Raw genomic sequence first — 57,671 nt, 5'->3', positions numbered from 1 at the left:
TCCTGCGGAGCCATGAGCAGAATTCCACGAGGTTGGGTTCTCGCCCCCGCCCTCGCGATCATGGTGGCCCACCTGTGCGCTTCCCTCACCGCTGCTCGTCCAGTCGCTGCATGTTTTGTCCTCTTCACTGCCGAAGGCGGTGCCGTCCAGCTGTGAGCCGGTCAGGATGTCGTGCATGTTGGGGTCATCTCCCCGTCCGTTGACCATCTGGCCGTTTTCATCAAGGGCAGTCTCCTTGTTGAGGTTGTTGTCTCCGTGCAGGTGCTCAACGTCGCTGGCTATCTCCTCGCCGTTAGCGTTGTACCATGGACCCTGTCCGATACGGTCCCGGGCATCGATTGATTCGTCCCCCCCGGAGCCGTCGGTGCTGAGATAGGCATGCCAGGTGCGGTCACCGGCGCCTGCCTCTTCGGCAAGCATCTGGCAGTGTTGGTCGGCTCCCTCGAGCCCTCCGAGGTCGGCTCCGCTTCCTGGACCTTCACTGGTAATAAAAAAGCTCATGTGGCTGTCCGAAGACATCCATAGGCTTTGGGCTCCTGCCATGCATAACACGGCTAATGCTGTTACGGAAATGATGGTTTTGGTATTCATGACTGGTCCTCTTTCTTTTTGTTTTTGGAAATGCCTCCCATGGCGACACGGGTGAATCAATGAATCCGTAAGGAAAGGCTCTTAATCCCTGTTTATTTATTTTATCTCTATTTCTCTTGTCTATAATCCCTGTTGTACCGTTGCTTTTCACAAGCGAAGTGCTTAATGGGCCACAGTATCAAAAGGATACCATTTGTACCGGTCAGAGGCAAGCCAAGGGGGGCGGTAACATTATTTTGTTTCTCCGGATTACATGAACGGCCACATCCAGGGAGCAGTATCTCAATCTGTGTTGCAGTTTCAGTATAACAATGGTTGGTTACCGTATCACATCATCATCGGTTTCCCCGGTTCGGATTCGTACGGCTTTTTCTACGTTAGATACAAAAATTTTGCCGTCCCCGTAGTTACCGGTCTGTCCCTTTTCAACAATCACGGAGATAATTTCATCTACCCGGTAAGTAGGAACGACCGTTTCCAACTTAATGCGCTGGACCAGTTGGGCTGCTTCTTTTTCCTCGGCATGACCCCAGCCGCGCACCTCACTTAACGAAATGCCGGGGGCATCGTCCATGCTTTCAAGGGCGTCAATAACATAATCGATCATGTTTATTCGAATAAAAGCTTTGATCTCTTTCATAATAGTTAATAGTTGAATTGAGACCTGTCAGGTCTCAAAAACCTAACAGGTCTGTTATTTAAAAATTAAAGTTCGGCGTGTTTGACCGGTTCGGCAAACCAGGTGTAGATGGTTGGCAGCACCACCAGCGTAAGCAGGGTGGAGGTAAACAGTCCACCTACAACCACGGCTGCCAGCGGGCGCTGTACGTTGGAGCCGATATCATTAGCCAGCAGCAGGGGCAGCAGCCCTAGGCCGGTGGTTAGCGCAGTCATCAGTACAGGACGCAGGCGTAGCAAGGAAGCCTGTACGACCGACTGCTCGGTGGACATGCCTTCCTCCCGCAGCTGATTGATGTAGGATACAATCACCAGCCCGTTGAGCACGGCAATACCAAATATCGCGATAAAGCCCACCGCAGCCGGTACTGACAGGTACAGCCCGGATATCCAGAGAGCAAAAATACCCCCGATGGTGGCAAAGGGGATGTTCAGGAAGATGAGCACCGCATAGCGCCAGCTGCCAAAGGTGGAAAACAGCATGAAGAAGATCAGTCCCAGGGTAATGGGTACGACCACCATAAGGCGGTTCATGGCCCGCTGCTGGTTTTCAAACTGTCCGCCGTATTCGGTAAAGTAACCGGCAGGCAGATCTACTTGCTGTTCTACTTTTTGGCGGATTTCGTTCACGACGCTTCCCATATCTCTACCTCGAACATTAAGCTGCACGTAAGTTCTCCGACTCGCTTTATTACGAGATATTTGCTTGGGACCGGTAAAGACGTCCACATCCGCAATTTGGGAGAGCGGTACCAAGGAGGCCTTAGCAGTACGTACGGGCAACTCCCGAACCTGTTCAATGCGCTTGCGCTGGTTTTCCTGCAGGCGCACGAAGATATCGAAGCGGCGAATGCCCTCGAAGACCTGACCGGTTACCGAGCCTCCAATACCAGTTTCAACGGTATTCAGGAAGTCGTCAATGCTGATGCCCAGTCGCGCCAGCTGCTCGCGATCAGGTCGCACGAGGATTTGCGGTTTGCCGCCCTGTTGCTGGGCGCGGACATCCACAGCTCCTTCTACGCTTTTGGCAACCTCTGCAATCTCCTGCGCTTTTTGAGCCAGGGTATCCAGGTCATCCCCATAGAGACTGGCGACTACCTGGGCGCGAACGCCGCTCAGGAGCTCATCGGTACGCAGTTGAATCGGCTGCGAAAAGTTGGAAGCCACGCCCGGCAGATCTTCCTGCAGTTTTTGCGCCATGGCCGACTGCAGTTCTTCATAGCTACGTCCGGCTTCCCACTCATCAAGCGGCTTGAGGTTCACTACGTTAAATACCACGTTTACCGGCTCGGGGTCACCGCCCACTTCGGCACGTCCCACACGGGAAAAGATCCCTTGCACTTCGGGGAAGGTCTGCATCGACTCCTGAATACGCTTCGTGTATTCCTTGGTGGTGGGGAGGTTAGCGCCCGGAGGTAGCACAGAACGTACGGCAAACGTACCTTCCCGCAAGGTCGGCTGAAACTCGGTTCCCAGGAAGGGGAATACCGCCATACTTGCAGCAAACAGCACCAAGGCCCCACCAAAGACCATCTTGGGGAACTGGGTTGCTTTTTCAATCAGCGGTCGGCTGAATCCTTTCACCTTGCGGACCAACCACGGCTCTTTGTCCATCCCTTTATCCGGCAAGATAAAACTGGAAATGACCGGGATATAGGTCAGGGCCAGAAAGATGGCTCCGGCCAAGGCAAAGGTAATCGTATAGGCCAGCGGCTTAAACATTTTACCCTCGACGCCTTCCAGCGAAAAGAGTGGGATAAATACGATAATAATAATGCTGGTCGCAAAGATTACCGGACGGATGACTTCCCGAGCGGCCTCACCTACCACCCGCACCAGGGATACGTTCTCAGTATCCCGTTCTTCCAGCAAGCGGTAGGTGTTTTCCACGATCACGGTGGCACTGTCCCCGATCATACCAATACTGATCGCCAAGCCCCCCAGACTCATGAGATTCGCTGATATCCCCATCAGGTTCATACCAATGAAGGCGATGAGAAACGCAATGGGAACAGTCGAGATGATGATAAGCGTCGAGCGGACATCGCCCATAAAAAAGTAGAGGATGACCAGCACGAGAATAGCCCCGATATACAGGGCATTGCTTACCGTACCTACGGCTTTGCTGACGAGCTGCCCCTGCGAGTAGAAGGGTTTCATTACCATGCCGTCAGGCAGTGCTTTATTAATGGCATCGATCTTTTGATCCACCTGGGCCAGCAGGTCTTGCGTGTTCGTGCCAATGAGCTTGAGCACAAAGCCACCTACCGATTCCTCTCGGTCTTTAATAAGAGTACCTCGCTTAATCTCGGAACCGAATTCCACCGTGGCGACATCCTTGACGTAAATGGGCGTGCCACCAGAGTTCTTTACGATGATATTGCAGATGTCTTCTAAGCCCTGCTTGTCCGGTTTAATCCAGCCGTAGCCGCGGACGAGATATTCTTCACCGCCTCGCTCCAGAAAAGAAGCACCCACATTACGATTGTTGCTGTTGATGGCTTTTTCCAGATCTTCCAGCGTAAGCCCGCGTGATATCAGGGCGTTCATATCCGCATTGACCTGGAACTGGCGGACATCCCCACCGAGAGAAAGGACGCCAGTAACCCCGGGCACCGTTCGCAGTTGGGGCTTCACGATCCAGTCCTGGGCCGTACGAAGTTCCATCAGGGAGTGGTCGGCCGTATCGGTGTTGGTTACTTCGTACATCATGATGGTTCCGAGTCCTGTAGTAATGGGACCCAGTTGCGGTTGTCCCAGGCCATCAGGGATAGATTCCCTGGCTTTGGACAGCCGTTCCATAACCAGCCGACGGGCAAAATAGATGTCGGTGCCGTCCTCGAAGTATATATTTACGCGCGAAAGCCCGAAGATAGAGGTACTTTGCACGCGATCCAGCTTGGGCAGCCCATACATCGAGATTTCAATGGGGTAGCTGATCTGCGTCTCCACATCCACCGGTGACAGGCCCGGGCTGGAAGTAAACACCTGCACCATGGTGGGCGATACGTCTGGGAAGGAGTCGATGGGAACATCCTCGAAGGAGAAGTATCCATAGACGCCAACGGCCGCCACCAAAATGAGGATCGTCAAGCGGTTCTTTAATACGTTGTCTATTATCTGTTGAAGCATAAGTCAAAATTCTTTAGTCGTTGAATATCATTTAGATCAATTGTTATTCCCATATTGGGCGCATTCATCCTGAGCAATTGACTATAACAACTCTGTTAAATCAATCTCCCTAAATCCCACTTCTTCAAGAGAGACTTAAGTGCTTGAAGGGCCGGTTTATTTAGCCTTAGCGTTCCTCCTTGGAGAAGGAGGTCAGGTGATTGATAGAATCTAATTACAGTTGCATATGAATTTCTAGCAGTGCTCAGGAGTGTTATAGTAAGTACCTTAATGTCCGTGGGATGCGCTACGACCCTGAGCGGTAAGAGCCGACTTCAGATCAAAGGCTCCGGCAATAACGGCTTGTTGGCCGGGTTTCAGGCCCGAGGCAATTTCTACATAGCCCTCATTCTCACTGCCCAGCATCACTTCAACCGGCTTATAGCTGCCATCCTCTTTGCCGGGCACAAAGACCACCTGTTCATCCTCGATAGTCTGAACGGCGTCAATGGGAATCATCGCAACGTTGGGTTTTTTTCCAGTTGATATGCGAGCGGTACCGAACATTCCGGCTCGTAGCTTCCGGTTCGGGTTTTCAACAACCGCTCGAACCGGCATGGTGCGCGTCTTCTTTTCCAGGCTATAAGAGACCCAGTCTGTTTTTCCCTCAAAGGTTTCCCGGGGTATGCTTCGAACCGAAAGGCTTACGCTTTGTCCTTTCTCCAGATACCGGATATCCTGCTCGTAGGCATCAATCATTACCCACATTTTGGAGAGGTTGGCTACGTGGATGGGCGTCTCACTGGGACTAATGGTTTGTCCGGGCGAAATATCCCGCTCCTGGATTACCCCATTGAGGGGACTCGTCAGGTAGAAATGGGATAAGGGTTTATCGCTGCCTGCTTCGATATTTTGAACATCTTTTTTACTTAGACTATAAAGACGCAGCGATTCGGCTGCCGCATTATAAGCAGCCTTTGCTTCCTGGTAGTGGGCTTCGGCTTGCAATTTTTCGGCACGACTCGATATCTCCTGTTCGTAAAGAGATTTTTCGCGTTCATAATGTGCCTTTTCCGCTTTTAGCTCGGTTTTCAGCCGAATATATTCGGCTTTGGCTTTCCCCAAGCCCACGCTGCTCATGAGTGCAATCGGTTCGTCTATTCTGACCTGTTCTCCCAAGTCTTTTATCACTCTCACAACCTTGGCTTCGATACGGGGACCAACTTTTGCAATTTGATCCAGATCATATCCGACGCTGGCCGGACGTGAAATAGTCGAGGAGGCATTTCCTTCAGACAGCGTTTCCACCTTGATACCCAGGTTATTTTCTTGCTTCTCGGTCAGATGCACTTCACGGGCATGCTGTCCGGCTTCTTCATTGTGTTGTCCAGCTTCCTCGGTATGCTGCTCGGTTTCTTCGCTGTGTTGTGATTCGGGTTGATGCTGTTCGGTTTGCGTGTTGGCTTGGGAAGCTGATTCAGGTCCACAGCCTGTCAAAAAACTTCCTAATAGAAGTCCGGTAAGTGTTAAGATTGTTAGATTCTTCATGACTGGTGATTCCATATTCGTTCAAAAAATTAGTTTTCTGAAATTTCAGAGAGGGGCGTGCCGATGAGTCGTTCGACTTCGGCTACGGCCCGGTTGTATTCGGCCAGGGCCTGGATATAGCGGGTGCGCGTCGAAAACAGCGTACGCTGGGCATCCAGCACTTCCAGGTAATCAAACTTACCCTGCCGGTAACCGATTTGGGCCGCTTCAAAAGCCGTCTTGGCGCCGGGCAATACCTGCTCTTGCAGCTGATTGACTTCATGAGTAGCTGCATCGAGCTTATTGTATGCCGTTTGCAGGTCCTTGTAGGTTTGGGAAACGGCCGCTTCCCGTTGGGTTTTCACACGACTGAGCTCATACTTAGCTGCCTTGATATTCCCCTGATTGCGATCAAAGAACGGCAGCGGAATAGAAATGCCTACAATGGCGGCACTGGCGCCTACATCCTCCGCGCGTTTGTATCCGCCGCTCACGGTGAGGTCGGGAATGCCTTTTGCCTGTTCAAGATCAAGGGCCGATTCGCGCTGCTGCAATTCGGCAGCCCAACGCGCCACATCTGGATTTCGCTGGATATAGGTTTGCACCTTGGCGTACTCGGGGATGACCGAAGGCATACTCAGCTGACCTTTTAATTGCTTGAACTGGGGTTGATCGCTTCCCCAATAGGCAGCCAGCGAGCTACGAGCAGACGCCCATTGGTTGCGGGCATTTTCCAGATCAATTTTTGCGCGGGAAAGCTCAACCTGTGCTTTGGTCTGTGCCAGTTTGGAGACTTTACCGGCCTTCACCTGGGCAGAGATAGAGTTGTACAGGTTTTGCGCCACATCAACCAGCTCTTTTTGCTGCTGCCACTGGCGCTGAGCTTCCAGCGCTGATATATAAGCTTTGGTAACGCCGGTTAGCACGTCCAGCCGTTGGGCTTCATAGTCCCATCCAGCTAGTTCTTTGGTGGCACCGGCCAATCGCTTTCGCTTGAGACGATCAGCGCCCAGCAGGATTTTCTGTCCCAATTTGACGGTCACTTCTCTGGCGTCGTAGCCTTCAAAGGGACCCGTCCCGCCAAAGTTTTCCATTTCGCTGTTAAGCGTTGGATTCGGAAGCAGGGAAGCCTGAATGCGTTCGGCTTCCTTGACGCGCACCTGCCAGCCGTAGCTTTGCAGCCGGGGATTTTCGAGCAGGGCTTTGGACAGCGCATCCGAAAAGGTCAGTGTATCTGAAATAGTGACCCGGGATGCCGTATCCTGTTGAGATAGATTCTGATTTAGTGCGGGAGAGGCCTCATAGGTTTGTTCTCCCAGTGTGCTTTCTGAAGGTGGTTCGATAAGGGTTTCTTCTGTGGCGCAACCGGCAGCAAGCACGAGCATGCCGAGGGCCAGCAAGGTTCTGAATAATTTCATGTATTCCAGCCAATTTTTGCTGTTATAGAGGGGCAAGCAGAACCGGCAGGATATAACTGTTCCTTACCTGATTACATTACTTGCAAGTGAAATAGCGATATGGAAAGGGCTGGAACTACTTAGTTGTAGAGGATGCGAACAACCGTTTTGAGCGAAGCTGTAATCGTATCCTCAATCAAGGGAGGCGTGTAGGAGACAAATTGAAAGACCCGTGAAGGCGGGAGGTCTTCGACCCTGCTATTGAGAATGCCGTCAAGAAATTGGAGCATGTTCTCTTGGTCAAAACGAGTGGTTTGCTGCTCCTTGGAACAGATGACTGAGAGATTCACATCGTGGTGGCCGCCACTCGCGGAATCAAAGGTCGGCTCCGCGTGGTCGTGCTCCGTGTTGGCATGAAGCGTATCCTCCGAAGGGATGCTGAAAAGGGCGCCTGCCTCGGATTCAATGTTAATCTGGCCGTTATCTTCAAAACAGAGCACCAGGGCACTGGCAAAGCCATGGACGCTCAGGAAGTGAAGTCCGAAGAGCAACAGTAACAGCACCGTGAGCCGCTGGATGCCTTGCCGGTATGTGGATCGAAGATGCCGCATCGGGTTATTCCATTCGCAATTATAGACTTGGAATATAGGAAATGTAAGGATTAATGAAAATCAGGGAGTATTGGAGCTGAGACTAGATCAAGGTTGGGGGGAGCAGGCGGTTATCTATTCTGTGGGTTTTGTGTTCTAAAGGTTGAACGTTGTGACACAACTCCCCCCAATGGCCGGCCTAAGCGGGTGAGGGGTGGAAAGCTTGCTTCTGTATTTATCTATCAGCACAGTAATGCTCCCGGGGGATTGATGCTTGTGGGAACGGTCACATCCCAGGGAGCTGGGCCTTTCTGACCTGGATATTGAAGTGACAAGGATTTATGGTTCCAATGATGGGCTGGCCAGTAAAAAGGAAATATACCAGTTTGCTGTAAACCTTACAGCTAATACGCATTGTGTTAGAATTGCCGGTGGAAATTACCGTCAAATTTCCTATTACGGTTATCAAATAGGGGATGGACCGGCCGACATCCCGCGCAAAAGACAGCAGGAAATTATGGTTGATGCTATTATCAGGCAGTTGAACAGAGTTCATAGCAAATAAACAACGTCAAATACGGCCATGCTGCTGTTGGCGGGTTCCTTTTATTCCTTTTCGTAACCTCTTGCATGCTAGGATCGGTGGTTGGTTAGAGTAATCTAATTCAGAATCGATAGGTGCCCGATATCAGTGCGTAGTGCAGCCAAGCGAAGTTATAAACCGACTCGACGTCAGCACCGCCCTCAAGAGTTCGGTAACCGGCGCTCAGGCCCCCCCAGCGGTCATTGATTGCGTAATACAACTTGAGAGCAACATCAAACGCACGTCCCGGTCCACCGGCCAGCCCCTCAAAGTCAAACAACAGATGCCATTGTTTGGCGAATCGCCAGTCATTTCCGAGGTAAATAAGGGGTACAAACCCTACATCCGTTTTTTCACTGGTTGTACTTCCCTGTGTCAGCTTGATCTTTGCATCGCGGATTTTTGCTGTGAAGCCGACCGACAGTTTCAACCGCTCATTGTCCAGAAAGCGATAGCGGTAGCCAAGCCTCCAGGAATTGAACTTGTAGGTGGCATCAACCGGATCTCCGGGCAGATAGGATTCACCCGCGAAGTCCACTTGACTTGAAAATGAACCCGTTTTGGTATAAGCGAGTGGTGCAAGCAGGCTGCGCAAACTGTGTCGTTCGCTTATATTCCATGTAAGATACAGCCGTACGGCCGGACTGGGACCCTCTCCGGCAAGATCGACCAGCGAAAACCTCGTACCTGCCTCGGTATTTGGAATCTGTACATCATTACGGCTCTGCCATACCGGTCCTGACTCAAGATCAACTACAAATTTTGAAACGTCTTGCGCTAAAATAGCCGGTGCTGCCGTACATAATAGCACCATAAACACTAATGGCCGAATTAAGTTTTTTTTATGCCACATCCTGAACCTCCATCTAAGAATAAAGTAGTATGATTGGAGCATAATCCCCTCTGTATGTAAGAGACTTTTAATAAGTATATTATGCCGCTAAAATCTATTTAGTTCGGACATAGTAATTAATATAACAGTCGTAACACTCATCGGCTAATATCAGAGTATCACTCCCTTGAAATTGGACATGTTGATCAAAAAAGAAATTTGTGTTTCCGGTTTCATAGCAATCATAGTCTTGCCCCTCTTTTACTAAACGAATAGCTACCTGATTTCGCTAACGTATCTGCATGATAAAAGGAAAAGGTAAAATTAGATACCGATGGTTAATATCTGCTGAATCAGGGGTGATTGTTTGACCTGTAAATCCGCCAGCAGTACGAAACCACTGCCATTTACCTGCAATTTTAGATGAATTTGAGTCGCTACCTATAATTGAACAAGCATTTAAGATTGTAATAGTTATTATCAGAAAAATAAACTTAAGTTGCCGCATAGATCATTCCCTTTTTTCATAGATACACTCATAAAAATTGCATTGACTATTATGTTGATACAGGCGGCGGTATAACTACCTTGTACTCAGCCTGCATTCCTGACTGTTGAAGCTGAACCATGCATTTCGAATGCTTGGGGCCAGCAAGCTGGGACGAAAAAAAGTGTTGGGGAAGAACAAGATATTGTGATGGTTAAAGCTTTTCGGTCGGGGATAGCTTTTCCACATGAGTATTTATGCTCAATAGTATTTCCCGGCTCTTCCCCAAGCCCTTGCTTACACCTTATTTGAAATGATAAGCCCCATATGGATAAATGTCTGTTGAAGGTTAAAGGTTGTGAATTAAAGTCCCCCAACCAGCCGGCCTAAGCTGGTGAGGTGTGGAAAGGGAGCGGGAGCTGCGAAAAAGAAATAAATGGAGAAAGCAGTGACAAAAGCAGTAAGTGTTCCAGAGCAACTGATGTGTTGAAGCTATAGAAAAAACAACATCTGCATTTATTTCCGCAGCGAGCGGTCCCGGGCGCCGAAGCAGGTTCAGCCGGTGGTTTTTGTTCCACTTTTGGCCATCCAAAAGTGGTCTACATTTAAAAGGGGCTTATGAAGGTACGCGGAGCGTAGTGCGGGTACCAACGCAGAGCATTGGTACCAAGTAATATTTTCATTTAAATGCCACTCCTATCTCCGTTCAGTTGCGCCGCGGATGAACAGAGCGGACGCTCTGTGTCCCCATAAGGCAGGAAGTTATTTCGAGTTGAAAGCCCACGTTGTTACAGGTTATATGTTAAAGGTTATAGGTTGTGAATCAAGGTTCCCCCAACAGCCGGCCCAAGCGGATGAGGCGTGGAAATATATGGTCCATATTTTTTACTAAACCTGGATTATTCTGTAATAAAAGCGACAAAACCCACCGGAAGAATTTCTGTCTGACAAGGGGCGGGCGGCAAGTCTTGATCAGCGTTGATACAGTCATCAGCACCGAGGAGTTATCCCGAATAATCGGGTGAGCTTTTACGAGCCCTGATTTACTGGTTCCGGGGTTTCGTAGCGACAAGCCAAAGGGAAAGAAAATGCTGATCTGCTAAATTGAGGACAGGAAAGATGTCTGCAACGCCGCCAGCATAAAACAAGATTTTTAAAAATTGCAAAACGGCTACAAGACAGTCGTTATTTTCTTAGCTTTAGCGCAGTTACTTATTACATGTGATACTAACGTGTTGCGGGGAAGGAGAAGAAATCATCCTGTTTAAAAATGATTTGAATTGAATCATGAATCAACCACCTGTTTCTCTTCGCCAGAGCTTGTCCCGAAAACTATCGGGAGAGGAACGCCTTTATTAATGTTGGAGGCAGATGCAAAAGCCCCTCTAGGAGAAGAGAATCTAGGAAGATTGAACTTCAGATGCTGGAATTTTGCTTTCCGTTTTAACCACACAAGGCGTGAAATGAATATTCCCAAAACCAAATTACCCGATTATGAAGAAATTGTGTTCACTTTTACTTATTACCCTGTTAAGCATTACCGTCCAGGCACAGGACCAGAATGACAGGGATAAGGAGTGGGATGTCAACAATCCGGGCGGGCCCCACAAGGAAATAAATTTTAGCACCACCGAGGGCACCTGGATGAACCTGGATGTAAGTCCCGACGGCAGTCAGATCGTCTTCGACCTGCTGGGCGACATCTATATTATGCCGGCCGCGGGCGGGGAAGCCCGGGTGCTGCGCGAGAACCTGGCCTACGAGGTGCAGCCGCGTTTCAGTCCCGACGGCCGCCGGATCTCCTTCACGAGCGATGCCGGGGGTGGGGACAACATCTGGGTGATGAATGCCGACGGAACCGGTGCCCACCAGGTAACCGACGAAGAATTCCGACTATTAAATAATGCTGTTTGGGCACCCAGCGGAGATTACCTGATCGCACGCAAGCACTATACGTCCACGCGTTCGCTGGGAGCCGGGGAGCTCTGGATGTATCACCGGTCGGGTGGATCGGGCATTCAGCTGGTGGAGAAAGCCAATAAGCAGCAGGATTTGGGGCAGCCGTATGTGTCGCCAGACGGCCGGTACATCTACTACAGCCAGAGTGTCTATCCGGGAGGCTACTTCCAGTACAACAAGGATCCCAACAGCCAGATCTATGTTATCAACCGCTACGATCGCGAAACGGGAGAAATCAAACGCATCACGGGCGGACCCGGCGGCGCCATCAGTCCCACGCTCTCGCCAGACGGTACGAAGATGGCCTTTATCAGGCGGGTGCGAACCAAGAGCGTGCTTTACATCCGGGACCTGGAATCCGGCATCGAACGGCCTGTCTACGATGAGCTCAGCAAAGACCAGCAGGAGGCATGGGCGATCTTCGGGCCGTATACCAACCTTGACTGGACACCTGACAGCCGGCATCTGGTGTTCTGGTCCGAAGGGAAGATTCACAAGCTGAATGTGGTCTCCCGGGAAACGGAAGTGATTCCTTTTGAGGCGGAGATACAGCAGAAGATTTACAAGGCGCTGCGCTTCAGGCAGAATCCCGCACCCGACACCTTTACCGCCAGGGCGATCCGGCACGCGGTAACCGCCCCCGGAGGGGATTACATGGTATTCAACGCTGCGGGCTACCTTTGGAAGAAGGAGCTGCCCGGCGGGGAGGCGGAGCGCCTGACCGAAGAGCAGAATTTTGAATTTGAGCCGGCCTTCTCGCCTGACGGCAGCACCCTTGTCTACGTGAGCTGGAGCGATACCGAACTCGGGGCCATCAAGACACTGGATATGGAGCGTCCCGGGGCCGCGCCCCAGACGATCACGACCCGCAAGGGGATCTACCGCAATCCTTCCTATTCGCCGGATGGAAGTACGATTGTGTACCGGCGCGGGGACGGCAACAACCAGATGGGCTTTGCCTATACCACCCGGTCGGGCATCTACACCATGCCGGCTTCGGGTGGAGAGGGGGAGCGTCTGATTGACCATGGAACGAAGCCGCTGTTCAGTGCCGACGGCAGCCGTATTTTCTACTTGGGCGGCAGCTACCTGGACAATTCCTACGAGAGCGTGGACCGCTCCGGTAACGACAAGCGCGTGCACTTTACCTCCAAGTACGGAAACAACTTTGTACCCAGTCCTGATAACAAGTGGGTGGCTTTCAACCATCTGTTCAAAGTGTACATAGCGCCCATGCCCCGGGCGGGTACCGGCATCGATCTGAGTGCCAGTACGAAGGCCATTCCCGTGGCACAGGTGGCCGAGGATGCAGGCATCAACCTGCACTGGTCCGACGACGGGCGGAATCTGCACTGGACGCTGGGGCAGGAATATTTTTCCGTGGAACTGCAGGAGGCCTTCGATTTCCTGGCCGGTGAGGCGGATAAGGAGCTGCCCCTGGATGCCAAAAACGGCCTGGATATCGGCCTCGAGTTGACCCACGACAAGCCGGAGGGCACCATCGCGCTGACCAACGGGCGCATTATCACCGTGGACGGGGAGCGCGTCATAGAGAACGGCACCGTGGTGGTTCGTGAAAACCGCATTGAAGCCGTGGGTCCGGCGGACGAGGTTGATGTGCCTGCCGGTGCCAGGGTCATTGATGTGGAAGGCAAGACCGTGATGCCCGGAATTGTGGATGTGCATGCCCATATAGGCAACTTCCGGGAGGGATTGAGTCCCCAGCAGCAGTGGGAGTACTTTGCCAATCTTGCCTACGGGGTGACCACCGCACACGATCCCTCATCCAATACGGAGATGGTGTTTTCGCATTCCGAAGCCGTGAAGGCGGGGCACATGGTGGGGCCGCGCATCTTCTCCACAGGCCGTATTCTCTACGGGGCCGAGGGCGAGATCAAGGCTGTTATCAATGATTATGAGGACGCTCGGTCGGCCATAGAGCGCACCAAGGCGTTTGGCGCCTTCTCGGTGAAGAGCTACAACCAGCCGCGGCGCAACCAGCGCCAGCAGGTGATCAAGGCGGCACGCGAGTTGGAGGTGATGGTGATGCCGGAAGGGGGCTCCACCTTCACTCACAACGTGAGCATGATCATGGACGGGCATACGGGCATTGAGCATAACATCCCCATCTTCCCGGTATACAAGGATGTAAAGGAGCTGTGGAGCAACAGCGGCACGGGCTACACGCCTACGCTGGTAGTGAACTACGGCAGTGTTAGCGGGGAGTACTACTGGTATCAGAATACAAAGGTATGGGAAAAGGAACGACTGCTCACGTTCACCCCGCGCAGTATCGTGGATTCACGGTCGCGACATCGCAAAATGATTCCGCAGGAAGAGTATGAAAACGGACATATCCTGAGTGCTGCCACAGCCAAAAACCTGCTTCGGGAGGGTGTGAATGTGAATCTCGGGGCGCACGGGCAGCTGCAGGGGCTTGGGGCCCACTGGGAGCTGTGGATGATGCATCAGGGTGGCATGACGGAACTGGAGGCGCTGAAGGTGGCCACCATCAACGGTGCGCGGTACCTGGGCATGGATCACGCTCTCGGGTCGATCGAGGAGGGCAAACTGGCCGACTTGATCGTGATCGATGGTAATCCGCTGGAGGATATCCGGGTGACCGAACAGGTGACTCACACCATGATCAACGGAAGGCTGTATGACTCTGCCACGATGAATCAGGTGGCCCCGGTGCAGCAGGAGCGGCAGCCGTTCTGGTGGGAAGAGGAGGGATACCCGGCACAGTTCGAGTGGCACGCGCAGACCGACGGGCACAGCCTCATCCAGTGCAGCTGCGGCTATCAGCCGGCCTACCTGGCGGAGTAGGTCCGCGCGGCCGGGCCGTTGCAGCGGAAAAAGAAAGGAAAGGAGATAGTGCCAGCCTGGTGCCGCATTATTTTCTATGGGATGAAGTGACAGGGGGGGAGAAAGGCTGATCAGGAAGGGATGCCTGGCTCAGGGCCCGGTCCCTCCGGCTTACTTCTTTTTGGCTTTGGCCTTTCGCTTGTCCTTGATCTCTTCACGACGACTGCAGTTTTCAATATCCTCGCAGGCCCCGAAAAAATGCAGGGAATGGCCTGAAATATTGAAATCATGGATCTTCTCCATCATCGTCTTGATCTCCTGGATCCGCGGGTCACAGAATTCGATGACGGCCCCGCACTCTTTGCAGATGATGTGGTCGTGCTGCTGGTAGGCGTAGGCGCGTTCGTAGTAATACTGGTTTTCACCGAACTGCTGGCGCTGTACCAGACCGCACTCCACGAGCAGGTCCAGGGTATTGTAAACAGTGGCGCGGGATACGCGGGTGCCGGCGTTCTTCATGTTGAAGAAGATGTCGTCGGCATCAAAATGCCCGTCGGCACGATAGATTTCCCCGAGCACCATAAACCGTTCCGGTGTCTGCCGCTGGTTATGTTCCTTCAGGTAGGAGCTGAAAATCTCCTTTACCAGGTCAATAGTTTCTTCTTTTGCTGGATGAGCCATGTGAGTAAATTTTTCTTTTAATATAAGGAATTGGTGCTGCTTATAAAAAACGATCGTGGACCGGCGTTGGTACCTATACGGGCAAATGTGCTGAACTTTCCTTTCAGAATGTTATATTCGGTCTGTGTTCCCTATGCAGGAGAAGCAAAGAACACGCTAAATCGCAATGAAATGAATGGGAAGGTAGCTGCTTATGCCAACTGTTGTAGCCTTTGAGACGCTGACGGAACTATTTCTGAATCTGAAGAAGAAATACGAGGGGAGCGCCAAAACAGCCTTTGCCCGTAAACCGTCCACGGATGCCGATTATGAGACCATCACCTGGGGTGAGGTGGGCGACGATGTGAATGCCCTGGCCGCCTACCTGGTAAAGCATGGCATCGAAGCCGGCGACCGGGTGGCCATCCTCAGTGAGAACCGATATGAGTGGGCGGTCTTCGACCTGGCGCTTCAGCTGATCGGGGGCGTGAATGTATCGCTCTACACCTCTCTGCCAGCAGGACAGTGCAAGTATATCCTGCAGAATTCAGAGGCGAAGATGTTCTTTGTGTCTACCGGCATTCAGTTGAAGAAGGCGCGGGAGGTGTTTGGGGACTGTGAATACCTGCACCGGGTCATCGCTTTCGACAAACCCAATATTGAGAGCTACCTGGAAGATCCGCATGTGGTGATGTTTGATGAAGTTATGGCCGAGGGGCTGAAGGCCTACCCGGGGCAGCGTGAGGAGATCCACCGCCGGACAAAGGCTGTTGAGCCCGAAGACCTGGCAACCCTCATCTATACCTCCGGCACCACCGGAAAGCCGAAAGGGGCGATGCTGACCCACCGAAATATCGTCAGCAACATCAAGGCCGCTCATCAGCAGATAGAGATCAGTGAAGAGGACCGCTGTCTTTCCTTTTTGCCGCTCTGTCACTCTTTTGAACGGACTGCGGGTTACTATGCAATGCTGGCGGGCGGGGCGGAAATCTACTATGCCGAAAGCGTGGATACGGTGGCGAAGAATATGACCGAGGCACATCCCACCATCATCATGAGCGTGCCGCGCCTGTTTGAGAAGATCTACAACCTTGTTACCAAGAGCGTGGATGAGGGCTCAGCGGTAAAAAAGAAAATTTTCGAATGGGCACAGTCGGTGGGTGACCGCTATGCCAGCGGTGAACGGGGACTGGTGGCGATGCAGAAAAAGCTGGCAGACAGACTCGTCTTTGACAAGCTGAAAGAGCGGACAGGTGGACGCATCCGCTTCTTTGTATCGGGCGGGGCGGCGCTTCCGGCCGAGATTGGGAAATTTTTTATGGCGGCCGGCCTTCATATCATTGAAGGATATGGACTGACAGAGACCTCACCGGTGATATGCTGCAACACCTATGGCGACGAGCGGATGGGGACAGTTGGCAAGGTGCTGCCGGGCGTGACGGTGGCCATCCAGCGCCTGGAGGACAGCAGCATTGCTGCCGAAGTGAGCGGGGAAGATTACCCGACTGAGCTGGATTCCGAACAGGGCGAGATTTTGTGCAAGGGACCCAATGTGATGGAGGGCTACTGGAAGAATGACCAGGCCACCCGCGAGATGATCGATGAGGAGGGTTTTCTGCATACCGGCGATGTGGGGCGATTTGTAAAAGGCAACTTGCAGATCACGGATCGGATCAAGCATATGATTGTGAACGCCGGCGGAAAGAATATTTATCCGGGTCCTATCGAAGACCTGTTCAAGACCAGCAAGTGGATTGAACAGCTGGTGATGGTGGGGGAACGCCGGGCCTACATGGCAGCGCTCATTGTCCCGGATTTTGAAGCGCTGGAATCTTTTGCCCAAAAAGACGATATCGCCTACTCCTCCTTCGAGGAGCTGATCGGCAAAGAGGAAGTGCAGAAGATTTACCGCCAAGAGATCCGCAGTCACTCGCGCGAGCTGGCCTCCCACGAGAAGATCCGTGATTTTCGGCTGATACCCAATGAGTTTACGGTCGAGACGGGCGAACTGACGCCCACCCTGAAGGTCAAAAGGCGTATTGTGGAAGACAAGTACGGTTACCTGATCAACGATATTTATGACGACGGGGAATCGTAGGAGCCGGTGATAAAAAGAAATTTTGCATGCTGTATTCCACATTCTACTGGATTCATATCTGTTCCTATCTTTTGTGGCTCTTAGCCTTTGCGGGGAGCCTGTTTTTTGCTTCCCGGGTCAGGGGCGAGCGTGAGCCGTCGAGGAAGCGAACCTACATGAAACGGGAACGTCTGGCAACGAACCTGGGGGGGCATCTCGGGGCAATCGGCATCTTGATCTCCGGGAGTATGATGGCGGGTATGCCCGGCGGACCGCAATGGGGCTGGTTTAACATGCAGTTGTATCCCTGGCTGGCCATCAAGCAGTCATTTTTTGCCGTCATCCTGGTATTGATTGGCTTCTCCATCAGGCGAAACCGGGCCTTCAGAAAGGAATTAAACAGGGAGGAAACACAGCCGAGTGACAAAACAGCCCGGAAATGGAATGCAGCCTACCGGCTGTCGCTGCTGGTGTATATGCTGGTGCTGATTAATACCTTTCTGGGACTGGTCAAGCCATTTTAGGGACCCCAAATCAGGGACTTGCGTGAGTGGTCTTGGTCATGCGGCGGACTACCACGTCCAGCTGATCGACCAGGTAGTCGATGTCTTCGACCGTATTGTCCTTGCCCATGCTGATGCGGATGCTGGAGTTGGCGGTTTCGGTGTCGAGCCCGATGCCGTCGAGCACATGCGAGGGTTCTACAGCGCCGGAGGTACAGGCGGAGCCGTTGGAGACGCAGATGCCTTCCACATCCAGGTTTAGCAGCAACATCTCTCCGTCAAGACCTCCCTGGCTGCCGGTGAAGGCAAGGTTGACGATATGGGGTACGCCCTGTTCCGGGGAGCCGTTGATCCGGTAGCAATCGCCGAATTTCTCATCCAGATCCTCTATGAGCCGCTGCCGCAGCTTTTTAAAATGAGTGGTATGCTCTTCCATCGAATCGATGCACAGTTCCAGCGCCCTGGCGAGCCCCACGATGCCGGGTACATTTAATGTTCCACCCCGTCGGCGCCGCTCCTGGGAGCCACCGTGCATGGATGGAAGCCAGGGCGTGGCATGGCGCACATAGAGCACGCCGATCCCTTTGGGACCGTATATTTTGTGGCCGCTCATGCTAAGCAGGTCGATGCCGAGGTCATCCACGTCTACCGGCAGTTTGCCAATACTCTGTACGGTGTCGGAATGAAGGGGCACCTGATGGGCTTTGCATACTTCGGCAATCTCTTGCAGCGGGTTGATTATGCCGATTTCATTGTTGACATGCATCAGGGACACCAGGGCGGTATCGTCAGTAATGGCTTCGGCCACCTTTTTAGGCGTGATGACACCGCGCTTATCGGGTTCCACGTAGACCGGCTGAACCCCGCTGCGTTTGAGGGCTTCGGCCGTGTGGAGGACCGCATGATGTTCCAGGGGAGAGGTGACAATTTCGGTCTTGCCCGTAGCTCCGACCACCCCCTTGAGGGCGGCATTGTCGCTTTCGGTACCCCCGCTGGTAAAAATAATTTCGGCAGGCTCAGCCCCGATGAGTTCGGCAATGGTCTCGCGCGCCTCTTCGACCGCTACTTTGGTTTTGTTTCCACGCTGGTGGGCGGAATTGGCATTCCCATAGTGCTCGATAAAATATGGCTTCATCGCCTCCAGCACCCGCTCATCCAGGGGGGTTGTGGCAGCATGATCGAAATAAACGGCTTCCATGTCTTGTTCTTTTGTCATTAAAAATCATTGTAGAAATATATCCAAAAAAGGACAGAAAAACAGCCTCAACTCCGGGCTGTTTCGGGAGAGACCGTGCAGGCGGGGGATAAAAATGTATCCATTTTACATTGACCAATGTATATTACAACCGTATTTTGAGGCGAATTTTAATGCAACGGTATATAATTATGGACAAGATGACGCTGAAGGATGTAGATATTGAAGGTAAAACAGTGCTTATGCGCGTGGATTTCAACGTGCCGATAAAAGACGGGGCCATCGGCGACGATAACCGGATGGTGCAGGCCCTGCCCTCCATCAATTATGTGATTGAACAGGGAGGCAAGCTGGTGCTGATGAGTCACCTGGGGCGACCAGGCGGATCTGTCGACAAGTCGCTGAGTCTGCAGCCTGTAGCCGAACACCTGAAGACGCTGGTGGATGCCGACGTTAATTTTGCGGAAGATTGTATTGGAGACACCGCGGCTTTCGTGATCAGCGAGGCCGGGGAAGGGGACATCGTCCTGCTGGAGAATGTGCGTTTCCACGAGGGCGAGAAGGCCAATGATGAAGAATTCAGCAAGCAGCTTGCGGCCCACGGCGACCTGTTTTGCAATGATGCCTTTGGGAGCAGCCACCGGGCTCATTCTTCGGTGGCCGGCGTGACCCGCTACCTGCAGCCGGCTGTCTCGGGCTTCCTGCTGGAAAAAGAAATCAAGTATCTCGACGGTTCGGTCAACAACCCGGATCGCCCTTTTGTGGCTATACTGGGCGGGGCCAAGGTATCCGACAAGATCGGCGTTATTGAGAACCTGCTGGGCAAAGTGGATACTATTATCGTGGGCGGCGGTATGACTTACACTTTTTACAAAGCCAAAGGCTGGCCCATCGGCGACTCGCTGGTCGAGGATGGAAAAGTGGAGCTGGCGTCTGAGCTTATGCAGAAAGCGGACGAACAGGGTGTGAAATTCATGCTGCCCGTAGATTCCGTGGTAGCCAGGGCGTTTGAGAATGATGCCGAGCACAAGGTTGTAGACGAGGAAGGTATTGAAGACGGCTGGATGGCCCTCGACATTGGTCCGCAGTCGGCCATCTCTTTTGGCAACATTATCAAGAATGCCCGGACGGTTGTCTGGAACGGCCCCATGGGGGTTTTCGAGATGGAGAATTTTGCGGATGGTACCAATGCGGTAGCCGAGGCCCTGGCGGAGGCCACCCAGCTGGGAGCCACCACCATCATTGGGGGCGGCGACTCGGCGGCAGCCATCAAACAGGCCGGTCTGGAAGAACAAGTATCGCACGTATCGACCGGCGGCGGGGCCAGCCTGATGTTCCTGGAAGGCAAAGACCTGCCCGGTGTCGTTGCGCTGACAGACAAATAATCTGTTAAGAGCGTTCTTAGGTCAAATAGTGATGCATTTCAATCCCCGGTGCTCGGGCAGCGCCGGGGATTTTTTATTGGGGAGAGTTTTCCTGCTTCTGTAGCAGTCTGCTGTCAATGTCAGGGATAGAAAACGAGCGATACATCATGCAGAAGAGGCAGAGCAGCAGACTGTTGCAATCAGCATGGGAGATGGAGAACAGGCTGGATTGCGGCGCGCATAACGAAGGATTAGAAGGTGCATGACCCGGGTAGTCAGGCAAAATACAGGGAAAGTAAGACTGAGGACGGCGTCACGGCGGCTCCAAAGCCTTTCTGACGCTTTGCCGACTGCTGTGAAAATAGTTTAGAAAACGGGGAATTTTCAAGTAGCCATTCCGTCGAAGCTTAACGTATATATAAACGTAACATCAAAGATGCTTAACATTTTAACCTCATCTTGTATATCAAAATACTTGATGAGCTGACTACTAATGGTAAGTAACCAAATCGACGGGGATTATGAAAAAGGGATATAGAAAGAGTTATACAGGAGGAGTGTATAGTGGACAACAAGCGATCAACATGGGCCGTGTTTTAATTGTGATGCTGGTATTTTTCATGACAGAACACGCCCGGGCACAGCAGGCAGGACAGAACGTGACGGTGCAGGGTACGGTTACCGATGCCTCCAATGGGGACTCTCTCATTGGAGTGAATATCATGGTGGAGGGAACCACCATCGGCACCTCAACGAACGCTGATGGCGACTACGTCCTTGAATTGCCCTCATCGGATGCAATACTGGTGGTCTCTTATATAGGTTATGCCACCCGGGAGATAAGCGTTGATGGGAGGACGGTTATTGATATTCAGATGGAGCCCAGTTCCGAGGCACTGGACCAGGTGGTAGTAACAGCCCTGGGTATTTCAAGGGAGCAGCAGTCGCTGGGATACGCCGTGGAGGAAGTGAGCGGTGATGAGCTGAACCAGGTGACCCAGGAAAATGTTCTCAATTCCCTTTCCGGAAAGATGTCGGGTGTGAGCATTAATGCTACCGGTGGTACGGCAAGCTCTTCGGTGAGTATGGTTATCCGGGGAGCAACATCATTGACCGGCGACGATCAGCCCCTGTTCGTCATTGACGGGGTCCCGGTTAGCAATTCGCTGTCGGGCAATTCAAACCAGTTTGGTGACCGCAACGTGGTGGACTACGGGAATGCCATTTCCGATTTAAATGCTTCGGACATCGAAAGTGTTTCCGTTTTGAAAGGGGCCAGTGCTGCGGCATTATATGGGTCGCGGGCGGGCAACGGTGTTGTCCTGATTACTACCAAATCGGGTGACCGCAACCAGGATATGCTGGTTTCAATAAGTACAAGTACGGTTTTTGACAGGCCCTACGAATATTTAAAAATGCACAACACTTTTGCTACAGGCGTGACACCCTTTACCGAGGCCCAGTGGCAGGAGCTGACCGGAGGACCGCTGATCATTGATGAAGGGAGTGCGGCACGGCTCGGCCCACAGCTGGATATCGGGCAAAAGGCGGTACAGTGGAACAGTCCGATGGATGAAAACGGGGATCCCGTCCCTACATCACTGGTTTCACATCCCGATAATATTGAGAACTTTGTACAGACGGGTATCACGAATACCAATAACATGGCTATCAGCGGGGGTACGGATAACAGCGCTTTCCGGGTTTCCTACACAAATATGAACAACAGGGGCATCATTCCCGGCTCCGATTTGTTTCGCAATTCCCTGAATGTGAATGGCACTTACTTTGTCAGTCCAAGCTTGAGCTTTAATACGAATGTGAATGTCGGACGGACGAATTCCAATAACATCCCGGCAAACAACCGGGGCACCAATCCGCTGCAGGCGGCCTATGAGGTTTCTTCGCACATCAATATTCTGGATTACAAAGATTACTGGGTAGAAGGCCAGGAGGGTATCCAGCAGGTTGCAGTACCGGATCACAACAATCCCTATTTTATGGCCCATGAGGTGAATAATGCCTTCATCCGGGACCGGGTATTTGGCCGTGCCGGGGCCGACTGGAAAATTTCTCCCACCGTATCTGTGACTGCCAGCTATTCGCTGGATCGATTCAATGAGCAGCGAGAAACAGAAATTCCCTACAGCTATACGCGCAATCCACAGGGTACGTACGGAATCCAGAAGATAAACCGGACCGAGCACAATACCTCCGTCTCTCTGGATTATAATCAGGATTTTACGAATTTTTCCCTGAGGGCATCCGCGGGCGGCAATTACCTGTATCGCTATAATTCCAGTACGTCGAACTCATCAAGCAGTGGCGGCTTGACGATTCCCGGGCTGTACAATCTGTCAAATATCGCTCCCGAAGATCTGGACTATGGAAGCAGCTGGAGCCAGAAGGCCATATACAGCGCCTATGGCCTGGCGAGTCTGGGATACAAGAATATGCTGTATGTGGATGTAACGGCCCGAAACGACTGGTCGAGTACGCTGCCAGTTGATAACAGGTCGTACTTTTATCCCTCTGTATCCACGAGTGCAATACTGAGCAATATGTTCAATATGGGAGGCCAGGTGGATATGATAAAGCTGCGTGCCGGCTGGGCCCAGGTTGGGAATGATACGGATCCCTACCGGCTGGAGCAGACATTGTACAATGCGGGCGCCTGGGGCGATGTGACCCGGCTGGGAACGCCCGGTACGCTCCTGACCCCGGATCTGAAGCCCGAAATAATCACCTCCGTTGAAGTAGGTACCGAATGGGTCTTGTTTGGCGACCGGTTCCGTTTTGAGGGAACCTACTATGAAACAGACAATGAAAATCAGATCCTGCCCCTGAGTCTTCCGCAGTCCTCGGGCTATGGAAGCAAGCTCATCAATGCAGGGCTGGTGTCGAGCAGGGGCGTAGAGCTATCGGTTGGGTCAACTGTGCTATCCAGCCGGGATTCCCGCTTCGATGTCGACCTGAACTATACCTATAACCGGGCCCGTATCGAGGAGCTGGCGGAAGGAATCGATTATTACAAGTTCTGGACCGATGCCAAGGGCGGGGCTTTTTCCTGGGTTGGTGAAGACATAGGAAATATCTATGACCGTGAGCTGGTGACAGTGGAGGATCCCAACTCGCCCTATTACGGGTGGCCGGTGCTGGATGAGTCGGGGAGCTGGCAGAGCCGGAGCGGCGTCAATGACCTGGTCAAGATCGGGAACTTCAATCCCGATTTTACGATCGGCCTGCAGACCTCTTTTTCCTACCAAAATTTCACCTTCTCGGCGAATGTCGACTGGCGCCAGGGGGGAGAGTTTGTGTCTCAGACCTATCGCTACCAGGAGTCTGACTGGTCAACCCAGCGGCAGCTGGATGAAATTATTAATCCCGATGACATTAGCGGGGATATGGCGGAGTATCTTAAAAATAACGCCGGTGCAATCATTGTGGGTCAAACGCCGAGAGTGGGCGGGCCGACGCCTGAGATGGGAGGCTATGAATTTAACTATGAGGGCATACCGGTGGGCAGCGGCACATTTAATCCCGGTGTCATTGCCGAGTACGACGAAGAGGGGAACCTGATCGGATATACCGAAAATTTAGGAGGTCCGGGGACGCGGTATATTCCCATGGCTGATAACTATCCCTGGGACTTTACCAAAACGGCCATGTTTGATGCATCGTTTGTGAAGCTCAGAGAGGTATCCATGACCTATCGGCTGCCTCAAAACTGGACGGAGCGCCTGAATATCGGGATGAATGACATGGCGCTGACCCTCTACAGTCGTAATATCATCTTGTGGACCAAAGCGAAAATTGGAATAGACCCGGAACGGGCGTTCCAGCCGGAAGGCAATGGCTTCTTTAAACAGGGTATTGAACGATATAACGTCATGCCCTTTGTGTTGCCTGTCGGAGTTAAACTATCAGCAAATTTCTAAGTCTACGGAATCATGAAATATTTCAATAACATACTATTTGTTGTTCTGGCATTAGTTCTCGGTTTATCGGTACCATCCTGCAAGGACCTGACGGAACTCAATGAAAATCCAAATGGGGTTCCCGAGGGGAAGGCCAATGCGGATTTGATCCTGTCCACGGTATTGACAGATGCGGCTGCAACCTATACGCACCTGGGCTACCAGGATGCGGCGGGGGTTATGCAACACACCCAGAAAGACGCCTGGTTCAGCGGTCACAATAATTATGACTGGGGCCCCAGGGACTGGGGGAACTACTACAGTATGCTGAGGAACAATCAAACGGTGTACGAAAAAGCTGTGGAAAATGAGATGGCTTTCCACCAGGGGGTTTCCCTTGTGATGAAATCCTTTATCTACGCCCAGATTACCGACTTGTGGGGAGATGCTCCCTACTCCGATGCCTTGAAGGGCAATTTGGGGGGAGCGGAGAATATCAGTCCCACCTACGATACCCAGAAAGCCATCTACCAGGGGATCATTGCAGACCTGAAAGAGGCCGATCAGCTACTCTCAAAAGGTAAGAATTCATACCCGGAAATATTTGCCGAGACCGAGAAGGCCGACATAATATACAACGGTGATCCGGCTAAATGGCAAAAGTTTGCCAACTCGCTTCTGCTGCGATACCTGATGCGGGTTTCTGAGAAGATGGATGTGCAATCGGAGTTTGTAAATATTGTTCAAAGCCAGCCCATATTTGAGAGCAATGAGGATCATGCCCTGATGAATTTTCCGGGTTCCAATGAACGGTCGGCCTGGCCCAATAACACCGTATTTGACGGGACCGACGGGAGTAACTTCCGGCGTATCCGACCTGCTGAAACATTAGTGGAAGCGCTGCGTGAGCGTAATGATCCGCGCATGGGGGTCTGGTTTGCCAATGTCGAAGTCCCTACCAGGATAAGCGATGAATATCCGCATAACGAAATAGTAGATGGAGTTCGTTATCTGCATGCTGACCAGGTAGATGAAAGCCAGGTCAATACCAATCCGGACTATGTCGGTGTGCCCACCCAGATGACGACTCCCTCTGGTTATAATTTAAATCCCACACCGGGCCAGACGTCCAATAACCGGTTTGTCTCCTATCTACATGACCGGTACCGCAATGCCAGCGGGCCTTTGCTCAATGCCAGGTTGATGACCTATGCCGAGTTAAATTTTATCCTTGCTGAAGCTGCTCACAAAGGATGGCTCGCTGATGCCGAGGGCTACTATAATGCCGGGGTGCGGGCTTCATTGGAGGAATGGGGCGTGGGCGAACATGCCGAAACCTATTTAAGCCGGGTCAATGTGACGTATGATGGTACCCTGGAGCGTATTATGAGACAGAAGTGGATTGCCAGCTGGACCGCCGCCCAGGAGGCCTGGTTTGATTACAGGCGAACCGGATTGCCAGCCATGGAAACGGGCCCGGCCGCTCCAAGAGAAGGCCTGCCGCTGAGATTTCAGTACGGCAGTAATGAGCTGAACTTCAATCCCCAAAACGTTAACGAGGCGATAGAGCGGCTGGTATCAACAGCGTTTTCCCAGGGAGAAGTCAACAGCCAGTGGGATAAAACATGGATACTGGCTGGTACGGACGAACCCTATTAATTGCAGCAGATGCGTACTGGCCATCAGGTGGAAGGCGACTGGGTTTCCGGTATCACTCTTATGAACTGAATAGTAAAAGTTATTGGAATGTGATCGAGTTGGGTACAGCATCAACGTATATCATAGACAACCTAAACAAGATTAATGTTTACAAACAGTACGTAATGAATAGAATCGGTTGGTTGATTGCACTCGTTTTCCTGGCAACAAATATGCAATGCGGGGAGAGCAGAAAGAAGACCCGCACAGCGGAAGAGGTTGTCCCGGCTAATGCACTGCGGGCTTACCTGGATAATTCGGATGCGTCGTTCAGCTGGGAGCTGGAGCATACGTCTGAACATAATGGGAATATGATTTATCAGATTGAGCTGATATCACAAACATGGAGAGACTTCATCTGGAAACACTCCCTTAGTATTGTGGTCCCCCGGGAGATTGCAGCGGATGATGCCCTGCTCTTTATTTCGGGAGGGAGCAACAGCGGCACGAGTCTTCATCCCGTTATGGATGATGAGACGTTGCAGGCTGTTGATGCAATAGCCCGGGAAAACAAGGCCATTACGGCTTTAATTAAACAAGTGCCTAATCAGCCGCTTTTTGAGGGTAGGACAGAGGATGAAATTATCTCCTATACGTTGCACAATTATAAAAAGGATGGGGATCTCAGCTGGCCGCTTCTTTTTCCAATGGTCAAGAGTGTGGTTAAAGCGATGGATGCAGTACAGGATTTCGCAGAGAGCCAGGTGGGGCGGCCAGTCAATGATTTTTTGCTGACCGGTTATTCCAAGCGCGGGTGGACTACGTGGTTGACGGGAGCCAGTGATGAACGGGTAAAAGCTATTGCTCCGAGTGTAATAGATGTGCTGAACATGCCATTGAATGTGGACTACCAGGTACAGACGTGGGGCGATTACAGTATTGAAATTCAGGATTATGTACGTCTTGGCATTGCCCAGGATATAAATTCTCCGTCCGGAAAAGAGCTGGTTACCATGATTGACCCTTTCTCGTACCGGGAGGCATTGGATATGCCCAAATTAATTTTTATAGGGACAAATGATCCGTATTGGCTGGTTGATGCGGTTAAGAATTATTTCGATCAGCTTCCGGGTGAGAACTATATCTTCTATACCCCGAATGCCGGCCACGGCCTGAGGGATGGGGAGGAAGCCACACCGGTGCTCAGTGAGTTCTTTGGCGATATGATCGATGATTCGGCCTATCCGGTATTTACGTATGAATATGACAGGGATGAAGAAGGGCTGCGCATTTCAATATCCTCGGAGCAGCCGGTGAAACAGATTGAACAATGGGTTGCTCATTCTACAGACCGTGATTTCAGAGATGACCAGTGGACTATGGTACCGGCTTCTCCTGACGAAACGGGCAGGTTTTCGACCACTGTTGCCCACCCTGAGAAGGGTTTCCTGGCAATCTACTGGAATGTGGTCTATGAGGGAGATGTCCGCTCGCGATACCCATTGAGTACCCGGACGTTTGTCGCTGGTAAAGATTCCGTATACCTGGATAAGATGGAATAGATTACAAGGTAAGTTAAGTGTCCATACAGCAACCAATAGTAGGGATTAATACCTGAAAGTCGAGAGAATGAGACAAGCTATCTGAAGAGTATCGGCATGACCGCCGGTTCTCTTTTTACAATGGTGATAACAGAAGCGATTGCTGGCTGATTTGAATGTTATTCAGCCAGCAGGGCTTTTTTTATAAATTGTGTTTCAGGTATGGAGGGACAAAATAGCTGGAAAATAACGGTGCATGATGCGGGTGATATTAAATGAAATATGGCTAATTAAAAAAATGACGTATGACTATGTCACGATGGACTCTGGTAATTCTGTTGTTAAGTACTAATATTCTGTATGCCCAATCTTTTGCGGATCAGAGCTTTCGGCAGCCCGTATCCATAAAATACCCTGTGGAGAGTACAGGGGCGGGCCTGCAGATGCAGAAGATGGTCGTTGATAGAAATGACAATGTCCTGGCCCTCACGAATCAGGGACTGTACATTATCATTGAGGATGAGCTGGTCCCCGACCAACGGTATCGCCCGCTGGCCGACCGGAAGCCGGTTGATATAACCCTTCAGAGCGAGACGGGTATTCTGTATTACCTGTATGAGGATCACTACCTGTCGAATGCCTATGCCGGCAAGCCCTATGGGACCTTTGAGAGCCGAAAATACAGCCGCATAGCTGTTAACAGGAGCGGGGCGGTCTTGCTGTCCGGAGAAAACTATTGCACGATTGTGGGGGATAACCAGCAGTATACGCATATGCTGGAGGAGCCGGTTCGCGGAATAAAAAGCCATGGGAATGATTTCTTCTTGTTGACGGAAACCGGCATCTACAGGCTCCGGGGGGATGAGATCAAACAGGTGGTTGATGATCCGGCTATCACAGCATGGACCTTCGGTGATGATAAGCTGTTTATTGCCAATCAGGAAGGGTATTACGCCTTGTCAACTGGAAACTGGAAAGAAGCAGAAGGGCTGCGGACAGCACTTCCCGTCATCCCGGCCACTTCCCTGACTTATCACAATGGAAAACTGTGGGGCGGTTCGGCTATGGGAATGTATTCCACCCGGGACTTTGAAGACTACCGGTATTACGCCTCGCGCAGGTGGCTGCAGGATGACCTGGTAGTGGATGTGACCCTGGATTCTGAGGGAAATGCGTACGCCTTGACAGAGAAGGGGATCTCAGAAGTGCATTTTAGGTCAATGACGTTGAAAGACAAAGCCGATCATTTTTATGAACGAATTCGGAAAAGACATTTGAGATATGGACTGATCGGCGAGGTGAGGATGCGTGAGCCGGGCGATTATTCCACAATGGAGATGACAGACACTGATAATGACGGGCTGTGGACTTCGTTCTACCTGGGGAGCGAGGTTTTCCGATATGCTGTTACCGGGGATCCGGAAGCCCGGCGGAATGCCCTGGAATCCTTTGAAGCTTTCGAGCGGTTGATCTCGATAAATCCACTGGATGGTTTTCCGGCGAGAACCTTTGAACGGAAGGGGTTTCGCCTGTCGGGAGGTCCGGATGACTGGCGTCCCGGTGTCGACGGGGAGTGGGAATGGAAGGGGACCACCAGCAGTGATGAGTTTGTGGCCTATATCTGGGTGGCCGGTATCATGAATCAACTGCTTGACCTGGACCGGGAGGAAAAAAGACGGGTCGCCCGGTTTATCGACCAGATTATGACGCACATCATTGATAATGATTATTATTTCGTGGACATCCACGGCGAGCCTACATTATGGGGGCGGTGGAATCCGGAATACATCAACTGGTACCCGGAGACCATTGTAGACCGTAAACTGGGCAGTACCACCATAACAGCAGGACTTCAGCTGGCTTATACGCTTACCGGAAAGGAGCGCTATAAAAGGGAGATGTACCGTTTGTTCAATGACCACGGTTACCTGGATAACATCAAAATACCACTCGAAAAGATTGGTTCAACGCCGGGATATATCTACAAAGGCCATAATATGGGAGAGGGAGGGTGGAACCACTCCGACGATGAGATGGCATTTCTGACTTACTGGGTACTGTACCATTATGCATTGAATGATGAGCTCAAGCAAGCCTATGGTAAAGTGATTGCCGATCACTGGGCTATAGAAAAACCGGAGCGGAATGCCTTGTGGAATTTAATTACCCGTGGAACGGCTGGCAATATTGATCTTGAATCAGTAAAATGGCACCTCAGAGAATTTCAGCTTGATATGGTACGATGGGACATTAAGAACGCTCATCGGAAGGATCTGGAGTACCTTGAACCCAACTTCCGGGCTCAAACGACCAAAGAATTGTTACCCCCGGGAGAAAGGGAGACCGCCAGGCATAATGCTAATCCATTTAAACTGGACGCCGGCCACGGTGGTCTGCGGTCACTGGCAGGGGACGAATATCTGTTACCGTACTGGCTGGGCAGGTATTTAAATATAATTGTTCCAACATCAGACAAAAAGTAACCTATGGCAGACAAACCACTATCAAAACGGTTGATCTCCCTGGATTTTTTCCGTGGACTGACTATCATCGGGATGATCATTGTTAATACGCCGGGAGCGTACCAGTATACCTTTGCGCCCCTGAAACATGCGGAATGGAACGGGGCAACACCTACGGATTATGTGTTTCCCTTCTTTATTTTCATTGTAGGGGTTTCTATTGTCCTGGCCTATACCAAGTATCTTTCGAAGGGACGGGAGCGGGGAGCGATGGTTCCTAAAATCATCAAACGGTCGCTTATTATTTTTGGGCTGGGCCTCTTTCTGAATGTATTTCCCGAATTTGATTTTGCCAATATCCGCATTCCCGGGGTCCTGCAGCGTATTGCCATCGTTTTCTTTGCCTGTGCGCTCCTGTTCTTGTATACCTCCAGAAGAACGCAGTGGTGGCTTGGCGGCGCGCTGCTGGTAGGATACTGGCTGATGATTGTCCTGATCCCCCATCCGGGAGAAGGTCTTTCGCTGGCCGAGCCGGGCAAAAATATTGCGGCATGGATCGACAGTACCTTCATCCCGGGAAGGTTGTATCAGGGAACCTGGGATCCGGAGGGTATCCTTAGCACGCTGCCGGCCATCGCTACGGGCATGACAGGAATGATTGCCGGATACCTGATTGTAAGTGATCGAACACGCGAACAGAAGGTGGTGGGGCTGATGGTGGGAGGCTTTGTGGCCTTTGTCCTTGGCAATGTGTGGAACTGGTTTTTCCCCATCAACAAACACCTGTGGACCAGCTCTTATGTGCTCCATACCTCCGGGCTGGCGTCTATGGTGCTGGGAGCTTGTTATTACTGGATCGATGTACTGGGAAAATCCAATGGCACTTTTGCCGGTGTGGTTTTTGGGACGAATGCCATAACGGCTTATGTTATTTCCGGGATCCTTCCCATCGTCACCCATTCGGACTGGCTGGGGGATGAAAGCCTGCGGTCGTTGTTCATGAACGGAGGCGTTTCAGCAGGGATCAATCCATTTGTCGTTTCCCTGCTGTGGGCGCTGTTCTTTTGCTTCCTTTGCTATATTCCGGTCTATTTCTTGTACAAGAATAAGATTTTCATAAAAGTATGAACCGCAATGATTTGTCATTTGCCCTGTTCAGGCGCCAGGGTGGTTGCAGGGCGGGATACCACTGCAGGGGATATTTGCAGCATAAAATTACCAATATAAATAAGTGATCTTTTAACAGATGTATTATTTGAGTGGAATAGCTTTACTGGTTTTTGCAGCAGCCGGGCCGGTTTACGCCCAGTCGGAAACCTATGCCGAACGCCTGGGCTACCCTGAAGATGCAAAAGTATTGATTTTACATGTGGATGACGCGGGTATGTCGTGGGGTTCCAACAAGGGAACCAGGGCCGCTGTTGAACAGGGCGTGGCCAATTCGTTCAGTATCATGATGCCCTGCGCCTGGGTGCCCGGCATAGCCGATTATGTCAAGGCAAATCCCCGGCTGGATGCGGGCCTACACCTTACGCTCACCTCCGAGTGGGATGATTACCGCTGGGGTCCCCTGATGGGAAAACCTTCAGTTCCGGGGCTGGTCGACAGGGAGGGATGTTTCTGGGGGTCGGTAGAGGAGGTGGTCAAACATGCCTCAGCTGATGAGGTTGAAGCGGAAATAAGGGCGCAGGTTGAGCGGGCACTGACCATGGGATTTCGTCCCACCCACCTTGACTCGCACATGGGAACACTGTTTGCGGATGAAGACTTCCTGGAGCGCTATATCAATGTGGGAGCGGACTACGATATTCCTGTCATGTTTCCTGGCGGACATATTTCCTTTTTGAGTGAGCAGTATCGCCGGGAGGCCATTCAAAATCTGAAGAGACAGGGAAAATGGGAAGAGGGGATGGAGGTACCAACTCCGGAGCTGGTAGAACGTGCCCCCGAAGTTGGGCAAAGGATCTGGTCGCTTGGGCTTCCGGTACTGGACGATCTTCACAATGTTAGTTATGGCTGGGAATTCCCGGGTGGTGAGGATCCCAGTGATAAAGAGCTCCAGCAGTTTTATACGCAGAAGTATATCGATACCATCGGCCGGCTGAAGCCCGGCCTGACAATGGTCATCATGCACTGTACCGACCCGTCGGAAATATTTGGCAGCATCTCCACGTCGGGGCTGCGGCGAAAGGGCGACTTGCTGGCGATGACGGATCCCAGACTGAAGGAATACCTGGAGGAGGAAGATATCATCTTAACGACCTGGCGGGAAGTGATGGAACGGCGGCGGCAAGTCGACGAGTAGGGGAAGTACGATGTACAGGCGCAATTCGAAGATATTTTAATCAGGATTGACAGCATATTGAGACCCGTGGGGGGATACTAGGCTGTGAGTAACTATATATTTAATAAAAAAGAGGATTATGATTGGAAATATAAATGATGGATACAAGCGCTGGGACTGTTGCAGGTATATGGTAACAGTCGGTTTTATGCTGCTGTCGGCCTCACTGGCCCTCTCCGGCTGCCGGTCATCGGAGCCGAAGGACAAGGAACCGCTGCCGGTCAAGGATTTTGTATTTGAACAGAGCGATCAGTTTGCACAGGCGCATGCGTCAACCATTGCCAGAGCCGAGGATGGGGTGTTTGTGGTCGCCTGGTTTGGCGGTACGCACGAGAAACATGATGACGTGGGGATTTGGATTTCCAGGGGCATGCCCGGGAATTGGTCGCCTCCCCGGGAATTGGCGAAAGTACGGGAGGATCCCCACTGGAATCCCGTGCTGTTCAGTGCTCCGGACGGGGATATGATGCTTTTTTTTAAAGTGGGAGAGGAAATCCCGGATTGGGAGACCTGGGTGACGAGCTCACCCAACGGGGGAGCGACCTGGAGTGAGCCCCGGGAGCTGGTCCCCGGAGACCGGGGCGGACGGGGTCCTGTAAAGAATAAGCCGATTGTGTTATCCAATGGCGACTGGTTGGCACCGGCCTCGCATGAAGACGAACGCTGGAAGGTTTTTGTAGACCGCAGTAGGGACGGCGGGCAGAGCTGGAAGGCGAGCGACTATGTGCCCATCGACACCAGCAGGTTCGAGGGCAAGGGAGCCATACAGCCCACCCTCTGGGAGTCGGAGCCGGGGAAGGTCCATATGCTGGTTCGAACGTCCGACGGGGTCATAGGAAGGAGCGATTCCGATGACTACGGGAAGACGTGGTCCCCGCTCTACAAGACATCCCTGCCCAATCCCAACAGTGGCATTGATCTGGCCCGGCTTGCGGATGGGACCCTGATCCTGGCCTATAACCCGGATGATGAAAACTGGGGGGCTCGGGCACCGCTCAGGCTGGCCCTTTCTGAAGACAATGGAAAGACCTGGGATTACACCTATGATGTTGAGACGGGAACCGACGAAGATGAGTTTTCCTACCCTTCTATTATTTCCTGGGGCGATACAGCAGCGGTGGTCTATACCTGGCAGCGAGAAAGGGTGGCCTTCTGGTCGGGTACGGCAAGGCAGCTGAGAAAACTGGCAACTGAGGACTGATGGGAAATGGTGTTTCAGCTGAGAAATAATCTTCTGGCGACAGCTATTGTCATGCTGACTATGGGCACGGCCTGGGCCATCCGGGGCAGTTTTGGCCATGAATACGGGGCTGCCTGGGCAGGTGCTGTTGGGGTTCTTTCCCTGTTGGTGGTTTCCGGGCGGGAAGACTGGTTGAGGAACTGGCCGGCGATAACGGCAATGGGCGCTATTGGCTGGGGAATGACGGGTATGATTAGCTACGGTCAAGTAGTAGGGTACGGCAAAAGTACGGATTTTCTCAACGTTTCGTACGGGTTGCTGAGCCTGTTTTTAATCGGCGGCTTGTTTGGATTCCTGGGCGGTGGACTAACCGGAGTGATGCTGGAGAGATCCAGGACCAGGAAACCTGATTGGGCGGCGTTGGTCACCCAGATGGTGGCCGGGGGATACATCCTCTGGGGATATCTCATTTACCAGCTGGAATGGTATATGACACCCCCTCGCTCAGAATTATGGGCCGCCTGCTTGGGAGCGGCACTGGCCCTGGGATGGTTTATGAAGCGGCACAATTTAAAAAATGCCTGGTATCTAGCTTTATCGACGATGCTGGGTGCGGGGTTTGGATTTGCTTTCGGGAATTTTGTTCAGGTGCTGGGAAATACGACTGGCATTGCATTCAACTGGTGGAATGTGATGGAATACGCTATTGGCTTTTTTGGGGGGCTCGGAATGGCGTACGGCCTATTTCACCGAAGCTGGCCCACCATGGCATTGCTATCAAAAAAAACTCACTACTGGGCGGGGGCTTTTGTGTTTCTGTTGGTGCCCCTGGTAACCATCACAAGTTCTTTCTCATATGATAAAATTAGTGGGCTGGGGGAGCAACTATCCATAGCCAACCCGATGCAATTCTATGTTGATCAATGGCTGATGGTTACAGGCATCAGCTTGGCGGCAGTTGGGACAATTGCGGTTCAGTTTAGAACATTACGGGCCGGTACAGACATCCGGAAAAAGGTTCTAATGGCCTTTTTTACAACCTGGATCTGGTATAAGCTTTTACAGCTTATTCTTGCGGGCACGCTGTATGAGTATCATTTCTCATCCGATGATTTTGCTATTCTTAATATTGTAACAGTGGCGGTAGGGTGGACCTTTCTAAAAGGCAATGTCCCCGTCCATCATGCTGTTGGAAATCGTACCTTTAACGCGAAACTGATCCGGATATCTGTCGGCATTGTGTTGTTACTGCTGGCTTTATCTGGTATCGCAATGAATATACATGGTGAACTACCCGGAGAACAGCAGCGATTTGATGTGAAAACCGAGACTGTAAAATGAAGGGAGGATTGTCGTGCACCAGCAGTATCGCTATGACGTTATAATACTTTTTGCAGCTTTTTCCGGTTCTGAACTTCGGCGGTATTCCTGTCGAATTGATTTAGTTCAGTGAATTCGGGCAGTGTTTCCGGTGTGATGGTATGCTGCAACTCTCTGTAGAAATAAGCTCTTGATAACAGGATATAATACGTGATTATAGTCAGAACATAATGAGGAAAAAAGAAGGGTATGTCGATTCAGATTGCAGCTATGCATTCAGTAAGGTAAACCAGGGATGGCTGCTGCTGTTGATGTTCTCGATTATGCTCTCCTGCAAGGGCACATCGGCCCTGGAGAGCAGGCAGGCGGGGAATAAGGAGAAGAAAAAATCCGGAACCCTGCGTATCGGAATACTGCCCGATACGCAGGGACACGGGGCTTCCGTTTCCATCTATCCGATGGAGGCGGTCTTGGACAAACTGCAGGCGCTGGGGGCAGATATTGTTATCCCGGTCGGTGATCTAACAAACAAAGGGACCGCATTTGAATTTCAGCAGTGGACGGCCATTGCCGAAAAATACCGGGATGCGGGCATGGCGTTTCTCCCGCTGATGGGAAACCATGAAACCAGTTTCGCCTATACGGTTGAGTGGGTCAATTATATGAAAGACTATATTCCGCAGGATGCAGTTCATATGGGGGGCGCGCAGTATCAGAACTATTATATAGTCAGAGAAAATGTACTGATTGTAATACTAAGGTATTATAATCTGCCTGTCGCCTTCCAGTGGGTAAAAGAGGTCGTGAATGAACATAAGGAAGAAGTCGATCACATTGTTATTGCAAGTCATGACGGACTCATTGGCGCTAAGTATGGAGAGACCAGGGAGATGATTGTTGAAGGGACAAAGGGAGATAATCTATTGCTGAACCAGTGGGATGAAATAAGGTCTTTTTTTTCCAAGCATGATGTGATCTGGGTACAGGGCCATGAGCATATGTACCAGCGCTCTGTCATATCAGCCCCGATTTACAGGGATCCGGTTTCCTGGAGCACTTCCGACCGGAATTACCGATTACCTCAATACACCCAGATTATTGCAGGAAATGCCTCCTACAAGGGATATGAATTCCGGTATGGTGAACGAGAAAAAGTACAGGCGATTATTCAACAGAAGATGAATACCCGTAAAAATGGTTCTGAGGCATTTGATGTCAATGCGGCCCTACTGTCATTTAATGAGAAGCAGGTTGATTTTGAGGCTTATTACGCATCGCATACCGTTGCAGATAATGAGGAAGGAAAGAAAGAGCTTGAGAACCCGGACTGGATACTGATGGATCGGTTTGAGAGAACGAAAGATCGCTGCGAACGCATTGTATACCCAAATTCTATACCGACAGCCACCCGTCCCGTTTTATCCCATGACATGTTCTACCGGACAAATGAGTGTATTGCCCCCGATGAATCCGCCGTCAAAATTCTGGCCGGAATCAATAATACGTTTAATCGAGTGGAAAGTACGTCACAGATATTAAGCCTGGAGGAGGGATTCAGCCGTGCGGAAAACCAGATGGATCTGATGCGGCTGGCCTACCAATATCTGTTTCAGGCTCATGAACCCTGGACTCCAAATCTCAATAGCGACAAAAGGCTTGTTCTCTCAGATAATCGACAACAGGTTAACGTTCCGGCGACTACCATTGATTTGAAAGAGCATCTAACTCTTAGCTGGATGTCAGGAACAGATGAAACCCTATCCGATATATTGGTGGTCAGTGGAACCCAGATTCAAACCGGCGTGTACAGCAGTGCCTATGGGATGGAGAAAGATCTTGAGAAAGATGGAGGGATAAAAAGAAGTCAGCCCGACGGTTCTGCTAAAGAGCCCCACCCATTGCCGGAATCAGCGACCAAAAGCTGGGAGATCTCATCGGCGGAGTCCGACACCTATGTTCTGGAGTTTACGAAAGAATTGGAGAGTAAATACGACGTCACTATAGGCTACTATGAAGGTGGCCACTGGAAGCCGTTCTCCCCTCAAGAGTGTGTGATAAATAACCGTTATGAATCCAAAATGGTAACACAGTTATTACAGAAACGCAGTGAAAGCTGCAGGGAGGAGCCTGTGGTCGGTTATGACAGCAACAGCAGCAGCTGGTGGGTGATGTTACATTCGGATATCAAGGTAGCCCTCATACCCAGATAATGTGTTTGGAGTTGTTATCTGCAGGGCATTATGCAGTAGCCAACACATTTTTTGTCCTCTTTCGGTACCTGCCGGGCGTTGTTCCTTTTATCTCCTTGAACTGCGTATTGAAATGTGCCAGGGTATTATAACCACTTTCATAGCATATTTCAGTTACCGTTTTATTGGTGACATTGAGTAATTTACATGCATATCCAATGCGTACTTCTTTCAAAAAACTAAAAAGGGTTTTACCGGTTTTGTTTTTAAAATATCTGCACAGGGCTCCCGGGGTTATATTTACCAAATCAGCTACTTCTTCCAGTGTAATATCCTGTTGAAAATTTACGAAGATGTATTCGTATATCTTATTAATCTTCTTAAAATCGGATTGATGCGACTGTTGAATGTATCCTGGTGTCGACAAATAACTGTATTCCTTGAATTCAAGAAGGAGCCGGAAGATTTCCAACAGCCCAACCAGGCTTTTAAGGCCATCCGATTCAAGCATCATTTCCAACTGCTTTCGCACATCGGTAATGTGAGTGCCTTTGAAATGCAGCCCCTGGGGTGAATCCCTCAATAGTTCCAATACGGGTTTGAGTTCAGGCGTATTTATGAAGTCCGATCCCAGAAAATCTTCCTGGAAATGAATGACAATACATCTGGGTGACTCCTTGGAATAGGTTCCTTTCACTTCCCAGCAATGGGGAAGATCCGGTCCCATCAATACCAGGTCACCAGCCTGAAAACTTGAGATATTGTCCCCGACATATCGTCGTCCCCATCCATGTGTAATAAAATTCAGTTCATAATTGCCATGCGAATGAATTTTGGATGTATGTGCACCCAGCTCATGTTCGCTAACGAGAAAGGAATGCTTGTCAGGAACCATTATTTTTTCGACAAAAAAATCCATATGCGACCCCGAAGTTTTAATGTTGGGATTTTACTGGTCGATATTCAATGTACCATCACGCCGTTGTGTTGGATGACCATCTTACAAGTGATAATGCGAATTAGGTGTAGCCCCGGAATAAATAGTCAAGTGTGAATATACTTTAGTTTTAGGGTAATATTTATAAGTTTATCCCTTTAATATGTTTGATATTTAAAATAAAGTTAACAATTAAGCAAATTAATTAAATTATTACCGGAGAGAATGATTGCAAAATAGTGGCATGATAGTGACAGGCCTGGTTCTGGGTGATTTTTTTACTTTTCCGGGTGGAATGGGATTGGCGGTAGTCCCAGGGGATCAGCAAAATGTGTAAGGAGGGGATAGCATCCCGATTTCAAGTGGTTGGACACGGCACGGATAGTGAAAATACTTTATGTATGGGATAATTTTCACATGGCTTTTGTCTGTACTGATTGAGTAATTGGGTACTGAAATTCGTGGTTTCCCAGTGATGGCTGCCTGTCGCATTCACCAGGAAAAGTTGGGAAATGGAATCTTGGGGTATTACATTTCGATTTAATATGTCAAATATTGATGTCATTATATTTTTCGGTTACCTGATTGGCATTACCATTTTTGGGAGTTCCTTTTACCGCCGGAATAAAACCTCGTCGGCCTTTACGACCGGCAGCAATTCAATTCCGGGATGGGTTATAGGTATGTCGATCTTTGCTACTTTCGTAAGCAGTATCAGTTATCTGGCGCTTCCCGGTCAGGCTTTCATGTCAAACTGGAATGCTTTTGTTTTCAGCCTTTCTATTCCTTTTGCGATAATAGTCGCGGTAAAATTTTTTGTTCCTCATTACCGAAAAATTAACAGTCCCTCTGCCTATACCTATTTGGAAGACAGGTTTGGTTCCTGGGCCAGGATTTATGTATCAACCTGTTATCTGCTTACACAGCTGATGCGTATTGGCATTATTTTATATCTGCTGGCGTTGGCCATCCATGCCGTATTTGGCTGGAGTATTGCAGCTATCATCATCGTGACGGGAATTACCGTTATTATTTACTCTGTTTTAGGAGGTATACAGGCAGTCGTATGGACGGATGCAATCCAGGGAATAATATTAATTGCCGGGGCGCTGTTTTGTACGGGCTATATTTTATTTGACCTTCCGGGAGGTCCCGGCCAGCTGTTTGCCGTTGCATCCTCGGAAAACAAGTTCAGTCTCGGAAGTTTTAATTTAAATATGGTTGAGTCAACATTCTGGGTTGTTTTTATATATGGAATTTTTATAAACCTGCAGAACTATGGTATAGATCAGAACTATGTTCAGCGGTATGTGGCTGCCCGGTCGGAAAAAGAGGCTAAACGGTCAGCATTGTACGGAGGATTGTTGTATATACCGGTTTCCATGCTGTTTTTATTCATAGGAACGGCCCTTTTTGTGTTTTATAACAGTGCTGCTGCGGGACTTCCTGCTGAACTTATGGAAGCTGCTCAAAGTGACCGCGTGTTTCCCTACTTTATTGTACAGGAGCTGCCTGTCGGAATTACCGGTCTTCTCATTGCTTCAATTTTTGCTGCAGGCATGAGTACTATCTCCACCAGTTTGAATAGCTCGGCTACCGTATTTTTGACGGACTACTATGAGCGTTATTTTAAAAAGAGTGCTACGGAAAAGGAATCCATGTCTTTTTTATATATAGCAACCTTTTCAATCGGGTTAACGGGAATTGGCATAGGGTTATCCCTTATGAATGTAACAAGTGCCCTGGATGCCTGGTGGAAATTATCGTCTATTTTCAGCGGCGGCATGCTCGGGGTATTTTTGCTCGGAATTTTTACAAATGCAGGAAGTTCAACAGGGGCAGTGCTGGGCGTGCTGAGCGGCATAGTTGTGATTGCGTGGCTGAGTCTTACCAAGCTTTTTCAGCTTGAAGAAACCCTGGTTTACCAGATCCACTCCTATATGACCATAGTTCTGGGTACCACCGCAATTTTCCTGGTTGGATTCCTCATTTCACTTCTCAACAAGAGTTCAGAATCAAAGAAATCAGAAAATGTCACTTAATAATTTGAAACCACTTCCTCAGGGATTGTGGCCTGTAATGATTACCCCATTCAATGAGGACCTGACGATTGATCACGAGGCCCTGGATATTCTTACAGACTTTTATATAAGCGCTGGTTCTTCAGGCCTTTTTGTTAATTGCCTGTCAAGCGAAATGTATTACCTGACGCCTGAGGAACGATTACATTTGACGGAGCGGGTTTTAGACCGGGTGGCCGGCAGGGTTCCCGTTGTTTCTACGGGAACATTCGGAGGCGATATCGGGGAGCAGATTGAGTTCATAAAGAAAATGGCTGCCAAAGGGGTGACAGCAGTAATACTTGTTACGAGCATATTGGCCAGGGAAGATGAAGGGGATCACAAGCTGCTGGCAAGGCTGGAAAAAATTTCCAGTGCCACCGGTGAAATCCGGCTGGGAATCTACGAGTGTCCGTCCCCTTACAAACGACTTTTAACACCGGAAATAATGGAGTGGCTGGTTGATTCAGGACGGTTTTTTTATCATAAGGACACCTCCTGTAATATCGATGACATCAGGGAAAAACTTTCTTATACCTGCGATTCGAGGCTGAATTTTTACAATGCAAACACACCGACAGCACTTGAATCGCTGCAGCTGGGTGGCGATGGACTTTCACCGATATCAGCAAATTTTTATCCCGAATTATATTCCTACCTGTGTGAATTTTTCAGTGATGATGAAAAAAGGGGGAAAATTAATTATTTACAGCGAATGCTTACGCTCCTGGATGGGATTACCCGGAATAAGTACCCCCTGATGGCTAAAGCTTTTTTACGAAAACGGGGGTTACCGTTAACACTAAAACTCAGGGCATCCCAGGAGCATTTGACGAATGAGGAGGAAAGAATCATGGATAGTCTTTTTATTTCCGCAAAGGAAATTCGTGAGGAGCTGGGAATCGACCGGCCGGAATTTATAGCAGATATAAAAAGCTAGAAAAACCATTTTTGGGGAATTGCCGCAGCATACAGCCGGGTAGATGTTGGGGCCGGATAAGTTCACGATAAACCGTAACAAAGAAGGGAGCTTTATTATGAGCAACAGGAAGATATATAGACGGGCAGTGCCGCAAGAGGAGCCGCGAACAATCGGCATGGCACCAAAGGTTGGTATCCGGCCTGTCATTGACGGGAGGCGACAGGGAGTGAGGGAATCGCTGGAGGCTCAAACAATGGATATGGCCCGCCGAGCAGCATCGTTTATTTCTTCGAATGTACGGCATACCCACGGTGCTCCTGTGGAGTGTGTGGTGGCAGATAGCTGTATCGGAGGGGTTGCGGAGGCAGCAGAAGCAGCTGAAATGTTCGAGCGAGAGGGTGTCGGACTGTCGCTAACGGTCACGCCATGCTGGTGCTATGGCGCTGAGACGATGGATATGCATCCCTGGTATCCAAAAGCTATCTGGGGATTGAATTTTAGTGACCGTCCCGGTGCAGTATACCTGGCAGCAACCAAAGCTGCCCACGACCAAAAAGGGCTGCCGGTATTTACAATATACGGGGCCGGGGTACAGGATATTGAGGATTACAAAATTACAGATGACGTAGGGGAGATGATCCTTCGATTTGTCAATGCGGGTCTGGCTGTAGCAACCATTCGGAACAAGTCATACCTTTCAATCGGGTCGGTCTCGATGGGTATTGCAGGATCGATGATCCAGGAAGATTTTTTTGAGGATTATTTTGGTATGCGCTGTGAAGCAGTAGATATGTCTGAGATTACGAGGCGTATGGAAGAAAAAATATATGATGAGAAGGAATTCCACAACGCTTTGCAATGGGTGGAGACCTATTGCACGGAAGGAGAGGATGTTAATCCCGAAAGCAAACAGCTTGGCCGGGAGGAAAAGGATCAGAATTGGGAGACGGTAGTGAAAATGACGTTTATAATGCGTGATTTAATGACCGGTAATCCACGGCTTGATGATATCGGTTACGGGGAGGAGGCTCTGGGACGCAATGCCATAGCGGCAGGGTTTCAGGGACAACGACAGTGGACCGATTATTTTCCCAATGGTGATTTTTCCGAGGCTGTTCTCAATTCCTCTTTTGACTGGAATGGAATACGCGAGCCCTATATTATCGCGACTGAAAATGATACGCTGAATGCCGCCTGTATGCTGCTGGGCCACCAGATAACGAACAGTGCCCAGATTTTTGGCGATATTCGTACCTACTGGAGTGCCGAATCGGTGAAGAGGGTCACCGGCTACGAGTTAACAGGCAAAGCTGCCGACGGGATTATTCATTTTCTGAATTCAGGATCGGCGGCACTGGATGGGACCGGTCGGCAGACCAGAAACAATCAACCTGTGATGAAGCCTTTTTGGGAGATAGAAGAAGAGGAGGCCAAGGCCTGTCTTGAGGCGACGCGATGGTGCCCGGCCAACCTTGAATATTTCCGGGGAGGTGGGTTCTCTTCTCAGTTTCTGACCCGGGGAAATATGCCGGTGACGATGACTCGCATTAACATGATCAAGGGCCTGGGACCTGTTCTGCAAATTGCTGAAGGATTCACGGTAAATATTCCAGGTGAAGTGCATCAGATATTAAATCGTCGTACTGATCCTACCTGGCCGACCACCTGGTTTGCTCCCCGATTGACAGGCAGGGATGTATTCAGGGATGTCTATTCCGTCATGGACAACTGGGGATCGAACCACGGGGTACTGAGCTACGGCCATATTGGAGATAAATTTGTGACACTGGCTTCGATGTTGCGTATCCCGGTTGCGATGCATAATATTCCCCGGGAGCGAATTTTTCGTCCCAGCGCCTGGGGGGCTTTTGGAACCAAAGATCTGGAGGCCGCCGACTTCAGGGCGTGCCAAAACTACGGGCCGCTTTACGGCAAAAATGGTTGACCCGGGAGGGGATCTCGATCTACATCATATCAGGTTACTAACGTTAAATATGCAGAGGATGAGTGTGAGGGAGCATCTTTTCAATCAATATTTCTTAATAGCAGGATGTCTTGTATTCATTCTCCTGTTTGCTGCCAATGTGGTCGCCCAGCAGGTCACTGCGCGCTGGCAGGACACAAAGCACGTGGAGCCCCTAATAGAGGTTAATCCACCGGCAGTGCCGACTGTCCGAAAGCCATTGGCTATTGTCGGGGGCCGGCTGATAGACGGTCGCGGTGGAGAGCCGGTCGAGGATGCCGTGGTTGTGGTGGAAGGAAACAGAATTGTCGCTGCCGGACCGCGTGAGGAGGTTGACATCCCGGCTCATGCTGATCGCCTTGATGCCACAGGCAAGACCCTGATGCCGGGATTGATCGACGCCCACCTGCATTCGGTGATGAACAACGACTGGATTCACAACTATCTTCGTCATGGCGTCACTACGATGCGCGACCCCGGGCACCCCTTTCGCTTCTACCAGTCGCTGCATTTTGCGAAGCGTCCGCTGCCCCGGGTATTCTTGACCGGGGGGCATCTCGATGGCTTTCCCCCGGTCTGGAGTCAGCAGGCGATTGTCGTCAGAGATGCCGCCCATGCCCGCCGGGCTGTCTATGATCAATTCGAAAAAGGAGCTACCGGTATCAAGCTGTACTTTCGGCTTCCACTGGAATACTACGAGACTATTACGAATGCGGCCTCGGGAGTGGGCATTCCAGTGATGGCCCACCTGGAACTGGTGGATGCTGATGATGCCATTCGGGCAGGTATTGACGGAATCGAACATGTGACCTCCTTTGGTACGGCTCTGGCTGATCCGGAGGATGTACAGAGGTTTAAAGCAGCGGTGCGTGCCGATTACAGTGCCCGGCGCGAGGAGCGGTTCAGGTTGTGGTCGAAAATTGATATGGAATCAGAACGGCTGCGGGAGGTTATTGATCTGGCGGTTGCACATGATATTTTTTTCACGCCCACGCTGGGTGTCTATGAGCGTCAAAAGGGGGATGAAGGGGTGGAAGAGTTCCACTTGACAGGATACCGGAATATGGTCCGCTTTGTTGAGCAGGCCTACAAGTCCGGGATGAAAATTTCAATAGGTTCGCATGCGCGGATCCCACATGCTGAGGCCGGGCTGGATTATCAGCACGAAATGGAATTGCTGGTTAAAGCTGGAATGAAGCCGATGGATGTGCTCGTGAGCAGTACGACGGGGAATGCCCGGTATTTTCGAACCGGGCAGCGGCTGGGCAGTATTGAAGCCGGTAAACTGGCCGATCTTATCATGGTCGATGGAAACCCGGTTGAAGATATCGCGGTGATGAAGAAGATCGACCGCGTAATGCTCAATGGAAAATGGATACAGGACGATGAACGCTGATGATTTCAGCCAACAGGTAAGAACCAATATGGTTCCATTTTCGTGAAATTAATTTGACTTCCCTTTTTATTTTTATAGGTTGGTAACGGGCTTTTCAAAATGGGATGGAGATTAGGGATTTTTATTACCCTTCGATTAAAGGCCTTTGGGAACAGCATACTGTTTTCGAGATAGGGGATAGTTTTCAGTATCAAGCCTATGGCATCAAAACATAACGAAACGGGAAATACAGGCGACAGGAGTACAGCATGGAAGCACTTCATCCAGGGGGATGAAGGTAGTTTCAAGCGGGTGTTCCACTGCTATTATACGTCGATGTACGGCTATGGGTTAAAGTTGTGCAACCGTCCCGAACTGGTGAAGGATTGTATACAGGAATTATTCAGAACGCTATGGGAACGGCGGGATAAACTTGGGCACGTAGAGTCGCCCAATGTATATCTCTTCGTATCCCTGCGGCGAATGATCCTGAAAAGATTAAAAAGATGCAGGAAAAGAAACTGTGAGATGGAGGAACTGGATGAACACATTTCCATCCAGTTTGACAAGGAGGAGCTGATAATCAGAGATGAAGTAAAATTTCATCAACAGAGGGAGCTTCAGCATGCCCTGAACCAGTTATCCAACCGTCAAAAAGAAGTGATTTACCTGCATTACTACAATGGGATGAGCTACGCTGAAATTGAACAGATACTATCCATCAACCGCCAGTCGGTCCGCAATCACATGTACCGTGCGATGCAAACCCTGCGAAGCCTGTTGGATACGGAAATCATGAGGCTGGTTATCTCCCTGTTTATCTCCTTTCTTTTGTTTTTATGATGGCTGGGTTGCCATGCTGGTCCCGTGCCCTTCCTATGCAGTATCCTTGCAATTCTACAGGAAAATATCCTCCTGCATGAGCGGTGGTCTGTAGAGCCGATGCAATAAAATTTCGATTTTTTCATAAAAAAATGAGTACGCTGAAGGTTTTCGTGACTCTCCTCTGCCGAAGTAACCGTAAAATATCTTTTAAATCGTGCAGAAAGAGCATTATACCGTTCCAGAACTTATACAAAATCAATCCTTTCGGCGGATGGTGAAAGGGACTGCAGGCCCGGGGGAAATAAGACGCTGGAACCAGTGGATGGAAGCCACCGATCAAAATAGGGCAATAGCCAAAGAGGCTATTGCCGAGATTGCAGGCTTTGGATTTGATGATCCCGGGGAGGTGGATGTGCAGGCGGAATGGATACGGCTGCATGGGTCCACTGTTGGGAAAAAGGGGGGGGCATTTCGTTCTGTGCGCAGCAGGACTTCTTCAGTGTCATGGATCTTGCGGGTAGCATCGATATTGATTGTAGGAGGAATGATCGGCTTTGGTCTCTTTTTTTACGGTCAGGATGATTCATCTTCCACCCGGGTTGAGCAGATTACACAGGAACGAACGGTCAGGACGGATCAGGGGGAACACAAGACGATTAAATTTTCAAATGGCTCAAGAATTATTGTGAACAGTAATTCGGCATTGACCTATCGGTTGGGCCTGCTTCACAACCAGACGATTGAGGTTGTGCTTGAAGGGGAGGCCTATTTTGATGCGGAGAGTGATTCTTCACGAAAAGAGCCCATGTTTGCCATTCATACCCCGGACGGGGATATACGGGATATTGGTACCGAATTTCTGGTAACCGTTAGTGAGGATTATTCGAGGGTGGTACTGCAGGAAGGAGAAGTGCAAATCAATCCGGGGGGGAAGGGAAATGATGAACCTGCCGTTGCTCTCAAAAAAGGAGAAATGCTGGCGTTTGATGAGTCAGAGGTCATAAGCAGAAAGACGGTCAACGCTACTTTCTATACATCCTGGGCAACGGGATTCATGCAGTTTGACGAGACAACCATCCAGGAGTTTGCTCAGTATGTTGAACAACGATTTAGGGTACAGGTACAGCTCACAGATCCCCGGCTGACCGATATCAAAATAGACGGAGGGGTTTATTTCAGATCCCTGGAGGAACTGGTTCGATCGGTTTCGGAAGTAGCCCTCATACCGGTCTACCAGTCAGCAGATCGCGAAACTGTCTATATAGGGGATAACTTTTAACCATTACCAACCAACATTAACAGAGAACACTTCTTAATAGAAAATGGGATGAAATCATGAAATATGTTAAACGGTGTTTTTTTAAAGTAATATTACCAGTTCTTTGCTTATTCCTGATGAGCAGTTTCAGTCAAGCTCAGACCCTGGGTTCGCTGCATTTGACTCCTGTCCATACCAATGGATTTACGATTGAAGGGGGGATGAATCTGGGGCAGGCACTGAAGGAAATGGAACGGCAATACAATGTGGTATTTCTATATCGCACGGATACCATGAGTGGTAAGAAGATTGGCAGTACCAAAATATTATCCAGCAATGTTGAAAAGGCACTCAATAAGCTGCTGGAAGGCCAAGGACTCCAGTACAAGTATTTGAATCCCAAGACCTATGGAATCTATGAGGTGCAGGAAGAGGTAAATCGGGAAGATATCCTGCCTGTCCAGGAGCAGGTGGCAGGCACGGTGACAGATGTCGAATCTGGGGAGACGCTGCCGGGGGTAAATATCCTGGTGAAGGGAACGTCAAGAGGTGCTTCTACGGATAGCAACGGAGATTATCAATTGACGGTGCCTTCACTACAGGATACCCTGGTATTTACGTACATCGGTTATCAGCGTCAGGAGGTGCCTATCGGTGGACGAACAGAGCTTGATGTTGCCCTGCAGCCGCAGGCCATTGCAGGAGAGGAGTTGGTAGTGGTGGGATATGGGACTATGAGGAAAACCGATCTTGCAGGAGCTGTGTCCACTGTCAATGAAGAAGAATTTGAGCGGGTGCCAACCACAAATCCGCTGATGTCGCTGCAGGGACGGTCTGCCGGTTTGCGTATTGTATCAAATTCCGGGCTGCCCGGGGCCTCGGCAAGTATCCGCGTCCGTGGGGAGCAGTCAATAAGGGGGAGCAATTCTCCCATATTTGTGGTGGACGGAAATATCACCAATAACATTGATCATATAAATCATCAGGATATTGAGTCGGTCTCGGTGCTGAAAGATGCATCAGCCGTAGCGATCTACGGTTCAAGAGGGGCTAATGGTGTTATACTGGTTAATACAAAGCGGGGTTCGAATGACGCCCAGCCTGCGATTACTTTTCACACCTACGGGGCTGTACAGGAGGAGAGCAACCTAAAACTGGATTTGCTGAATGCGGACGAATTTCTAGAGATCTACACAGAAGCTTATACCAATATGGGGGTATCGACCCCATGGGACCAGGAAGATCTGGCACAGTATCAAGGGGTCAATTCTGACTGGTATGGTGAAATGCTAAGTCCCGGATACCTATCAAACTCAAATTTATCTGTTTCCGGCGGTTCCGACAAGTCAACCTATTTTGTCTCGACAAACTATACCAACCACCAAGGGATGGTCATGGGAACCGACTATGATGAAATCAACCTGCGGCTAAATACTGATCACCAGATTAGAGACTGGCTTACTTTTGGCAATTCTCTAAATCTTTTTTCATCCAAGCGCAATCGCCTGAATGGGTAGTATACCGGAGCTATTCAGAAAGTTCCGATCACCCGGATCTATGAAGAAGATGGCAGTTACGGGAGGATCCGAAATACGCAGCTTGAGCATATGCACCAGAGCCCCCTTTTTCTTTCCGAGAACATCAACAAGCGCAATGAAAAGGGCGTCATGGGTAATCTTTATTTGACCATTGATATTTTACAGGGACTGGAGTTTACAGCACGGAGCAGTGCCCGGTGGACCAACAATTATACGTCGCTGTTTACCAATGGGGTTGATCAATCCCTGGGATGGGAAGGAAGCAATGTCAATGAGCTAAGGAAGATAAACGGGGAAAGTCTTTATTGGCAAACGGACTTTTTACTTAATTACGAGGGATCATTGGGGGAAGACCATTATCTCACTGGTGTTCTTGGGTATTCACGCGAGGAACAGACATTTGAGAGCCTGAGTGGTTACGGAAATGGAACCCCCAGTAATGCCATACGATACCTCAATGCAGCTGACCCGACCTCTTTGCGTACGGATAATGACTTTTCCGACTGGGCCTTCACCGGTATGTTTGGTCGTCTGGGCTACACATTCAAGGAAAAGTATATTCTGAATGCCACCGTCAGGAGAGACGGCACTTCCCGACTGGCTGAAAATTATCGCTATGGGGTATTTCCATCGGTATCTGCTGCCTGGAGGGTAAGCAGAGAGAACTTCATGCAAGATGTTGACTGGCTTAGCGAACTTAAACTGCGCGCGAGCTGGGGTACGGTTGGCAATGTACTGAGCATCGGTACCTATGGAACCAAAACCAGCCTGAATAATCGCAATTATATTCTAGGTCAGCCACAGGAACCAGCCCTTGGGTATACTCTGACAAGCGCAATAAATACGGATTTGAAATGGGAAACTACCGAAAAGAAGAACATCGGTCTGGATATCGAAATGCTGCAAAACAGGATATATCTGATAACGGACTTCTTTATAGAAGACACCTATGACCTGCTGTTCCGGCAGCCGATTCCCATGTCTACGGGACTATCCGGTAGTCCCTATATCAATGCGGGAAAAATACGCAATACCGGTGTTGAACTGGAACTCGGCTACAGGCAGACCGTGGATGACTGGCAATACAGCTTCAATGTGAATATGTCTCATTTTAAGAATGAGGTGCTGGACCTGGAAGGGCGCGATCTCCGCACGGAGGGTATTGTAGAGGGACATACGCTGAAGTCGCATTTTGGCTATGTATCCAATGGTATCATAAGGACACAGGAAGAGCTGGAGAATTATCCTCATTACCCCGGTAAAGAGATAGGAGATATTTGGCTCAAAGATATCAACGGTTATGATGAGGAGGGTAATTTGACCGGAGAACCGGATGGGACCGTGAATGCAGCGGATCGGGCTCTGCTGGGCAACGATTTGCCCAATATCCAGTATGGTGCCACAGGAACCCTGGGCTACAGGCAGTTGACCCTTCAGGTTCAGTTGCAGGGATTGCAGGGACTGAGCAGGGATATTCGCGGTGGAACGAATCTGGGCGCCCTGCACTATTTTACCCAGTGGGCCAAGAATCATGACCGTCTGATTTTGGATCGCTACCACCCGGAGAAAAATCCTGACGGGAAGTATCCAAGGGTTACGGCAAACGATGCGGGCAGCAACCTGCTGTTTTCGGATTTCTGGCTTTCCGATGCATCCTATCTCCGGATAAGCAATGTGAATCTGAGTTACGATTTCACCAGCAACTTTGTTGAAAAAATTGGGGTTGGTAATCTTGGGGCATATGTCAGTGTGCAAAACCTCTATACATTCACCGATTTTTACGGTCCCGAGGTTGACTCGAATGCGGATGTCCTGACGGGTGTGCCTCAGCCACGGACGTGGACACTGGGTCTGAAAGTAGGTTTCTAAAAGGGATAAGTTTTTAATTAAAAATTCTATAAAAATGAAGAATTTCAGAAACTATTGTTTGTACACAGTATTATTTTTAGGAGGAGTTCTACTTGTTTCGGCTTGCGATCTTATGAGTGAAGAGGAATTCCTAGACCGGTATCCTAAAGATGAACCGGCCCCCAATATCTTTTTTGTCGATGAATCTTCGGCCAAGGCAGCGGTAGCAGCTGCTTACCAGCCATGGACCCGGAGTTCATCCATGTATCAGCGGGATCTTGTGATTATGTTCGACGGTATGAGCGATGACGGGCACTGGAGACCATCACGGGGTGCCTCCATCCAGCAGTCGGAGTGGAATATCACTCCCGAGCACGGGACGATCAGAAACTACTGGCGGTATGCCTACCAAAGTGTTAACGCAGCCAATTACGCTATTGAAAAGATCCCGACTCTGCTTGAGAAGGGAATGACCCAGGAAGAGCTGGATCCCTATATTGCCGAGGCACATTTTGTGCGCGGTTTCTCTTATCTGTTTCTGGTTAATTTCTTTGGGGAAGTACCGCTAATAGAATCTCCGCTCTCCTCGATGGCAGAATTTGAACAGCCCAAGTCTTCTACGGATCAGATTTACGAGAGGATTATTAACGATTTCACCCTTGCCAGGGAAAAACTGCCGGAAGAATGGCCAACTTCGTATACCGGAAGTGCAACAAAAGCAACGGCAGCGGCTTACCTTGCCAAGACACAGCTTTACAGGGAAGACTTTACTGCTGCTGAGACCGCCGCACGCAGTGCGATTGAAATTGCGGAAAATACGGGATACCACCTGGTAGACGACTATATGTCTATATTTGATATCAACAATGAAGCGAACCCGGAACTGTTGTTCTATATTCCCTACATCGAAGCTGACGACTATGGTGCTAATTATATGGTGCAGCGGCTGTCGCGTGATCTTCCCCCGGAATTATCTCATATCTGGGGCGTTTCAGGCTGGGGATATCACCTCCCCCAACGCGACTTGTACGAGGCCTATGAAGAAGGCGACCCGCGACGGGAGTATACCATCTTTTCTACAGGAGACGCCTTTGGGGTCTACAATGCCGGGGAACCCTTAACGTATACCCACGAGAGATACAACGATTCCGGAGAACTCGTAACCTATGACTCTACATATACAGCGGGGGATACGGTGGCATACGATTATCGATGGTCGCCGACTGGAATGAATGTTAGGAAGGATATCTACAATATCGGGCATCTCCCCAACGAGCGATGGGCCGGGAAAGACGTTCCCCTGATGCGAATGGCGGATCTATATCTTATTCTGGCGGAAGCGCTGGCTGAACAGGGCAATAATGAAGCTCTGGTTTGGGTGAATAAAGTGCGGGCCCGACCCTCGGTCGACATGCCTCCCAAAACGGCGGCTGATGGATCACTGGTTGAGCTTGTCAGGCACGAACGCCGGGTTGAGCTTGCCCTGGAAGGACAACGACTGTGGGATCTAGTCAGGTGGGGGGAAATGAAGAATATTTTTGGTGACGGCACCCGGGTGAAAAGGCATTTTTACTCCGATTATCTGCCCCTGGATCACAGTGACAGGTTTGATAATCCAAACCTGGACAATTATCCGGGTGATCTTGTCTTATTTCCAATACCTCAAAATGAACTGGATCAGAATTCAGAAATTAATGAGCAGAATCCGGGATACTAGTATGGAAGTTATGAATGTTTGATCACGCTCGGGAAAAGTTTTGATCAGCAAGGTTTAGAAATCGACAACGGGTATCACACGCAGGCTGTGATATCCAAAAAAGGACCCCCTATGTCCGCCATATTTCCATATAATTGGACGGCAGTAATACTCCTGTGGATAACGGCACTCCTGGGTATGGCATGTGGGGCTGAGCATCGGGCCGCATCCACTCTTGATCTGAAGGAAATCGAATATGACCGGGTATCTCAGGCTGCCGATCGTTATCTGGGGACTGCTGTGGTGACGGTTACGGATACTGTCTCACCGCGCAGTGCGGGCGGCCCCCACGACTATTATTCTGAAGGCGACTATTGGTGGCCCGATCCTGAAAACCCGGGCGGTCCCTATATTCGACGCGACGGCCGGAGCAACCCGGATAATTTTCTGGCCCACAGGCAGGCAATGCGAAGATTAAGCAAAATAGTGCCAACACTGGTGTCCGCTTTCAAACTTACGGGAAAAGAGAGATACGCTGATGAAGCGATCAGGCACCTGCATGCCTGGTTTATTGATGAAAAGACCATGATGAATCCCAACCTGCAGTATTCACAGGCCATCATGGGGAGAAATGAGGGGCGGAGTATCGGTATTATCGATACCATACATTTGGTGGAGGTGGCCCAGGCTGTCAGGGTATTGAACAGCATGGGATATCTCTCAGGAGAGAACCAATCGGCTCTGCTGGGTTGGTTTTCAGCCTATCTGGATTGGTTAACGACCAGTAAATTCGGCATTGAAGAAAAAATGCATGGTAACAATCACAGTACAGCCTGGGCACTACAGGCCAGTGCTTTTGCACGGTTGGTGGGAAATCAGGAAATATTGGAAGCGTGCCGCTCTCTGTACAAAGGTACGCTGCTTCCAGAACAGGTGGCAGAAGACGGGAGCTTTCCCAGGGAATTGGACCGGACCAAACCCTATGGGTATTCGCTGTTTAACCTGGATGTCATGACCTCCCTGGTACATATAATTTCCGATGACAATCATGATCTTTGGACGTACCAGACCGAAGATGGTAAATCCATTGGAAAAGTTCTCGAGTTCATGTATCCCTATATCGAGGATAAGAGTGAATGGCCGTACAGGGAGGATGTCATGTACTACGATCAGTGGCCGGTCAGACATCCTGCTCTTTTATTTGGCGGTCTTGCCTTGGATCGCCCCCGTTATATTGCACTATGGAATTCTCTTAATCCTGATCCCGAATTCCCTGAAATTGTTCGAAATTTTCCCATCCGCCAGCCCATTCTATGGATCGAGCAGCACTGAAATGCCCTCCTCCTTTGTTATCATAGCCGGTATCCAAGACGTTTCGTCCTGAATGAAGATAGATACCAACCCCGATCTGGTACAGCTGGAAGGATGGTAGGGAGTCTGCGGACCGGCCCTGTGAGATGCAGCGATGAAGCCCGGGGAAAGTTGTCTTGTTTTCCTTTGGTTTGCCGGAGATATTTTTTGTTTATAAGAAAAGTTATTATTAAATAAAAAGAGGCAAAACAAAAGCATTCAGGTTTTTTTGTGTTGTGATATGAGTATTTTTTCTTTTGTGAATGTTTGTACTTTTGTTATCCGGTAATAATAGCACCGAAAAAACAGGCTAAGGGAAATCACAAATAAAAGTATGATTATGATAAAGGGTTGGTGGCTAAACGCTGTAAGCAAACTTCGTGGTTCTTTAACACTGGGGATGTTATTTCTCTTGATGTCTGGCTGTTTGGTACCGGCAGCCATGGCACAGCAGTTTGACCTGCTGCTTGACAACGGACACGTTATTGATCCCAAAAATGGCATCGACGGACGCATGGACGTGGCCATTGCCGGTGACAGTATTGCGAGAGTCAGCGAAGATATCCCCGCCTCCTCAGCCGGACGTGTTGTGGATGTCAGTGGGCTCTATGTCACGCCCGGGATCATCGACATGCATGCCCACGTTTTTCACGGTACCAATGCACAGTCCTATATCGCGGATGCCTATGTCAGCCTGCCTCCCGATGGCTTCACCTTTCGTGCAGGGGTTACCACGGTCGTTGATGCGGGTTCGGCCGGCTGGAAAAACTTCCGGACCTTCAAAGAGCAGACCATTGACCGGGCCAAGACCCGCGTGCTGGCTTTTTTGAATATTGTGGGAGTTGGTATGCTCGGGCGCTACGAGGAGCAGAACGTAGCGGATATGAATCCCAAAATGACGACCCTCATGATCAGGGAGCTGTTTCCGGATCTCATCGTCGGCATCAAGTCGGCCCACTACTGGGGAGATTTCACCCAGGTCGAAAAGGCGGTGGAGGCGGGGCGGCAGGCCGATGTACCGGTGATGGTTGATTTTGGTGAGCACGATCCCCCCTTGTCGCTGGAAACGCTGCTTATGGACAAGCTCCGTCCGGGAGATATCTTTACCCATACCTATTCCTACACCAGGGGACGTGAGGCCGTTGTGGATGAAAATTTTAAGGTGAAGCCATATATCTTCGATGCCCAGGACAGGGGGATTGTTTTTGATGTCGGGCACGGGGGCGGAAGCCTGATCTGGCACCAGGTTATTCCCTCCATGGAACAGGGGTTCTATCCGGATGTGATCAGCAGTGACCTGCATACCTCCAGCATGAACGGAGGGATGAAAAATATGGCTAACCTGATGTCAAAATTTTTGAATATGGATATGCCCCTGGAGGAGGTGATTCTGCGCTCCACCTGGACGCCGGCACAGGTTATCGGACGTGAAGACCTGGGGCATCTCAGCGAGGGCGGAGTGGCGGATGTAGCGGTATTTAACGTGAAAGAAGGCGAGTTCGGCTTCCTCGATGCCCGGGGACGCACCATGAAAGGAAACGAGAAACTTGAGGCGGAATTAACAATTCGCGACGGACGTATCGTCTGGGATCTTAATGGTCGTGCGGTCCCCCTGTGGGATGAAGAACCCAGACGGTATTAATAAATGCAATAGACAGCTATGACGATGGTATCCTGTTGGTCGGAGATGCGTAATATTTTGTTTAAAGTGACCTATGATGCAGCAAAGGCGGCGCTGCCGGCAATATTGGTATGCTTGTTGCCCGTGTGTGCCGGGGCCCAGTCGTACGATCTGCTGCTCAAGGGGGGGCATGTGATTGATCCGAAAAATGGAATCGACCAGTCGATGGACCTTGGGATCAAGGGAAAGACCATTGCCCGAGTTGCCCGCGATATACCACCCGGGGAGGCTTTGAAAGTAATCGATGTCAGCGGGCTTTATGTGGTTCCGGGACTTATTGATCCTCATGCACATGTGTTTTTTGGCAGTGATCCTGAAAAGGGGTTCAACGGCGGAGCCTCCAGCGTGTCGCCGGACGCTTTTTCGTTTCGTTCGGGGATTACAACAATCGTAGATGCCGGGGATGCAGGATGGCGTAATTTCCCGGACTTCAGAAAACAGGTCATTGAGCAGTCCGACACACGGGTGTTGGCCTTTATAAATATTTTTGGTCACGGGTTGACATCCGGTTCCGGTATTTATAAGATGGATGATATAGACATCGATAGCACACTGTCAATGGTTCGGCGGTATCCTGATGACATTGTAGGTGTGCGTATCGGTCATTTTCTGGGGAAAAGCTGGGTCCCGTTTGAGGCGGCGTTGAAGTCGGCTCAGCAGAGCAATCGTCCGTTGCTGCTGGAATGTCATACCCCTGAGTTGTCTCTGGATGAACTGCTGGAACGCATGCGTCCCGGTGATATTTTTACACATGCCTTCGGGGCGGTGAATGACCGGCTATCCATTCTTGATGAGGAGGACAAGATTCAGTCGTATGTACTCGAGGCCAGGGAACAGGGTATTGTTTTTGATGTGGGGCACGGCGGGGGAAGTTTCCATTACAGCCTTGCTGTTCCCGCTTCAGAGCAGGGACTCTTTCCCGATACTTTTGGTACGGATCTGCACCGTTATAGTATGAACGGGGGGATGAAGGATATGCTCAACATCATGTCTACCTATTTAACCCTCGGCCAGCGTTTGAAAGAGGTGATTGCAGGAGGAAGCTGGAAGGCTGCTAAGGCTATCCAGCGCAGCGATCTGGGCCATCTGGATGAGGGCGGAGTTGCTGATATAGCCGTGTTGAAGGTAGAGAAGGGAAATTTCGGCTATGTAGATTCCGGAGGAAACAGGATTGACGGAAACAAAAAGCTTAATGCGGAATTAACCATTCGCGAAGGTGAAATTGTGTGGGACCAGAATGGGTTGTCTGCCAAGAGGTGGCAAGAAAATCAGTAAACAGATTTATTAACATATCAACGATTAATCAAAAGTAGTTATGCCAAGTAGAAAAGAAGTGTTGAAAATGCTTTCTGTGCTTCCACTGGGAGCTGCAGCAGGCAGTCGGTTAGCAAAAGGAGAAGGTATGAAGGGTGATGGGTCAATACTCTCGGCGAGTGGCCTGTCGACCCGAGCAATGGGAGACGAAGCTTTTCGCAGAATTGGGGTGGAGCCGGTGATCAATTGCCGGGGCACCTTTACTATCATAGGAGGTTCGCTCGAACGCCCCCAGGTGCGGGAGGCGATGGAGGCGGCTTCTCAGAGCTATGTTCAGTATGATGAACTGGCGGAAGGCATTGGTGAACGGCTGGGAGAGCTGACCGGAGCTGAATGGGGCATGGTGTCGGCCGGATGTGCTGCTGCTATGAAGCATGCGACGGCAGCCTGCGTAACCGGCGGCAATCCTGAAAAATTAATTCGGATACCTGATCTTACCGGTTTTAACAAGACCGAGGTTATTATTCCCCGCCACTCGCGTAACGCCTATGATCATGCGGTGCGCAATATTGGCGTAGATGTGATTACGGTAGACTCGGAAGAGGAATTCAAGCTTGCACTTAGTTCCCGTACCGCTATGATCTACTTGCTGGCAGGCCGTACGGGGCCTCTCGGACTTAAGAATGTTGCTAAGATCGCCGCTGATTATGAGGTGCCGGTATTGGTGGATGCCGCAGCAGAGGATCTTACGGTTCCCAATGCCCATCTCCGGGACGGGGCTACCATGGTATGCTACAGTGGCGGAAAGGCGTTGCGGGGGCCTCAGTGCGCCGGTCTTCTGCTGGGCCCCAAAAACCTGATGCAGGCCGCCTGGCAGGCCAGTTCTCCCCACCATGGTCCCGGCCGCGATAATAAGGTGGGACGCGAAGAGATGATGGGTATGTTGGCTGCCGTTGAAGCCTGGGTAAAGATTGATCACACGAAAGAATGGGAGACCTGGCTGTCGTGGCTTGATACCATAGAAAACCGGGTTTCTGACATCAGTGGAATTAATACCCTCATTGAGGAACCAACGATACCCGGGATGTCTCATCCGGGAGAAACTGCACCCATATCCAACCACAGTCCTCGTCTTGAAATACACTGGGATCCTGATCGCTTTCACATAGGCGGGCAGGAGCTGGCAGAAAAGATGGCTCGTACAAAGCCCCGCATTGTAGTGGGCAGTGGAAACGACAGCGATTCGGGTTCGACCTATATATCCATTACTGCGTGGATGATGCAGCCGGATGATGCCGAGGTCGTTGCTGATCGCATTCATGAGCTGCTGTCTCAAAAGCGGTCTCCCAAATCAACAGAGAAGGAGTCCCCTGCGGCAACCTTGACAGGGCGCTGGAAAGTGGATATGCAATATTATGCCGGAACGAGTGAACATGTTTTTTACATTGAACAGCAGGATGAAAACTGGGTTGAAGGGGCTCACCAGGGCGACTTTTCTGTGCGCGATATAGCAGGCACGATTGAGGGAAATACGGTGAAACTCTTGAGTACCGAGCGGCGTCCCGGCGATCGTGTGATGAACATTTTTACCGGTACTGTATCAAGGGACGGCAATAAGATCTCGGGTGAGGTTTTCCTGGGTGAATACCTGACAGCCAAATTTGAGGCTAAGCGCCAGGAAAAGTCGAACGACCGAGAACCAATTATGGTGCCTCAAGGTCCGCCACTGGCAACCTGAGAGGGCCCCAGCGAAAAGGGTCATCTCAGGGGAAGGGCAGGGGGCGTTGAAAATTTCAGTGAAATCGGTTTTATAGTTACTTCTCTGCCTATTTTTGATTTTATTTAATTTCTACGCCCTCTCAACAGGGCGTCAGAAGTTTCTTTTTTAAATAATCATTATACAACAGTAGATAACTTTATGGAATTTACAGACGATAAACGATCACGACGTTCAATCATCAAATCCTTGTTTGCCGGCGCGGCCGCCAGCATAGCCGGAATGTTCGGGGTG

General features: G+C 50.3%; 36 protein-coding genes and 1 pseudogene (1 of these 37 running past the window's edge). 26 read left to right on the top strand and 11 right to left on the bottom strand.

The window, feature by feature from the left end:
* From FN808_RS05530 to FN808_RS05505, 6 genes are all read right to left on the bottom strand, one after another.
* Positions 1–591 carry the 5' portion of a hypothetical protein gene (locus tag FN808_RS05530; protein WP_221929934.1) on the bottom strand. 66 nt of this gene lie to the left of the window's left edge, so only the first 591 of its 657 coding nucleotides appear in the window; its start codon is at positions 589–591; the stop codon falls past the left edge of the window.
* A gap of 319 nt (positions 592–910) precedes the next feature.
* Positions 911–1,231: a P-II family nitrogen regulator gene (locus tag FN808_RS05525; protein WP_142713563.1), complete on the bottom strand. Its 321-nt coding sequence runs from the start codon at positions 1,229–1,231 to the stop codon at positions 911–913.
* Positions 1,232–1,296: 65 nt separating this feature from the next.
* Complete coding sequence (locus tag FN808_RS05520; protein WP_142713562.1) at positions 1,297–4,401, bottom strand: efflux RND transporter permease subunit; 3,105 nt, start codon at positions 4,399–4,401, stop codon at positions 1,297–1,299.
* Between the two features lie 267 nt (positions 4,402–4,668).
* Entirely contained in the window at positions 4,669–5,928 is a 1,260-nt protein-coding gene (locus tag FN808_RS05515; RefSeq protein ID WP_142713561.1) for an efflux RND transporter periplasmic adaptor subunit, read from the bottom strand.
* Positions 5,929–5,957: 29 nt separating this feature from the next.
* The gene (locus FN808_RS05510; RefSeq protein WP_142713560.1) at positions 5,958–7,325 is read right to left on the bottom strand and encodes a TolC family protein; all 1,368 of its coding nucleotides are present in this window, start codon (positions 7,323–7,325) and stop codon (positions 5,958–5,960) included.
* 119 nt (positions 7,326–7,444) lie between these two features.
* Positions 7,445–7,915 (bottom strand): hypothetical protein, encoded by a 471-nt coding sequence (locus tag FN808_RS05505; RefSeq protein ID WP_142713559.1) that lies wholly within the window; start codon positions 7,913–7,915, stop codon positions 7,445–7,447.
* A gap of 253 nt (positions 7,916–8,168) precedes the next feature.
* Between FN808_RS05505 and FN808_RS05500 the strand changes: the two genes are divergently transcribed.
* Positions 8,169–8,459 (top strand): alpha/beta hydrolase, encoded by a 291-nt coding sequence (locus FN808_RS05500; RefSeq protein WP_142713558.1) that lies wholly within the window; start codon positions 8,169–8,171, stop codon positions 8,457–8,459.
* A gap of 100 nt (positions 8,460–8,559) precedes the next feature.
* Here FN808_RS05500 and FN808_RS05495 read toward each other — a convergent pair whose 3' ends face one another.
* Complete coding sequence (locus tag FN808_RS05495) at positions 8,560–9,291, bottom strand: porin family protein (RefSeq protein WP_142713557.1); 732 nt, start codon at positions 9,289–9,291, stop codon at positions 8,560–8,562.
* 307 nt (positions 9,292–9,598) lie between these two features.
* On the bottom strand, positions 9,599–9,817 hold the full coding sequence (locus FN808_RS05490) for a hypothetical protein (protein WP_142713556.1): 219 nt from the start codon (positions 9,815–9,817) through the stop codon (positions 9,599–9,601).
* A gap of 1,473 nt (positions 9,818–11,290) precedes the next feature.
* Between FN808_RS05490 and FN808_RS05485 the strand changes: the two genes are divergently transcribed.
* On the top strand, positions 11,291–14,584 hold the full coding sequence (locus tag FN808_RS05485; RefSeq protein WP_142713555.1) for an amidohydrolase family protein: 3,294 nt from the start codon (positions 11,291–11,293) through the stop codon (positions 14,582–14,584).
* 150 nt (positions 14,585–14,734) lie between these two features.
* On the opposite strand, the gene FN808_RS05480 is transcribed toward FN808_RS05485, so the two are convergent.
* The gene (locus tag FN808_RS05480) at positions 14,735–15,244 is read right to left on the bottom strand and encodes a Fur family transcriptional regulator (RefSeq protein WP_142713554.1); all 510 of its coding nucleotides are present in this window, start codon (positions 15,242–15,244) and stop codon (positions 14,735–14,737) included.
* Between the two features lie 193 nt (positions 15,245–15,437).
* On the opposite strand from FN808_RS05480, the gene FN808_RS05475 reads away from it, so the two are divergent.
* Entirely contained in the window at positions 15,438–17,321 is a 1,884-nt protein-coding gene (locus tag FN808_RS05475; protein ID WP_142713553.1) for an AMP-dependent synthetase/ligase, read from the top strand.
* 26 nt (positions 17,322–17,347) lie between these two features.
* Positions 17,348–17,824 (top strand): hypothetical protein, encoded by a 477-nt coding sequence (locus FN808_RS05470; RefSeq protein ID WP_142713552.1) that lies wholly within the window; start codon positions 17,348–17,350, stop codon positions 17,822–17,824.
* A gap of 10 nt (positions 17,825–17,834) precedes the next feature.
* Here FN808_RS05470 and FN808_RS05465 read toward each other — a convergent pair whose 3' ends face one another.
* Entirely contained in the window at positions 17,835–19,019 is a 1,185-nt protein-coding gene (locus FN808_RS05465) for a cysteine desulfurase family protein (protein ID WP_246068284.1), read from the bottom strand.
* A gap of 170 nt (positions 19,020–19,189) precedes the next feature.
* Here FN808_RS05465 and FN808_RS05460 point away from each other — a divergent pair, with 170 nt between their 5' ends.
* The 10 genes from FN808_RS05460 to FN808_RS05415 all read left to right on the top strand — a co-directional run bounded on the left by FN808_RS05460 (position 19,190) and on the right by FN808_RS05415 (position 36,974).
* Positions 19,190–20,383 carry a phosphoglycerate kinase gene (locus tag FN808_RS05460; protein WP_142713551.1) on the top strand — a complete coding sequence of 398 codons (1,194 nt, stop codon included), beginning with the start codon at positions 19,190–19,192 and terminating at the stop codon, positions 20,381–20,383.
* Positions 20,384–20,883: 500 nt separating this feature from the next.
* Complete coding sequence (locus FN808_RS05455; RefSeq protein ID WP_221929933.1) at positions 20,884–24,300, top strand: SusC/RagA family TonB-linked outer membrane protein; 3,417 nt, start codon at positions 20,884–20,886, stop codon at positions 24,298–24,300.
* Positions 24,301–24,312: 12 nt separating this feature from the next.
* Positions 24,313–25,938 carry a SusD/RagB family nutrient-binding outer membrane lipoprotein gene (locus FN808_RS05450; protein ID WP_142713550.1) on the top strand — a complete coding sequence of 542 codons (1,626 nt, stop codon included), beginning with the start codon at positions 24,313–24,315 and terminating at the stop codon, positions 25,936–25,938.
* Positions 25,939–26,102: 164 nt separating this feature from the next.
* Positions 26,103–27,479, top strand: coding sequence for a PhoPQ-activated pathogenicity-related family protein (locus FN808_RS05445; RefSeq protein ID WP_185958267.1), 1,377 nt, complete (start codon positions 26,103–26,105; stop codon positions 27,477–27,479).
* Between the two features lie 290 nt (positions 27,480–27,769).
* Positions 27,770–29,941, top strand: coding sequence for a hypothetical protein (locus FN808_RS05440; RefSeq protein ID WP_221929932.1), 2,172 nt, complete (start codon positions 27,770–27,772; stop codon positions 29,939–29,941).
* A 3-nt stretch (positions 29,942–29,944) separates the two neighbouring features.
* Positions 29,945–31,048 carry an acyltransferase family protein gene (locus tag FN808_RS05435; RefSeq protein ID WP_142713547.1) on the top strand — a complete coding sequence of 368 codons (1,104 nt, stop codon included), beginning with the start codon at positions 29,945–29,947 and terminating at the stop codon, positions 31,046–31,048.
* A gap of 118 nt (positions 31,049–31,166) precedes the next feature.
* Positions 31,167–32,225, top strand: a complete 1,059-nt coding sequence (locus FN808_RS05430) for a polysaccharide deacetylase family protein (protein WP_142713546.1) — start codon at positions 31,167–31,169, stop codon at positions 32,223–32,225.
* A gap of 118 nt (positions 32,226–32,343) precedes the next feature.
* Entirely contained in the window at positions 32,344–33,465 is a 1,122-nt protein-coding gene (locus FN808_RS05425; RefSeq protein ID WP_221929930.1) for a sialidase family protein, read from the top strand.
* A 6-nt stretch (positions 33,466–33,471) separates the two neighbouring features.
* Positions 33,472–34,785 (top strand): hypothetical protein, encoded by a 1,314-nt coding sequence (locus FN808_RS05420; RefSeq protein WP_142713545.1) that lies wholly within the window; start codon positions 33,472–33,474, stop codon positions 34,783–34,785.
* 209 nt (positions 34,786–34,994) lie between these two features.
* On the top strand, positions 34,995–36,974 hold the full coding sequence (locus tag FN808_RS05415) for a metallophosphoesterase family protein (RefSeq protein WP_221929929.1): 1,980 nt from the start codon (positions 34,995–34,997) through the stop codon (positions 36,972–36,974).
* A gap of 28 nt (positions 36,975–37,002) precedes the next feature.
* Here the strand turns inward: FN808_RS05415 and FN808_RS05410 are convergent, their stop codons facing one another.
* The gene (locus tag FN808_RS05410) at positions 37,003–37,872 is read right to left on the bottom strand and encodes an AraC family transcriptional regulator (protein ID WP_142713544.1); all 870 of its coding nucleotides are present in this window, start codon (positions 37,870–37,872) and stop codon (positions 37,003–37,005) included.
* A gap of 563 nt (positions 37,873–38,435) precedes the next feature.
* Between FN808_RS05410 and FN808_RS05405 the strand changes: the two genes are divergently transcribed.
* From FN808_RS05405 to FN808_RS05345, 12 genes and pseudogenes are all read left to right on the top strand, one after another.
* Positions 38,436–39,932, top strand: a complete 1,497-nt coding sequence (locus FN808_RS05405) for a sodium:solute symporter family protein (RefSeq protein ID WP_142713543.1) — start codon at positions 38,436–38,438, stop codon at positions 39,930–39,932.
* Complete coding sequence (locus FN808_RS05400) at positions 39,922–40,890, top strand: dihydrodipicolinate synthase family protein (RefSeq protein ID WP_142713542.1); 969 nt, start codon at positions 39,922–39,924, stop codon at positions 40,888–40,890. Before FN808_RS05405 ends, FN808_RS05400 begins: the two co-directional genes overlap by 11 nt.
* Positions 40,891–41,047: 157 nt before the next feature.
* Positions 41,048–42,817 (top strand): L-fucose isomerase, encoded by a 1,770-nt coding sequence (locus FN808_RS05395; RefSeq protein WP_142713753.1) that lies wholly within the window; start codon positions 41,048–41,050, stop codon positions 42,815–42,817.
* Positions 42,818–42,866: 49 nt separating this feature from the next.
* Positions 42,867–44,231: an amidohydrolase family protein gene (locus tag FN808_RS05390; RefSeq protein ID WP_185958266.1), complete on the top strand. Its 1,365-nt coding sequence runs from the start codon at positions 42,867–42,869 to the stop codon at positions 44,229–44,231.
* A 198-nt stretch (positions 44,232–44,429) separates the two neighbouring features.
* Positions 44,430–45,053 (top strand): RNA polymerase sigma factor, encoded by a 624-nt coding sequence (locus FN808_RS05385; RefSeq protein ID WP_142713540.1) that lies wholly within the window; start codon positions 44,430–44,432, stop codon positions 45,051–45,053.
* A gap of 253 nt (positions 45,054–45,306) precedes the next feature.
* Positions 45,307–46,314 (top strand): FecR family protein, encoded by a 1,008-nt coding sequence (locus FN808_RS05380; protein WP_142713539.1) that lies wholly within the window; start codon positions 45,307–45,309, stop codon positions 46,312–46,314.
* Between the two features lie 56 nt (positions 46,315–46,370).
* Positions 46,371–49,700: pseudogene (locus FN808_RS19215) on the top strand (SusC/RagA family TonB-linked outer membrane protein).
* A 112-nt stretch (positions 49,701–49,812) separates the two neighbouring features.
* Positions 49,813–51,396, top strand: a complete 1,584-nt coding sequence (locus FN808_RS05365) for a RagB/SusD family nutrient uptake outer membrane protein (RefSeq protein ID WP_221929927.1) — start codon at positions 49,813–49,815, stop codon at positions 51,394–51,396.
* Positions 51,397–51,573: 177 nt separating this feature from the next.
* Positions 51,574–52,707, top strand: a complete 1,134-nt coding sequence (locus tag FN808_RS05360) for an alginate lyase family protein (RefSeq protein ID WP_221929926.1) — start codon at positions 51,574–51,576, stop codon at positions 52,705–52,707.
* Positions 52,708–53,167: 460 nt separating this feature from the next.
* Positions 53,168–54,367, top strand: a complete 1,200-nt coding sequence (locus tag FN808_RS05355; protein ID WP_221929925.1) for an amidohydrolase/deacetylase family metallohydrolase — start codon at positions 53,168–53,170, stop codon at positions 54,365–54,367.
* Positions 54,368–54,391: 24 nt separating this feature from the next.
* A complete protein-coding gene (locus FN808_RS05350; RefSeq protein ID WP_221929924.1) occupies positions 54,392–55,681 on the top strand; it encodes an amidohydrolase/deacetylase family metallohydrolase in 1,290 nt (429 codons plus the stop codon).
* Between the two features lie 40 nt (positions 55,682–55,721).
* The gene (locus FN808_RS05345; RefSeq protein ID WP_142713533.1) at positions 55,722–57,398 is read left to right on the top strand and encodes a selenocysteine synthase; all 1,677 of its coding nucleotides are present in this window, start codon (positions 55,722–55,724) and stop codon (positions 57,396–57,398) included.
* Positions 57,399–57,671 lie beyond the last annotated feature (273 nt).

The organism is Fodinibius sediminis, assembly GCF_900182555.1.
In the GTDB taxonomy this organism is placed as follows: Bacteria; Bacteroidota; Rhodothermia; order Balneolales; family Balneolaceae; genus Fodinibius; species Fodinibius sediminis.
This window is presented reverse-complemented; position numbering and strand designations above follow the sequence as displayed.

Bases quoted from the DNA above. Each gene is read 5' to 3' on its own strand.
- FN808_RS05525 (WP_142713563.1), bottom strand. From the start codon at position 1,231: ATGAAAGAGATCAAAGCTTTTATTCGAATAAACATGATCGATTATGTT.
- FN808_RS05520 (WP_142713562.1), bottom strand. From the start codon at position 4,401: ATGCTTCAACAGATAATAGACAACGTATTAAAGAACCGCTTGACGATC.
- FN808_RS05515 (WP_142713561.1), bottom strand. From the start codon at position 5,928: ATGAAGAATCTAACAATCTTAACACTTACCGGACTTCTATTAGGAAGT.
- FN808_RS05510 (WP_142713560.1), bottom strand. From the start codon at position 7,325: ATGAAATTATTCAGAACCTTGCTGGCCCTCGGCATGCTCGTGCTTGCT.
- FN808_RS05505 (WP_142713559.1), bottom strand. From the start codon at position 7,915: ATGCGGCATCTTCGATCCACATACCGGCAAGGCATCCAGCGGCTCACG.
- FN808_RS05495 (WP_142713557.1), bottom strand. From the start codon at position 9,291: ATGGTGCTATTATGTACGGCAGCACCGGCTATTTTAGCGCAAGACGTT.
- FN808_RS05490 (WP_142713556.1), bottom strand. From the start codon at position 9,817: ATGCGGCAACTTAAGTTTATTTTTCTGATAATAACTATTACAATCTTA.
- FN808_RS05485 (WP_142713555.1), top strand. From the start codon at position 11,291: ATGAAGAAATTGTGTTCACTTTTACTTATTACCCTGTTAAGCATTACC.
- FN808_RS05480 (WP_142713554.1), bottom strand. From the start codon at position 15,244: ATGGCTCATCCAGCAAAAGAAGAAACTATTGACCTGGTAAAGGAGATT.
- FN808_RS05475 (WP_142713553.1), top strand. From the start codon at position 15,438: ATGCCAACTGTTGTAGCCTTTGAGACGCTGACGGAACTATTTCTGAAT.
- FN808_RS05470 (WP_142713552.1), top strand. From the start codon at position 17,348: ATGCTGTATTCCACATTCTACTGGATTCATATCTGTTCCTATCTTTTG.
- FN808_RS05465 (WP_246068284.1), bottom strand. From the start codon at position 19,019: ATGACAAAAGAACAAGACATGGAAGCCGTTTATTTCGATCATGCTGCC.
- FN808_RS05460 (WP_142713551.1), top strand. From the start codon at position 19,190: ATGGACAAGATGACGCTGAAGGATGTAGATATTGAAGGTAAAACAGTG.
- FN808_RS05455 (WP_221929933.1), top strand. From the start codon at position 20,884: ATGAAAAAGGGATATAGAAAGAGTTATACAGGAGGAGTGTATAGTGGA.
- FN808_RS05450 (WP_142713550.1), top strand. From the start codon at position 24,313: ATGAAATATTTCAATAACATACTATTTGTTGTTCTGGCATTAGTTCTC.
- FN808_RS05445 (WP_185958267.1), top strand. From the start codon at position 26,103: ATGAATAGAATCGGTTGGTTGATTGCACTCGTTTTCCTGGCAACAAAT.
- FN808_RS05440 (WP_221929932.1), top strand. From the start codon at position 27,770: ATGTCACGATGGACTCTGGTAATTCTGTTGTTAAGTACTAATATTCTG.
- FN808_RS05435 (WP_142713547.1), top strand. From the start codon at position 29,945: ATGGCAGACAAACCACTATCAAAACGGTTGATCTCCCTGGATTTTTTC.
- FN808_RS05430 (WP_142713546.1), top strand. From the start codon at position 31,167: ATGTATTATTTGAGTGGAATAGCTTTACTGGTTTTTGCAGCAGCCGGG.
- FN808_RS05425 (WP_221929930.1), top strand. From the start codon at position 32,344: ATGATTGGAAATATAAATGATGGATACAAGCGCTGGGACTGTTGCAGG.
- FN808_RS05420 (WP_142713545.1), top strand. From the start codon at position 33,472: ATGGTGTTTCAGCTGAGAAATAATCTTCTGGCGACAGCTATTGTCATG.
- FN808_RS05415 (WP_221929929.1), top strand. From the start codon at position 34,995: ATGAGGAAAAAAGAAGGGTATGTCGATTCAGATTGCAGCTATGCATTC.
- FN808_RS05410 (WP_142713544.1), bottom strand. From the start codon at position 37,872: ATGGATTTTTTTGTCGAAAAAATAATGGTTCCTGACAAGCATTCCTTT.
- FN808_RS05405 (WP_142713543.1), top strand. From the start codon at position 38,436: ATGTCAAATATTGATGTCATTATATTTTTCGGTTACCTGATTGGCATT.
- FN808_RS05400 (WP_142713542.1), top strand. From the start codon at position 39,922: ATGTCACTTAATAATTTGAAACCACTTCCTCAGGGATTGTGGCCTGTA.
- FN808_RS05395 (WP_142713753.1), top strand. From the start codon at position 41,048: ATGGCACCAAAGGTTGGTATCCGGCCTGTCATTGACGGGAGGCGACAG.
- FN808_RS05390 (WP_185958266.1), top strand. From the start codon at position 42,867: ATGCAGAGGATGAGTGTGAGGGAGCATCTTTTCAATCAATATTTCTTA.
- FN808_RS05385 (WP_142713540.1), top strand. From the start codon at position 44,430: ATGGCATCAAAACATAACGAAACGGGAAATACAGGCGACAGGAGTACA.
- FN808_RS05380 (WP_142713539.1), top strand. From the start codon at position 45,307: ATGGTGAAAGGGACTGCAGGCCCGGGGGAAATAAGACGCTGGAACCAG.
- FN808_RS05365 (WP_221929927.1), top strand. From the start codon at position 49,813: ATGAGTGAAGAGGAATTCCTAGACCGGTATCCTAAAGATGAACCGGCC.
- FN808_RS05360 (WP_221929926.1), top strand. From the start codon at position 51,574: ATGGCATGTGGGGCTGAGCATCGGGCCGCATCCACTCTTGATCTGAAG.
- FN808_RS05355 (WP_221929925.1), top strand. From the start codon at position 53,168: ATGGCACAGCAGTTTGACCTGCTGCTTGACAACGGACACGTTATTGAT.
- FN808_RS05350 (WP_221929924.1), top strand. From the start codon at position 54,392: ATGGTATCCTGTTGGTCGGAGATGCGTAATATTTTGTTTAAAGTGACC.
- FN808_RS05345 (WP_142713533.1), top strand. From the start codon at position 55,722: ATGCCAAGTAGAAAAGAAGTGTTGAAAATGCTTTCTGTGCTTCCACTG.